Below are 57,671 nucleotides of genomic sequence, written 5' to 3' on the forward strand. Positions count from 1 at the left end.
CGTCACCTCGACACCGCTTCCCTGGCTCGAGTCGCCGGTGAGGGTGAGCGGCTCGTTGGCGTCGAGAGCCGCGAAGAGCTGGTCCGCAGCCTCCTTCACCGGGTAGAGCTGCTTGTAGTCGCTGGAGTACCGGGTGGGGTACTGCACGAAGACGATGTCCTGGAAGGGCACGTTCTTGACGGCCATCGCGATCTGCACCATCAGCGTCGGGTTCGCGAGTCCCGAGCTGAGCACGAGTTCCTTTTTCTGCATCTGGCCGATGGCCGTGGTCGCGAGGGTCAACAGTCGCGCCGGGTCCGCGAGCACGGCGTCGGACTGCAGCTTGCGAACCATCGACGACATGAACTGCTGCTGATTCGAGATGCGGCCGAGGTCGGACCCGTCGCCGATGCCGTGACGGATGCGTAGGAACTGCAGCGCCTCCCAGCCCTGCAGCGTGTGCTCCCCCTCAGAGAGCGTGAGCCCGGTGTGTTCGGGGTCGCTGATGCCGCCGGCGCCGATGCAGACGTCGACGCCGCCGATGGCGTCGGACATCGCGATGACGCCCGACCAGCGGATCGCGGCGGCGAAGTCGATCTGCTGCTTCGTGATCGCCTCGACTGTCATGACCGTGCACGTCAGCCCGCCGTACGAGTACGACACGTTGAGCTTCTGCGACGACATCGCCGAGTAGTTGCCGCTGCCGTCTTCTTTCGGGCACGACGGGATGGGCTCGAGCATGTCGCGCGGGAGCGACACCACCGTCACGCGCCGCGGCTCGTCCGAGATGTGCACGAGCATCGTCACGTCGTTGCGCTCGCCGTCGGTGTCGCCCGACTGGCAGGCGGTCGACAGGGCAGCATTCTCGCCCTCGCACGAGTCGGTGCCGACCATCAGCAGGTTCACGCCGCCCTCGATCGCGTCCAGCGACGGGGGCAGCTCTTTGTCGGCGGGCAGCAGGACGGAGTTCTCGGCGACCGTCCGCGCGGCATCCCAGATGTTGTACGCCGTGATGCCGGTGGCGCTCACGCCCATCACGGCCACCACGACGCCGAGCATGGCGAGGACCGAGACGAGTGGATGCCGCGTCCGCAGCACTCCGTGGCGGGCAAGCGTGACCCGGCCCCTGTCAGGGGCCCGGCGCGCCGAGGGCATCAGCCCTTGGCCCTGACGTTGCCGGCCGAACACGTCTGCTGCGCGGCGTTCTGACCGGTGATGTTGTCGGGAAGGACGGCGGTGCCGTCGGTGGGCGTCGCGTTCGGATCGACCGTCGCGTTCGGGTCGACAGTCGCGTTGGGGTCGACCGTGGCGTTCGGATCGGTGGTCTGCGGCTCGACGATGACGCCCTGCGACTGCTGGGTGACATCGAGCTGCTCGTTCGCGGCGAGCGCGGCCCACAGCTTCGCCGCCGAGTCGAAGTCGGGCACGACGCGGTTGCTGTCGGCCGGGTCTTCGAGCACGGGGTACTGCACGAACACGATGTCTTCGAACGGCACGTTCTTGACGGCGAGCGCGATCTGCACGAGGGTCATCGGGTTCGCGAGCGACTTGCTGGGCGTGATGTTCTCGGATGCCGTCGTCGCGAGCTTGTAGAGGGTCGCGGGATTCGACAGCACCTCATCGCTCACGAGCTTGCGGGCGAGGCTCGACATGTACTGCTGCTGGTTGGAGATGCGCGAGAGGTCGCTGCCACCGGTGAGGCCGTGGCGCGTGCGCAGGAACTGCAGCGCCTCGAGGCCCGAGATGGTGCGGGGGCCCGCAGGCCAGTCGATCCCGGTGTAGACGTCCTTGATGCCGCCGTTGCCGATGCAGACGTCGACACCGCCGATCGCGCCGGTGATGTTGATGACGTTGCCGAAGCTCACCTTGGCCGCGAACGGGATGTTCTCGCCGCTGAGCTCCTTGATCGTCTTGGCGACGCACGACAGGCCGCCCATCCCCCACGCCTCGTTGATCTGGGTCTTGCCGGTGGCCTCCGACGTGGAGCCGTCCTCACGCGTGCACGAAGGGATCGACACCATCAGGTCGCGCGGGAACGAGACGACGGTGACGCGGCGCGGGTTGTCGGAGATGTGCACCAGCATGTTGACGTCGTTGAGCTGACCCTCGGCGTCGGGACCGGTGCACCGAGGACCGAAGATGTACGCGTAATCCGGCTCGCACTCGTCGGTGCCGACGAGCAGCAGGTCGACGCCGCCCTCGATCGCGCCGATGTCGGGCGGGATCGTGCCCTGGTCCTCCAGGTCCACGGCCTGGCTGGTGAAGCTCTGCACGACGTCCGTCGCGGCGTACGCGGCGACGCCGAGTCCGGAGACGAGGACGACAGCGGCGACCACGCCCACGATCTTCATCAGGAACGCGAGCGGGCTCGGAGAGCGCAGCTCACCGTGGCGCGCCACCGTGCGGCGGCCGCGACGAGCGTGCTTAGTCGCCTGTGTCACTCGGTTCCTCTCCGGGGAATGCTTGCCTCACGGTTCGCCCCCCGGCACCCATGTCTGCGGAGGGTGTGGGATTCGAACCCACGGGACATTGCTGCCCACTGGTTTTCAAGACCAGGTCCATCGGCCGCTCGGACAACCCTCCCGACGGACGCCGCCCTTGCGGGCGACATCTGTCGAACAGGCGTCGAGTCTAGCCGACTGCTCTGTCGGCCTATTCTTCCAACGCCGGCTGGCAATCCTCTGGACGCTGCGACGGTGTCGGCGACCGGGATCACAGCAGTCGCAGCACCGCCGCGACGCCGCCGGCCTGGACCGACGTGGTGGTCTCGCCCGCGGCATCCCGGACCTCCTGGGGGCCCTGCGCCATCGCGACGGCACGACCGCCGTTGTCGAGCGCCCACCGGAACATGCCGACGTCGTTACGCCCGTCGCCCATCACCAGCACGTGCTCGGGGTCTATGCCGAGCGCGGTACGCACCCGCTCGAGGCCGGTGCTCTTGTCGACGCCGAGCGGGGCGATGTCGAGCCAGGCCGTCCAGCCGACGGCGTACGAGACGTGGTTGAGGCCGATGTGCGAGACGAGCTCGACGAAGTCCTGCTCGCCCTGGTCGGGCGACACCACCACGACGCGGCACACCGGCTGCGCGGCGAGCTCTTCGAACGGCACGCGCCTGGCGTTGCTCAGGTTCCAGTCCTCGAGCGGCTCGGTGTACAGGCGCCGGCCGTCGGCGAGCTCGACCATGTAGCGGGCGTCGGGCAGATGGTCGCGCAGCTGATGCAGCACCTCGCGCGGGTCGAACGTCTCGACGTGCCAGCGCTCGTAACGCAGCTCGTCGGCCTCGACGCGCTTGAGCACCACGGCCCCGTTCGAGCACACCGCGAACTCCGGGGCGATCCCGAGGACCCGCAGGATGCCGCGGGTGCCCTCCCAACTGCGCCCGGTGGCCACCATCACCTCGTGGCCGGCGCGATGCGCGTGCTCGACGGCATCCACGACCCCCGGGCTCAACGATTCGTCTTCGAGGATGACGGTGCCGTCGATGTCGAGGGCGATGAGCAGGCGGGAGGTTTCGACGCCCGGGTCTTCGGTGTCGCGCGCGACCTGCTCGACGAGTCTGGCGGCCTTCTTCGGTTTGACGACCTTGATCGACCCTGTCGCCGGCAGGTGCGCGTCGCTCACGCGATCGGCTCCATGACCTCGAGTCCGCCGAGGAAGGGCCGCAGCACCTCCGGCACCGTGACCGAGCCGTCCTCGCGCTGATGCGTCTCGAGCATCGCGACGATCCAGCGGGTCGTCGCCAGCGTGCCGTTGAGCGTCGCGACGGGGTGCGTCTTGCCGCCGTCGGGGCGATAGCGGATGTCGAGGCGGCGCGCCTGGTACGTCGTGCAGTTCGAGGTCGAGGTCAGCTCGCGGTACGCCCCCTGGGTGGGCACCCACGCCTCGACGTCGTACTTGCGCGCGGCCGACGAGCCGAGGTCGCCGGCGGCGACGTCGATCACGCGGTACGACAGCCCGAGATCCTGCAGCATGCGCTCCTGCAGGGCTACCAGGCGCAGGTGCTCGGCCTCGGCCTCTTCGGGCGTCGTGTAGACGAACATCTCGAGCTTGTTGAACTGGTGCACCCGGATGATGCCGCGGGTGTCCTTGCCGTACGAGCCGGCCTCGCTGCGGTAGCAGGTCGACCAGCCCGCGTAGCGCTTGGCGCCGCGCGACAGGTCGAGGATCTCGCCCATGTGGTAGCCGGCGAGGGGCACCTCGCTCGTGCCGACGAGATACATGTCGTGCTCTTCGAGGTGGTACACCTCGGCCGAGTGCTTGCCGAGGAAGCCGGTGCCCTGCATGACCTCGGGGCGCACCATCGTCGGCGGGATCATCGGCGTGAAGCCCGCCTGCAGCGCGCGATCGAGCGCGAGGTTCATGAGCGCGATCTCGAGGCGCGCACCGATGCCGGTGAGGAAGTAGAAGCGGCTGCCCGACACCTTGGTGCCGCGCTCCATGTCGATGGCGCCGAGCTTCTCGCCGAGTTCGAGGTGGTCGCGCGGCTCGAAGCCGAACGCGGGGATCTCGCCGTGTGTGCGCAGGGTGATGAAGTCGTCCTCGCCACCCGCAGGAACACCGTCGACGACGATGTTCTCGATCAGGCCGAACGCCTGAGCGGATGCCTCTTCCGCGAGCCCGACAGCGTGCTGGGCCTGCTTGACCCGGTCGCTGAGATCCTTGGCCTCGGCGACGAGCGCCGCCTTCTCCTCTTTCGGAGCCTGCGCCACGCGCTTGCCGTGCGCATTCTGCGCGGCCCGGAGCTCTTCGAAGGCCGTGATGGCCGCCCGGCGGTCACGGTCGGCGGCGAGCGCCGCGTCGACGGTGTCGGGCGATTCGCCGCGCGCCTCCTGAGAGCGCTTGACCAGCTCAGGATTGTCGCGAAGCAGCACGGGATCGATCACCCTGCAAGCTTAGTCGCGGGCGAGGATGCGGCATCCTGAACACCGCTCGCCGGGCGATCAGCGGCACTAGGGTGAACCCATGACCGAAGCAGCCGCCGCCGCGAGGCGCGCCGCGCTCGTCTACAACCCCATCAAGGTCGACGCGCAGACGCTCCGCGCCACCGTCACCCGGCACTCGGCCGAGGCCGGGTGGGCAGAGCCGGCGTTCTACGAGACGACGGTCGACGACCTCGGCGACGGCGTCGCACGCGAGGCTCTCGCCGCCGGCGCCGACGCGGTGCTGGTGGCCGGCGGCGACGGCACCGTCCGTGCGGTGTCGGAGGCGATGGCGGACTCCGGTGTGCCGCTCGCGATCGTGCCCAGCGGCACCGGCAACCTGCTGGCCCGCAACCTGCGGCTGCCGCTGACCGACCCCGCCGCGATGGTGCGGGCGGTGTTCGAGGGCGACACCCTCGCGATGGACATCGGCTGGTGCCGCATCACCCGCCCCGACGGCGACACCGCCGAGCACGCGTTCGTGGTGATGGGCGGCATCGGGCTCGATGCCGCGATGATCGCCAACACCCGCCCGCAGCTGAAGAAGGCCGTCGGCTGGGTGGCCTATGTGGACGGCGCCGCGCGCTCGCTGCCCGGCGCGAAGCCGTTCCGCGTCATGTACCAGCTCGCCGGGCGCCGCCTGCATTCGACGAGGGTGCAGAGCGTGCTGTTCGCCAACTGCGGGTCGCTGCCGGCCGGACTGGAGCTGATCCCCGAGGCCTCCGTCGCCGACGGCGACCTGGACGTCGTCATCTTCCAGCCCAAGGGTCTGTTCGGCTGGCTGTTCGTGTGGCGCCGCGTCGCCTGGGACAACAGCGTGCTGCGCCGCTTCCGCGCCGGCCGCGAGGTGCTGTCGCTGCGCACGAGAGACAACTCTGTCGTCTATTCACGCGGCCCCGGCATCGAGCTGGCCGCGCAGAAGTCCCGCCCGGTGCAGCTCGACGGCGACGAGTTCGGCGTCGCGACCGCCGTGCGCGTGCACGCGGCCGCGGGCGCCCTGCTGGTCGCGCTGCCCGCCGGCCACGACACCACCGGCCTGTGATTCAGGGATGCCGGGCGCCCCGGCATCCACGGGCCCAGTGACGGTCGCTGAGCCCGTCGACGTCGTCAGCCCTTCACCGCTCCGCCGAGACCGGCCGAGCGCAGGAACACCGACTGGAACACCAGGAACATCGCGATCGGGATGAGCGTGGCGATCGCCAGCGCCGCGAGGAACACGTCCAGCTCGGTCTGGCTCGCCACGGCCGGCAGCCGCACCGACAGCGGCTGCACGCGCGGGTCGGGCAGCACCAGCATCGGCCAGAGGTAGTCCTTCCAGGCGGCGATGATCGCGAACACCGAGACCACGCCGAGGATCGGCTTCGACATCGGCAGCACGATCGACCAGAACAGGCGGAACGGTCCCGCGCCGTCGGTCTTGGCGGCCTCGAACACCTCGCGCGGCAGGTTGTCGAAGAACCGCTTGACGAGCAGGATGTTGAACGCATTGGCGGCCATCGGCAGCCACACCGCGAGGTAGCTGTTGAGCATGCTCGCGTCGCGGCCGAGGAGCGGTGGCGACACGATGGTCAGGTACAGCGGCACCAGCAGCACGATGCCGGGGATGAACAGGGTCGCCAGCACCAGGGCGTTCAGCACGGGCGCGTACTTCGGACGCAGCACCGACAGCGCATACCCGCCGGTGGTCGCGACGAACAGTTGTACGAACCAGGCGCCGGCGGCGATCACGATCGTGTTGAAGAAGTACTGGTCGATGTGGATGTCGTTCCACGCCGTCGACAGGTTCGCCCAGTCGACGCCGTTGGGCCACAGGGCGAACGGCTGCTGGATGGTGTCCTGCGAGGGCGTCACCGCCGACTTCGCGAGCCACAGGATCGGGCCGAGACCGGCGATCACGAGCGTGACGAAGAGGAACACGTGGGTCACCGACATGCCGAACCGCGTGCCCGGGCGACGCCGCTCGGACGCCGAGACGATGGTGCGCTCGGCCAGGTCGTCGATGGAATCGCGCTTGCGGGCGCTACCCAGACCCCGCCGCGACAGGAAGCCGCGCATGCCCTCGCGGCGCTGGGCGTTCGTGATCGTCGTGGTCATGAGGTGCTCCAGCGGTTCGTGAGCTTGAAGTACAGCCAGGACAGGATCGCGAGCACGATCGCGAGCAGCACCGACACCGCGGTGGCCTCGCCGTAGTCGCCGCCCAGACTGTTGCGGAACGCCTTGTCGTAGATGTACAGCAGGATCGTCTTGGTCGCCCCGGCCGGCCCGCCGCCGGTGAACAGGAACGGCTCGAGGAACACCTGCGCGGTGGCGATCACCTGCAGGATCAGCATCACGAAGAGGATGCCGCGCAGCTGCGGCAGCGTCACGTGCCAGATCTTGCGCCAGATGCTCGCGCCGTCGACCTCGGCGGCGTCGTACAGCTCCGGCGGCACCGACAGCAGCGCCGCGAGGTAGATGATGATGGACCCGCCCGCGGCCGCCCACGTCGCCTCGAGCACGAGGGAGGGCATCGCCTGCACAGGCGACGAGATCCACAGCTGCGGCGGGATCCCGAACCAGCCGAGCACGGTGTTGAAGACGCCGTTGGGCGAGGAGTCGTAGAAGAACTTCCACAGCAGCACCGCCACGACGGGCGGGATGACCACCGGCAGGTAGGCCAGCGCCGAGTACAGGCCCTTGCCGCGGCGCACCTCGCTCATCAGCACCGCCATGAACAGCGGCAGCGGAAAGCCGAACAGCAGCGCCAGCACCGCGAAGTAGAGCGTGTTGATGACCGCGCGGCCGAGCTGCGGATCGCTCAGCACCGCGAGGTAGTTGTCGAAGCCGACCCACTCCGAGACGAGCAGGTTCGTCTTCTGCAGGCTCATGATCACCGACTGGACGATCGGCGACCACGAGAAGAAGAAGAACACGAACACCATCGGCAGCACGAACAGCAGGTTCGCGAGGCCTCCCCCGCGGTACCAGGTGAGCGGGGTGCGGCGGTGCGTGCGTCTCGCCGGCGGTGCGGGCGGCGGAGCGGCTGCCGCGGCGGCAGGTCGCTCCGGAAGGGTCGCGGTCATCGTTGGCCTTGCTGTGTCGGGTGCTGCGCGTGGGGGATCAGGACGAGGGTGGATGCCGCACCCCGGGGCTTCGAGAAGCGCCGGGGTGCGGCATCCGTCCGCCTTACTCGTCGAGCAGAGCCTGGGCGTCGGTCTGGGCCTGGGCGAGCAGCGCGTCGATGTCGGCGTTCTGGTCGGTCAGGACCGACTGGACGACGGTGTCGAGCAGAGCGTAGACCTCCTGCGTCGACTTCTTCGGCTCGCCCACCGGCGTCTGGTCCCAGATGTTCTCGGTGAACGGCGTCATCTGGTCGCGCGGCACGTTGATGTAGGGCTCGATCCAGGTGAGGGACTCCTCGTACAGCTCACGGCTGAGCACCGGCAGCACCGGCGTGCCGACGGCCTGGTCGGAGTCGGCGAGCGCCTTCGCGTCCTGCACGGCGGCGTCCTCGTCCATCAGCTTCTGCATGTAGTACCAGTCGATCCACTCGACGGCGGCCTCCTTGGTGGCGTCGTCGACGGTCGGGCTGATGACGGCGATGTCGCCGCCGCCGAGCGTGCCCGGGTCGTCGCCCTCGATCGGCACGACGCCGAGGCCGTACACGTCGGGGTTCAGGCCGAAGTCGCGCACCAGGGCGGTGTAGACGTCGGAGCCCGACGTGTACATGCCGATGTTCCCGGCAGCGAACTCCTGGTTGATCGTGCCCCAGTCCAGGTCGACCTTCGAGCCGAACGAGTCGTCCTCCCACTTCAGGTCGTGCAGGAACTGCAGCGTCGCCTTGGTGGCGTCGTTGTCGATCGTCGAGGTGGCGGTGCCGTCCTCGTTGTCGGTCTGCGTGCGGCCGCCGCGCGCGACGGTCTGCGCGGTCAGCTGCCAGCCGCCGGTGTTGTTGATCGCCATCTGCGCGTAGCCGGCCTTGCCGGTCGCGTCGTGGATCTTCTTGGCGTAATCACGCACCTCGTCCCACGTCGTCGGCGGCTGGTCGGGGTCCAGGCCCGCCTGCTCGAACAGGTCGCGGTTGTAGTGCAGGCCCATCGCGTAGGCCTGGCGCGGGAAGCCGTAGATCTTGCCGTCGTCGCCGGTGACGCCGTCGAGGATGATCGGGTTGAAGCTGTCCTCGTAGCCGAGGTCCTTCATCTCGGCGGTGACGTCCATGAGCTGGCCGTTCTCGAGCAGCGTCTTGGAGTCCGTGAACGGCACAGTGAACACATCGGGCAGGCTGCCGCCGGCCAGCTGCACGGCGAACGTCGGGCCCTCCCACTCGTACTCGACACCGATGATGTCGATGTTCGGGTGCTCCTTCTCGAACTGCTTCTCCTGGGTCGCGAACGCCTCGTAGGCGGCCGCGTCGGCACCGGGCGGGAACGTCGCGACGCGCAGCTCGACCTTTCCGCTGCTGTCGGAGTCGCCGCCGGCCGCCGAGCAGCCGACGAGCGCGCCGACGGTCGCCACGGTGGCGACACCGGCGAGCAGGACCCTTGCTGGTGACTTCATCGTCTTTCCTTTCTGTGAGGGCGTCCGCGTCAGCCTCTCGGCGCGGACATCCCCGGGGTGGTGTGGGTGGTGCGGGTGTGGGACTCGGGTCGCAGGCGCAGCCAGACGGCCGCGTCGCCGGGCAGGGCGCCCGCCTCGAGCGGCGAGCTCGAGAGGAGGACGGTCACGCCGGGGGGCAGCGTGACCGGGTCTTCGCCGGCGTTGACGATGCACGCGAAGTCGTCGCCGCGCCGGAAGGCGAGGATGTCGGCGCCGTGGCCGGGGCCGGTGCGCGCGGCGAGCCCGGGCGCGTCGTCCCACCACGTGAGCGGGCCGTCACCGAGCTCAGGCAGCTCCCGTCGCAGCCGCAGGGCGGCGCGGTAGAGGCTGAGCGTCGAGGCCGGATCAGCCTCCTGCGCGGCGACGGTGAGCGCGCTCCACCCTTCGGGCTGCGGCAGCCACGGCTCGGCGCCGTCGGCGCTGAACCCGAACGGGGCGCGGTCGCCGGCCCACGGCAGCGGCACGCGGCATCCATCCCTCCCAGGGTCCGTCCCGCCGGAGCGGAAGTGCATCGGGTCCTCGATGAGGTGCAGCGGCAGGTCCTCGACCTCGGGCAGGCCGAGCTCGTCGCCCTGGTAGATGTAGAGGCTGCCCGGCAGCGCCGCGACCAGCAGTGCGGCCGCCCGGGCGCGGTGCAGCCCGAGCTCGGGGTCGGTCGGCACGCCGAACCGCTTCTTGAGGAACGCGAACGCCGTGTCCTCCCGGCCGTAGCGGGTGACCGGCCGGGTGACGTCGTGGTTGCTGAGCACCCAGGTGCTCGGCGCGCCGACCGGCGCATGGGCCTGGAGCGTCGCCGAGATGGACTCCCGGAAGGATGCCGCACCCCAGGGCCGCGCCAGGAAGTCGAAGTTGAAGGCGGTGTGCATCTCGTCGGGGCGCAGGTAGTTCGTGAACCGCACGATGTCGGGCACCCAGATCTCGCCCACGAGCACCCGCGTGCCGGGGTACGAGTCGGCGATCGCGCGCCACGAGCGGTAGACGTCGTGCAGCTCGTCGCGGTCCTCGGTGGGGTGCTGGCCGGCACCCTGCTTCTCGCCCACCTCGGGCAGGTCGGCGTCCTTGATGAGGAGCGCGGCGGAGTCGATGCGCACGCCCGCGACGCCGCGGTCGAACCAGAACCTCAGGATGTCCTCGTGCTCACGGCGCACGTCGGGGTGGTTCCAGTTGAGGTCAGGCTGCTCGGGCGTGAACATGTGCAGGTACCACTCCCCCGGCGTGCCGTCGGGGTTCGTCGTGCGCGTCCACGTCTCGCCCTGGAAGCTCGACACCCAGTGCGTCGGGATCTCGGATCCGTCCTCGCCCTTGCCGGGGTGGAACCAGAAGCGCTCGCGCTCGGGGCTGCCGGGACCGGCTGCCAGGGCGGCCTGGAACCACGGGTGCTGCTCCGAGATGTGGTTCGGGACGACGTCGATGATGGTGCGGATGCCGAGGGCCAGCGCCTCCTGGATCAGCAGCTCGGCCTCTGCCAGCGTGCCGAACCGCGGGTCGATGTCGCGGTAATCCTGCACGTCGTAGCCGCCGTCGGCCAGCGGGCTCGGGTACCAGGGGTTGAACCAGATCGCGTCGACGCCGAGGTCCTTGAGGTACCCGAGGTGCTGCCGGACCCCGGCGAGATCGCCGGTGCCGTCGCCGTTCCCGTCCGCGAAGCTGCGCACGTAGACCTGGTAGATGACGGCCGACCGCCACCACAGCGGATCGTCGCCGGCGGGCACGACACGTGCGCCGTGCGTCAGGACCTCGGTGTCCACAGAACTCCTCGTCGTCGATGGAAAGTCTCGATGGAGTGAATGTACGGCGCGGGATCGGTTAACGCAACTCTTTGACATATCCATGCAAGATCACGATTGTGCAACGTGCGTCCCCTCCCGGATCCACGCCGGCGGCACGACAACCCCGGAGATCTCGCCCCGCTCGGATGCCGGGGCGCGAAACGTCCGAGCTCCGCGAGTTCTCCGAGCCGGGCGCGGGCGCGCGCAGGACGCGCGCAGCGCACGCAGCGCGGGGCGGGGGCGGGGCGGGATCAGCGGGCGGCGGGGCCCGTCGAGGCGCGCAGCACGAGCTCGGGCTCGAAGAGCAGCTCGTCGCCGGCCTCGGTGGTGCCGGCGATCTGCGACAGCAGCAGGTCGATCACGGTGCGCCCCATCGACTCGATCGGCTGGCGCACCGTCGTCAGCGGCGGCTCGGTGCAGCTCATCAGGAACGAGTCGTCGTACCCGACCACGCTGACGTCGTCGGGCACGCTCAGGCCCGCCCGGCGGGCGGCGCGCACGGCGCCGAGGGCGAGTGGGTCGCTCGCGCACACGACGGCTGTCGCGCCCGCGGCGAAGAGACGGGATGCCCCGGCCTGGCCCGATTCCAGCGAGTACAGGCCGCGCACCACGAGTCCTTCGTCCAGCGGCGAGCCCAGTCGCTCCAGCAGGCGGCGGGCCGCCGCGAGCTTGCGCTGCGAGGGGATGTGGTCCAGCGGCCCCAGCAGCATGCCGATGCGGCGGTGGCCCAGCTGGTGCAGGTGCTGGATGGCCTGCTCGGCAGCCGCGGCGTCGTCGGTCGACACCGTCGCGAAGTCGAGCGCGCTGATGCGGGCGTTCACGAGCACGGTCGGCAGGTTCACCTGGCGGATGCGCTCGTAGTGCTCGTGCGCGGCGTCGGCCTGGCTGTAGTTGCCGCCGAGGAAGATCACGCCCGACACCTGCTGCTGCAGCAGGAGGTCGACGTAGTCGGATTCGGTGATGCCGCCGGCGTTCTGCGTGCACAGCAGCGGCGTGTAGCCGTTCTGGGTGAGCCCGCCGCCGATGATCTCGGCGAGCGCGGGGAAGATCGGGTTCTGCAGTTCGGGCAGCACGAGTCCGACCAGCCGCGCGCGTTCGCCGCGCAGCTTGGTGGGCCGCTCGTAGCCGAGCACGTCGAGCGCGGTGAGCACGGCCTGGCGCGTGGCGTCCGAGACGCCGGGCTTGTCGTTGAGCACGCGGCTGACGGTGGCCTCGCTGACACCCACCTTGCGCGCCACTTCGGCGAGACGCTTCGACATGCGCTCAGTGTACGCAAGAAATTGCAGGATCGCGCAAGTGGCTGCAAGCGGCGTCGGCGAGCTCGCCGGCTGCCACGCAAGCCCCGCCCGGCACGCGGACGGCAGGATGGGGTCATGGTCCGACCGTCGATCGTGTGGTTCCGCGATGATCTGCGTCTCGCCGACAACCCCGCACTGCGCGCGGCGATCGATCGCGGCGAGCCGATCGTCGCGCTCTACGTCCTCGATGAGGAGTCGCCGGGAGTCCGCGCGCTCGGCGGCGCTGCGCGGTGGTGGCTGCACCATTCCCTCGCCTCGCTCGGCGATCGGCTGCGCGAGCGCGGGGCGACTCTCGTCCTGCGGCGTGGACCCGCCGAGCGGATCGTCCGGGAGCTGGCGGTGGATGCCTCCGCCGGCGCCGTCTTCTGGAACCGGCGCTACGGCGGCCCCGAGCGCGAGATCGACACCGCACTGAAGACGGGTCTGCGTGAGGAGGGCGTGGACGTCGCCTCGTTCACCGGCTCCCTGCTGTTCGAGCCGTGGACGGTGAAGACCGGCGCCGGAACCCACTTCTCGGTGTTCACGCCGTTCTGGCGCGCGTGCCTCGCCCTGCCTTCGCCGCGCGCACCTCTGCCGGAGCCGCGAAAGGTCGACGGGCTGCGCGGTGGTGTGGCATCCGCTTCCCTCGAGGACTGGGAGCTGCTCCCTCGGCACCCGGACTGGGCGGGCGGGCTGCGCGACACGTGGGAGCCCGGCGAGCCCGCCGCACGGCGGCGGCTGCGCGAATTCCTCGAGGACGACCTCGCCGCGTACGACCGGGCGCGCGACGAGCCTGCCGCGGGCGCGACGTCGCTGCTGTCACCCCGCCTGCGGTGGGGTGAGGTGAGCCCGTTCACCGTGTGGCACGAGACCGTCGAGGCCGGTCACGGCGGGCGCTTCCTGTCGGAGCTCGGATGGCGCGAATTCGCGTGGCACACGCTGTTCCACTTTCCGGAGCTCGCGACGAAGAACCTGCGGTCCGAGTTCGACACGTTCCCGTGGCCGCGGCTGAAGCGCGCGCACCTCGAGGCCTGGCAGCAAGGGCGCACCGGCGTCCCGCTCGTCGACGCCGGCATGAACGAGCTCTGGGCCACCGGCTACATGCACAACCGGGTGCGGATGGTGGCGGCATCCTTCCTCGTCAAGAACCTGCTGATCGACTGGCGACGCGGCGAGGAGTGGTTCTGGGACACCCTCGTCGACGCCGATGAGGCGAACAACCCGTTCAACTGGCAGTGGGTCGCAGGCTCCGGCGCGGACGCCGCACCGTACTTCCGGATCTTCAACCCGCAGCTGCAGGCGAAGAAGTTCGACGCCGACGGGCACTACGTGCGCGAGTGGGCTCCCGCGTCCCTGAGCGACGACGGGCCCGAGCCTCTCGTCGATCTCGGCGAGACCCGCGCGGCGGCGCTCGCGGCGTACGAGCACGTCAAGCGGGCCGCGCGCTCCTGAACGCGCGGCCCGCCCGGGCTTCACCAGGCGTAGGCCTCGGGAGCCTGGCCGCCGGGGCCGGGGAACAGCTCGTCGAGGGCGGTGAGGTCCTCGGCGCTCAGCCGGATGTCGAGCGCCGACACCGCCGACTCGAGCTGCGCCACGGTGCGCGGTCCGATGATCGGGCCGGTGACGCCGGGCTGGTGCAGCAGCCATGCCAGTCCCAGCGCCGACGGCGTCCATCCACGCTCCTGCGCGAACGCCTCGTACGCGGCGATCTGGTCACGGCGCTGCTCCCGCTGCGACGTGATGCGCTCGGATCCGGACCGGGCCGAGGCATCCGAGGATCCCCCGCTGAGCAGGCCGCCCGCCAGCGGCGACCACGGCAGGATCCCGAGACCGTAGTTCTGCGCCGCCGGGATCACCTCGAGCTCGATCGAGCGCTGCGTGAGGTTGTACAGCGACTGCTCGCTCACCAGGCCGAGGAAGTGGCGCTGCGCGGCGATCTCGTTGGCCTGCGCGATGTTCCACGCCGCGAAGTTCGAGCTGCCCGCATAGACGACCTCGCCCTTCGTGACGAGCACCTCCATCGACTGCCACAGCTCCTGCCACGAGATGTGCCGGTCGATGTGGTGGAACTGGTACAGGTCTATGCGGTCGGTCTGCAGGCGCCGCAGCGACCCGATCGCCTCACGGCGCACCTGCCAGGCCGAGGCGCCCCGGGCGTTGACGACATCGCCGTCGGGCGTCGGATCGACCATCGGCGAGTGGACCTTGGTGGCCAGCACGACGTCGTCGCGCACGCCCGGCCGGGCGGCGAACCAGCGGCCGATGATCTCTTCGGTGGCGCCGCGGCCGCCCGCGCCGCCGTAGCCGTTGGCGGTGTCGATGAAGTTGACGCCGAGCTCCAGCGCGCGGTCGAGGATGGCGAACGAGTCCTCCTCCGAGGTGCGGTCGCCGAAGTTCATCGTCCCGAGCACGATCCGCGAGACGGAGGTGCCGGTTCGTCCGAGGTGGGTGTAGTCCATGCGGACATCGTCACACGGGGTCGCACGGTGGCGGGCCGAATCGCGAAAACGTTTCCCGCCTGTCCTTCCGTCGCGGTGTCGGAATGGGATGCCGCGCCCCGTGGTTGCGCCACGTCATGACGACAATCGGAATCATCGGTGCAGGACACATCGGCAGCGCGCTCGCCCGCGCCTTCTCGGAACTCGGCTACGACGTGGTAATCGCGAACTCCCGCGGCCCCGAGACGCTGACGGACGTGGTCGCCGGGCTCGGCCCGAAGGTCACCGCGGCCTCCGCCGCCGATGCCGCCGCGGCCGCCGACATCGCGGTCGTGACGGTTCCGCTGAAGGCGCTGAAGGACGTTCCGGTCGAGCCGCTCGCGGGCAAGTTCGTGATCGACACCAACAACTACTACTTCGAGCGCGACGGCCACATCGAGGCGCTCGACCGCGGCGAGACCACGACGTCGCAGCTTGTGCAGGATCACCTGCCGACCTCGAAGGTCGTGAAGGGGTTCAACCAGATCCTCGCGTCCGACATCAACACGACCGGGCTCCCGGCGGGCACCGCCGACCGGCGCGCGCTCGGCACCGCGAGCGACCACGACGACGCGGTCGAGCTGATCACCGGCATCTACGACGCTCTCGGTTACGACACCGTCAGCGCCGGGCCGCTCAGCGAGTCGTGGCGCCTGGAGCGCGACCGCCCCGCCTACGTCACCCGTCAGAACGCGGACGAGCTGCGCGCCAACCTCGCGAGGGCGAACCGCCTGCTCTGACTCGGCGCCGGCGGCCGCCGTGCGCGCGGCCGCAGACGGATTCCGGCACGATCCGGAATGCGGATGCCGGGGCGGGAGGTTGCAGATGACGATGAGCACTGCAGCCCCCTCCCCGGCCACCCCCTCGACTCTCGCACTGTCGGTTCTCGACCTGGTTCCGGTTCGCACCGGGCAGACCAGCGCGCAGGCGGTCGCGGCATCCCTCTCGCTCGCCGACGCGGCGGATCGGCTGGGCTACCGCAGGTACTGGTTCGCCGAGCATCACAACATGCCCGCCGTGGCCTCGACCACGCCTCCCGTGCTGGCGGCGGCCGCCGCGGCCAGGACGTCGCGCATCCGGCTCGGGTCGGGCGGCGTGATGCTGCCGAACCACTCGCCGCTGGTCGTCGCCGAGCAGTTCGCGGCGCTGGAGGCGCTCGCCCCCGGACGCATCGACCTGGGCCTCGGCCGCGCTCCCGGATCGGACCCCGTCATCACCCAGCTCCTCCGCCAGAGCGGCACCACGAGCGACGTCGAGCGGTTCCCCGACCACGTGCGCGACATCATCTCGCTCGTCGCGCCCGACGGGGCGTCCCTGCGCTTCACCTCGGGCGGCACCTACGACGTGCACGCGACGCCCGCGGCGACGACGACACCCGAGGTCTGGCTGCTCGGTTCGAGTGACTACTCGGCGCAGCTGGCAGCCTCTCTGGGCCTTCCGTACGTCTTCGCCAACCACTTCTCAGGCGAGGGCCTGGAGCGCGCGCTCGACCTGTACCGGTCGTCGTTCGTGCCGTCCGAGACGCTCTCTGCGCCGCGCACCTTCCTCACCGCGAACGTGCTGGTCGCGCCCACACCTGAAGAGGCCGAGGCGCGCGCCCTCCCGAACCTGCGCATGACCGCTCGCCTGCGCACGAACAAGCCGCTGGTCGCGCTCGAGACGGTCGAGCACTCGCTCGCGAATGCGGCCGAGTTCGCCGGACTCGGCGACACGTTCATGGCGTCGGCGCGATCGAAGTGGTTCGTCGGGACGGCCGAGGCCGTGGCATCCGAGCTGCGCTCCTTCGCCGCGCAGCACGGCGTGGACGAGGTGATGATCTCGCCGATCGCCGGATCGTACGAGAACGAGCCGATGGATGCCGCTCCCGGTCGCCTGCAGACCCTCGAGCTGCTGGCGGAGGAGCTCATCGGCTGAGGGGTCGGCGCCGGGGTCAGTGCCCGGGCGCCATCCGCAACTGGAGCATCGCGGCGAATCGCGCCTCGGGATCGTCGAGATCCAGGCCCGAGACCGCCACGGCGCGGCGGAGCCGGTAGCGGAACGTGTTCGGATGCACGAACATCGCGGCGGCGGCGTTCGAGACGTCGCCGAAGCCGTCGAGCCACGCCGCGAGCGTTGGCAGCAGACTGGTCCCGTGCTCGGCGTCGTAGTGGCGCAGGCGCGCGACGGGACCGACGGGCTGCTCGCCGCGCGCGCTCACGATGTCGCGCAGCTCGATGAGGAGCGACTCCGTCTGCACGTCCGCCAGACGCGCGACGCGCCCGCCCGCATGCCCTTCGCGCAGCACCCGCAGCACCCGGTCGACGATCGCGCGTGACATCGCGACGCCGGTGAGCTCGCGCGCGGGCGAGCCGACGGCGACGAGCGCCGGCATCCGCGCCCCGACACGATCGAGGAAGTCCCGGGCGACACGGGCCGCGCGCTCCTCGGCGCCCGCCTCGTCGTCCGTCGCGGGAAGGATGCCGTAGACGACGTCGCCGACCAGCGCGGCGGCCGAGCCTGCCCGCACGGCCGACAGGTGCACGGCGAACGCGTCGGCGAGCCGCTGCCGCTCGCCGACCATGAGCTGATCGGACCGTGGTGGGCGCTCGCCGCCGGGCGGGATCAGCGCCACGCCGAGCACGACCACCTGCTGTCCGGCGAGGCCGAGCCGGCGCAGGGCGCCCCGCGCCCCCGCACCGCCTTCGAGCGCCGTCGCGACGAGCTCGGTCGACAGGCGCCGCTGCACGTCCGCGCCGGCGCGCACACGCAGCAGGTGCAGCGCCACCAGCTTCGCCGAGTCGCGCAGCGCTGCGGTGCGCTCCGGGGTGAGGGGACCGTCCATCGCCGCCCACACGGATCCGAGCACCTCGTCGCCCGCCCGCACGCCGATCGCGACCCGCTGCGTCGTGAGCCCCTCCTCGCCGATCGCGAACGGATCCACGACGACCGGACGGTCGTAGCGGTACAGATCGCGGAAGACCCCCCGCTCGGTGAGCACACGGGCGAACCGGTCGGGCACCCGGCGGCCGATGATCGTCTCGGCCCGCGAGGCATCCGCCTCCTCCTGCCGGCCCGAGAACGCCAGCACGACCGACGAGCGATCCTCGATCGTGACCGGCGCGTCGAGGAGTGCGGCGATCGCGTTGGCCACGGCGAACAGGTCGCCCGAGGGCAGGCCGCCCAGCGACTCGTGCTCGGCCTGCCCGACGTCCCCCTCGGCGAGCAGCGAACGCAGCAGCGCGGCCAGCTGGCTCCAGGTGGCACCGCGCGCCAGCCCGAGGAGCATGACGCCGGACGCATCGGCCGCGGCGAGCGCGGCGTCGGTGAGCTCGATGCCCGAGCGCACCACGAGTGCGGCCGCATCGCGCGCCCCGACCTCCGTCACGACCTGCTCGACGTCGGCGGCCGAGACCAGGCCGATCCCCAGCACCAGCGCCCGCTCGGGGTAGACGGGTTCGTCGATCGGATCGTGGATCACGACCCCGCCGACATCGACGGAGGCGTCGACGTCCCCGTGCAGCGGCTCGAGGAGCGTCACGCCCAGGTCGTCGAGGATGCGACCGAGATTCGATCGTGGCCTCGGGCTCATGGTCGGGAGCATAACCCGCTACAGGGCCACCCACTCGATCGAGGTGGTGAGCTCGTCCAGCACCTCGGGGATGGGCTCGAGGCCCAGGCCCGGTCCCTGCGGCACGTCGAGGTGGCCGTCGCGCATCACGAACGGTGCCGTGATGTCGGTCGCGTAGAACCGGTCGCTCGCCGACACGTCGCCGGGCAGCGTGAACCCCGGCAGCGAGGCGAGCGCGACGTTCGCCGCCCGCCCGATGCCGGACTCGACCATTCCACCGCACCACACCGGGATGCCGTGGGCGACCGCGAGGTCGTGGATGCGCCTCGCCTCGAGGTACCCGCCGACACGGCCGGGCTTGATGTTGATGACCGAGGTCGCGCCGAGCCGGATCGCCGCGGCGGCGGTCTGGGCCGAGGTGATCGACTCGTCGAGGCAGATCGGGGTCTGCACGATCTTCGCGAGGTCGGCGTGGCCGAGCACATCCTCCTCTTCGAGCGGCTGCTCGATCAGCAGCAAGTCGAAGGCGTCGAGCTTGGCGAGGTGGCGGGCATCCCGGAGCGTGTAGGCGGTGTTGGCGTCGACCTGCAGCTGCACGTCGCCGCCGAAGCGCTCGCGCACCTGTCGTACGGGCTCGATGTCCCAGCCGGGCTCGATCTTCAGCTTGATGCGCACGTACCCCGCGTCGAGATAGCCGCCGACCGCGTCGAGCAGCTGCGGGATCGACTCCATGATGCCCACCGACACTCCGCAGGGCACACGGTCGCGCACCGATCCCAGCTCACGCGCGAACGAGCGGCCCTCGGTGCGCAGTTCGGCATCGAGCACCGCCATCTCGAGCGCGGCCTTGGCCATCCGGTGACCCTTGAACTTCTTGAGCGCTTCGCCGACGGCGTTCGCATCGCGCACTTCCGCCGAGGCGAGCGCCGGGATGAGCCAGCGCTTCATCGCGTCGACGGCCCCCTCGGTGTACTCCGGGGAGTACACCGGATCGAGCAGCGTCACGCATTCGCCCCAGCCGGTCGCGGCATCCGTCACGACCTTCACCAGCAGGATGTCGCGCGCCGTCTGCGTTCCGAACGACGTGCGGAACGGCGAGACCAGCGGCATGGCGACGCGCCTGAGCTCGAACCCCTCGATGTTCATCGGGCGTTTCCCTGTCCCCTTCTCACGATGTACCCCTCTGCACGGTCGAAGCCGACGATGCGTCCGCCGCCGTCCAGCAGCCGGGCGAGCCGGTCACGCACATCCCGACGCCACTCCCCCGCCCGCGCGGGATCGGTGCGGCGCAGCCTCTCGATGTCGGCCGGCACCGCCACGGTGACGATGTCGGGCACCGTGGCGTCGACGCCGAGCGGATGAGCGGATGCCGCGGCCTCGACGTCCGCGTCGAGCAGGTCCCAGCGCACCAGCAGCCGATCGGTGTCGTCGCCGCCGTTGATCGCGTCCGTCATCGGGCCGTAGAAGTTGGCGAGGTACTCGGTCGGACGAGCACGTAGCTTCGCGATGTTGAAGTACGCGTTGCGCGCAACGAGGGGATCGAACGTCCACTCCACCGCCTCGATGCCCCGCGCGAGCGCCCAGCCGCGCTGGTGCAGCTTGATCGCGAAGCCGACGGCGCGCCCGACGTGCGACGCGGCGACGCCCGCGATGTGGCTGTGCAGCGAATGACGGTCGGGAGTGGAGTGGAACGCGACGGCCGCCCCCACCAGCTCGCTGCCGTCGAAGGCTCCCGAGATGTAGTTGCCCGACTTCGCGAACGCCCGCAGCAGCTCCGGCGGGACCGGCGGGTTGTCGGCGCTGCGGCCCCAGATGCGCGACAGCAGCTCGATCACCGCCGCCTCCTCCTCGAGGCCGGCGACCTCGCGGACCTCCACGCCGGCGCGAGCGGCGACCTCCTCGGCTGCCGACACCGCCGTCGCCGCGGCATCGCGTGCGAACACGACCTCGGTCATGCGTCCCCCTCCCCCGACCCCGACGCGTTCGCGACGAGATCCGCGACGAGCGCGGCGACCAGCCGCGTGCGCGGCTCGAGCTCGTCGATCAGCACGTGCTCATGCTCGGCATGCGCTCCGCCGCCGACTGCGCCGAGACCGTCCAGCGTCGGCACCCCGATGCCCGCGGTGTAGTTGCCGTCGCTCGCCCCGCCCACCGACACCCCGCTCAGCGGCTCGAGGCCGAGTGCGGCGGCGAGCACCTGCGCGCGGGCGAACAGCTCCGCGGATGCCGCGGCCTCCAGCGGCGGCCGGTTGACGCCGCCTCGCACCCGCACCCGGGCGCCTGGGGTGACGGGGGCGAGGGCGCGCAGCGCCGCATCGACCCGTTCCTGCTCGGCCGCGGTGCGTGCCCGGACGTCGACCGCGACGGAGCCGCGCGCCGGGACGGTGTTCGTGGTGGAACCGGACCCCGCGACGGTCGGGGTCACCGACGTGCCGATCGCGGGGTCCGCGAGCGCGGCCACCGCCAGCACCTCGTGGGCAAGCTCCACGGTGGCGTTCACGCCCTTCTCAGGCTCCAGTCCCGCATGCGCGGCGAGCCCGTCCACCACCACCTCGTAGAGCGAGACGCCCTTGCGCTCGAGCTTGAGGGCCCCGCCGTCGGCGGAGGCCTCGAGCACGAGCGCGGCGCGCGCTCCTCGGGCGGTGTCTTCGATGAGGGCGCGGGAGCTCGGCGAGCCGACCTCCTCGTCGCCCGTGACCAGCAGGGTCACACCGTCGCGATCGGTCAGCGACGCGATCGCGTGCACGGCCATCGCGAGCCCGGCCTTCATGTCGAAGCATCCGGGCCCCCGCAGCATCCCGTCCGAGACGACGAACGGCAGCCGTTCGATCGTGCCCAGCGGCCACACGGTGTCGTGGTGGGCCAGCACGACGACCCGCGTCGCCGCACCGAACCGCCAACGCAGATGGGTCACCCCGTCGAGCACGATGCGCTCGGGTGCGACCCCCAGTGCCCGCTCGCCCAGCGCAGCGACGACGTCTGCGGAGCGGGCCACGGCGGCGAGGTCGGACGACGGCGACTCGCACTCGACGAGCGCGCGGATGGAGTCGACGATGGTGTCGACTCCGACGGACACGGTCGTCATGCCGGCACTGCGACCTTCTCTTCGTCCTCGATCGGCGACGTGCTGACGGCATCCGATACCTTCGGGGTCGCGCGCGCGCCGAAATGCACGTACTCCTCGCCGGTCGGGAGCGCGTAGAACGTCACCGTGATCCAGGTCTGGGTGCCGGGCGCCCGCACCGCGAACAGCCTGTCGCCGAGCGCGACCATCGGCAGCTCCTCGGTCGGGTTCGGCTCGAGCTCGGCGAGGGGTCCGAGCACCGTCGAGCGCAGGATCGGTCCGTCGTCGCCGTTCAGGACCTCCATGCGGACGGACGCGCGCTCGTACGTGCCGACGAACGGGGCGATGTCGACCTCGACCGGCTCATCGGGCACGGCCACCGGAGCCTTCATGTCGATGCCCGCGAGCTCGGCGAAGATCTCGCGGTACAGGGACTCGTACAGGTCCCGCGTGTTGCCTCCGTTGGTCAGGAGCGTCACCGCCAGGCCCGACGGACCATGGATGCGCAGGAACGCGGCCTGCCCGATCGTGTTGCCGTCGTGTCCGTACAGGCGCTCGCCGTTCCAGTCGAAGCGGATCCAGCCCAGGCCCCACGAGTCGCCGAGCACGTGCTTGTCGGGCACCTCGGCCTGGAACGCCTGCATCTGCCCGACAGCGTCCTCCGACAGCAGCCGGGTGCCGTCGGCGGTGACGCCGCCCGCCATGTGCAGCCGCGCGAACGCGAGCACGTCCTCGGCGCGCGCGGTGATGAGCCCGGCCGGGCCGACTGAGCGCATCAGCCCCCATGCCGGCGTGACCACCTGCTCGCCGGCGACGTCGACGTGCCCGACGGCGGCGGCGTACCGGATGGCGTCGTCGGGCAGTGTGACCGTGTGCGTGAGCCCGAGCGGCTGGAAGAGCAGCTCCGCCATGGCGGCATCCCACGTCTTGCCGGTGATCTTCTCGATCACCCGGCCCAGCAGCGAGAAGCCGGAGTTGCAGTACGACCACGTCGCGCCGAGCGGGTGGTTCTGCCCCGCGGTCCTCAGCTCGGCCGTGTACTTCTCCAGCGCGTCGTCGCCCCTGCCCGTGTCGGTGAACACGTCGCCGTCGATGCCGCTCGTGTGGGTGAGCAGGTGCCAGATCGTGACGCCGTCGGTCAGCTCGTCGTCGATCAGCTCGAGCTCGGGCACGACGTCCTTCACCTTCGTGTCGAGCGACAGCTCGCCGTGCTCGATGAGGCGCATGACGACGGTCGCCGTCCACACCTTCGAGATGGAGCCGATCTGAAAGATCGAGTCCTTCGTCACCGGCGCACCCGTCGAGATGTTGCGGTTGAGGGTTCCGTGCGAGGCGGTCACGATCTCGTCGTCGCGCCGGTCGCCCACCCGCAGGATGCCGAGCTGGGCACCGGGCACCTTGTGCACCTTCGCGAGCGCACCGAGCCGGCGCTGCCAGTGCGCGACGTCGATCGCGGCCGGGCGGGCGCCGGCGGCATCCCCCGCGTACTGCTCGACCCAGTCGACGATGCGGCGGTTGTAGTCCAGGCGGTGACTGGGCGTACCGAGGATCGGGAAGATGTGGCTGCCGCCCGGGTAGATGACCAGGCGCGTGGGAACGCCGCTCTCGCGCAGCGCATAGTGCCACTGCTCGGCCTGGCCGATCGGGCACCGCACGTCGTCGCCGCCGTGCAGCACGAGTGTCGGCGTGCTCACCCGCTCGACCTGCGCGTACGGCGACATCGCCGCGAGGCGCTCACGGTCGGCCGCTCGCCAGGGCATGGCGCCGACCTCGAACACGTTGAGCAGGTGTGCTTCGTCACTCGTCCCGCCCATGCTCGTGAGGTCGCTGACCACGCCGCCGGTGACCGCGGCCGCGAAGCGGTCGTCGCGGCTCGTGAGGTAGCAGGTCATGAACCCGCCGTAGCTGTAGCCGGCGATCGCCAGACGCCGCGGGTCGGCGATCCCGTCCGCGACGAGCCGGTCGATCGGCTCGAGGAAGTCGTTCGCATCGGCCTCGCCCCAGCCGCCGTCGACCGCGGTGAAGAACTCCTCGCCGTAGCCGTCGCTTCCGCGCGGATTGATCATGAGCACGCTCCAACCGCGCGCGACGAGCTCCTGGTGGTACAGGTGCATGTCGTCGACCGCGCCGTTCCACGCATTGTGCGGTCCGCCGTGCACGTCGACCAGCAGCGGAGTCGGACCGGATGCCTCGGGGTCGCGCAGCAGCCAGCCCTGCACGGTGGTGCCGTCGCCGATGAGGAACTCACGCGACTCACGGACGAACAGCTCGCCGCCGTCGGGCGCGGCGCCCTGCTCCGCCACGACGATCTCGTCGCCCGACGCCAGGTCGACACGCACGATCTGGCCGAACGAGGTCGGCGTCCCGAGCCCGACCGCTGCGACGCCGCCCTGCACCGACAGCCCCGAGACGACCCGTCCCTCGCCGCCGAGCACCAGCCGCGGCACACCGCCGTCCAGCGGCACCGCATAGAGGTGGGAGCAGCCGCGGTCGCGCACCGCGAAGACGACCTCTCCCGCCGCCGAGACCTGCGGCAGCCCACCCGGGTATGCCGGGGCCCCCGGCATGACGTTGCGGTCGAGCGCGCCGGCGAGCTCGGTCGCCGCGCCGGTGGCGAGCGACACCGAGTAGAGCCGTGCGATGCCGGACGGATCCCCCGCCCAGCCGACCACGACGAGCCGTTCGCCGTCGGGTGCGTAGGCGACCGTCGCGGCGGCGCCGTCGGCGAAGGCGACGACCCGGGCCGCCGCCGCAGGGTCGCCGGGATCGATCACGTGCACCGCCGAGCGGTAGGTCAGGTCGTCGACACCCGCCGGCTTCGCCGCGAAGGCGATGCGCGTGCCGTCCGGAGACCACGAGGGACTGGTGGCATGCGCGTCGGCCGAGGTGAGCTGCCGGGTCTCGCCGCTGGCGACGTCGAGCACGTGCACCTGCATGCGCGCACCGCGCAGGTACCCGGTGCCGTCGGCCTGGTACCCGATGCCGTCGGCGACGATCGGCGCGCCCGCGCGCTTCGAGCGGTCATCGGCGGACTCGCCGTCGCTCGCCTCGAGGTCGACGGGCGCCGAGAACGCGATCTTCGCGCCGTCCGGGCTCCACACCGCTGCACCCGCCCCGAGCGCGAGGCTGGTGCGCTGGTCGGCTTCGCCGCCCGCGATCGGCAGGGTCCACAGCTGGCCGTCGCGCAGGAACGCGAGCGTCTGCCCGTCGGGCGAGAACACCGGTGCGGAATCGGCCGTGCCCCGCGTGAGGCTGCGGGGGGCGGCATCCGATTCCGCGATCCACAGCGAACTCGTCGCGCGATCGGCATCGCCGTCGACGCCGCCCAGCACGTAGGCGATGCGGGAGCCGTCAGGCGACAGTGCCGGCTGGCTCGGGACGGTGATCTCGAGCAGGTCGTCGATGCGCAGTCTGCGGGTCATGGGTTGCTCCTCAGGGTGTCGGGACGGATGGGATGCGGCCGGGGATGGCGGCCAGGAGTTCACGCGTGTAGGGGTCCTGCGGGGCGGCGAGCACGTCGGCGGTCGGCCCCTCCTCGACGATGCGGCCGCCGTGCATGACGGCCACCCGCGAGGCGACGTAACGCACCACGGCGAGGTTGTGCGAGATGAAGAGCATCGACAGGCCGAGCTCGGCCTGCAGCTCCCGCACGAGGTTGAGGATCGCTCCCTGGATCGAGACGTCGAGGGCCGACGTGATCTCGTCGGCGATGAGCACATCCGGCCGGCCCGCAAGGGCTCGCGCGATCGCGACGCGCTGGCGCTGGCCGCCCGACAGCTGCGCGGGGTACGCCCCCGCCCGCCCCGGGTCGATGTGCACCAGGTCGAGCAGCCGCGCCACCTCGTCACGGCGCGCGGACCGCGCCAGACGGTGCGGCAGGATCTCGGCCACGCTCTCGCCGATCGTCATGCGCGGGTCCAGCGACGAGTAGGGGTCTTGGAAGACCATCTGAAGCGGGCGGCGGCCATGTCGCACATCGACGGCCTCGCCGTCGATGAGGATGCGCCCGTCATGCACAGGAACGAGCCCGACCGCCGCCCGGGCAATGGTGGACTTGCCGGAACCCGACTCGCCCACGAGTCCGACAACCTCGCCGTCGGGCACGGTGAGGCTCACCCCGTCCACCGCGGTCATGGCGTTGCGCCCGGACCCGAAGCGGACTGTCACATTCTCGAAGCGCAGCTCGCTCACGCGACGACCTCCTCGACGTCGCGCGCGGTGGCCAGCGCCGCGAGCGGCTCGTCGGCGTGCCAGCACGCCACGCGGTCTCCCGTGGCGGTCGTCACCAGCTCGGGGTCGACCTTCTCGCAGTGCGCGTCGGCGAGGGGGCATCGGGCCGCGAAGGCGCACCCCGTGGGCACGTCCGCCGGATCCACCGGCCGGCCGGGGACGGTCGCGAGCGGCTGGGAGATGTCGGTGTGCATGTCGGGGACTGCCGCGAGCAGCGCCCGCGTGTACGGATGCCGCGCCCGCGCCAGGTGCGATGCCGGAAGGTCCTCCACGATCCGTCCCGCGTACATCACCAGCACGCGGTCGCAGATCTCGGCGACGACGGAGACGTCGTGACTGATCAGCAGGATGGCGACGTCATCCTCGTCCCTGATCGACTTCAGCAGGTTGAGCACCTGCTGCTGCACGGTCACGTCGAGCGCCGTCGTGGGCTCGTCCGCGATGACGAGCCGCGGGTTGCCCATCAGGCCCATGCCGATCATGGCGCGCTGGCGCATGCCGCCGGAGAACTCGTGCGGGTACTGCCGCGCCCGCCGGTCGGGCTCGGCGATGCGGACGGCACCGAGCCGGTCGACGGCGCGGTCATGCGCCTGACGCCGGGTCAGCCCGTGGTGCTGGGACGAGACCTCGGCCAGCTGCGCCCCGACCCGCTTGGTCGGATTGAAGCTCGTCATCGGGTCCTGGAACACCATCGCCAGGGACGTGCCGAGCAGACGGCGGTGATCGGCGGGATCGCCTTCCAGCAGGTCGGCGCCGACGAAGCGCAGCGTCCCGGCATCCACGACCCCCGGCTCCTCCACCAGCTGCGCGATCGAGAGTGCCGTGAGCGACTTTCCCGAACCGGACTCCCCGACGATGCCGACGACCTCTCCGCGCCGGAGCGAGAACGTCACCCCGCGAACGGGCTGCACCGGCCCGTGCACCCCGGGGAACGTCACCGTGAGGTCGCGCACCGCGAGGACCTCGTCCACGGGTGCGGGACCGGATGCCCCCGCCGCCCGTCGCGGTTGCACCGACGCCAGCCGGGCCACGATGCCGGTGGCTTCGACACCGAGCGCGCGTGCCGCCGCCTCGCCGACGAGGTTGAACGCGAGGCCGGCGATCACGACCGCGATCCCGGGTGCGAGCGCCGCGAGCGGGTTGAGGTAGATGCCCGACAGGCCCTCCATCATCAGACGGCCCCAGTCGTATTCCGGCGGCTGGATGCCCAGCCCCAGGAACGACAGGCCCGCGAAGGCGAGCAGCGCGCCGCCCGCGCCGATCGTCGCGTTGACGATGAGCGGCTCGCCGATGTTCGGGAGGATGTGCCGGAAGAGCACGCGGAAGCGGCCGATGCCGCCCACCCGCGCGGCCGCCACGAAGTCCCGCGAGGCGACTCCCGCGACGAGCGTGTGGCACAGCCGGGCGAAGCTCGGGGCACCGGCGAGTCCGATCGCGAGGGTCGCCCCCAGCCACCCCGTCCCGAAGATCACGGCGAAGAACAGGGCGAGCAGCAGTGCGGGGAAGGCGACCGCGATGCCGACGAGCCAGGTGATCGGCTTGCCGGCACAGCCCAGCAGCAGTGGTGCGACGCCGAGGACAAGTCCGACCGACACCGCGACGAGGGTGGCGACGAGCGCGAGGACGACCGAGAGCCGCGTCGCCACGAGAACGCGCAGCAGCAGGTCGCGCCCCAGTCCGTCGGTGCCGATGGGATGCTCCGGCGACGGGCCCGCCAGGATGTCGTCGGTGTCGACGGCGGCGGCCTGCTCGCCCCACAGGATCGGCGCGAGGATCGCGGTCAGCAGGACGATCGCGAGCAGGATCGCGGCCGCCGCGCCGAGCGGCGTGCGGAGGGTTCGACTCACGGCGCCCACGTCAGCTGTCCGCCACGGTCGTACGAGGATCGAGGATCGCGAGGGTCGCGTCGACGATCGTGTTGATGATCAGCACGCCCGCGCCGTAGACGAGCACCGTCGCCTGAGCCATCGGGTAGTCCTTGGTCTGTATGGAGCTGACGATCGTCGAGCCGAGGCCGGGCCACGCGAACACGTTCTCGACGAGCACGGTGCCCACCACGAGCGAGCTGAGCAGGAGTCCTGCGAGGGTCAGCGTCGCGGTCACCGCGTTGGGCAGCGCATGGCTGAGGTAGACGCGCCACGCCGGCAGCCGCTTGGCGCGCGCGGTGCGCACGAAGTCCGCGCCGAGCACGGCGAGCATCTCGACCCGCACGATGCGCGCGAGAACGGCGGCCGGTCCGAGCGCGAGCGCGATCACGGGGAGGATGTACGACTCGGGGCCGCTGCGGCCGGCGATCGGCAGCCAGCCGAGCGCGACGCCGAACACCGACACGAGCGCGACGCCCAGCAGGAAGTCGGGGATCGCCGAGAGGAAGATGCTGCCCGACGCGAAGCCGAGTTCGAGCTTGCGGCCACGGCCCCGCCGGGTCGCCACGGCGATCGCGACGCCGACCGGGACCGACACGATGACGGCGAAGACGAACGCGAGCACCGCGAGGCTGAGCGTCGCCGGCAGGCGCTGGGCGATCGTCTGCGCGACCGGGAGCCCGGTCTGGATCGACGTGCCGAAGTCGCCCGTGAGCACGCCCTTGAGGTAGTCGAAGTACTGCACGATCAGCGGATCGTCCAGCCCGAGTGACGCACGCTTGGCCGCGACGAGTTCGGCCGACGCGGTCGGGCCGAGCGCGGCGCGCACGGGGTCGCCCGGGATGAGGTGGATCATCAGGAACGCCGCGGTCACCAGGACCCACAGCGACACCAGCAGCCGCCCGGTCCTGCGGGCGATGAACCGGGGCCAGCGATGGTCGCGGGCTCGGCGCTCCGTTCCCGTGGACAGGGCAGCTGCTGAAGTCATGAGTGCGTGTTCCTTCTCACGCCGGTCGCCCGGCGCTGCTCACTGGGAGGTGCGGGTCAGCCCGCGATCAGCCGGATGCTGGTCGGCACGATCTGGTCGAGCATGGTGAACTCGGCGCCCTTGGCATAGGTCTTGACGACGTTGTTGGCGAAGGGGACCACGTCGGCGGCCGTGAACAGCGCCGTCTCGGCTTCCTTCCACGTGTCGCAGCCCTCCGCCCCGACCATTCCCATCGCCGCGGCGACTCCCGCCTCGTAGTCGGCGTTGTGGATGCCTGCGAAGTTCGTGCCGTCGGGTGCCGATGCTCCCGAGACGAAGCCGACCACCTGGTCGGGGTTGCTGACGTTCAGCGGCACCCACGCGACATCCCACGCACCGCTGCCGAAGATCGTGCCGGTGAGGGTCGTCGAGTCGTTCTGGGTCGGCGTGGCCTTCACGCCGATCTCCTCCCATTGCTGGGTCGCGAGCTCCGCCGCCGAGGTACCGCCGGTGCCGAGGGTGTTCGCGTAGAGGAACGTCAGCTCGAGCTTCACGCCGTCCTTCTCCCGGATGCCGTCGGCGCCGGGAACCCAGCCCGCGTCCTCGAGCGCCGCGTTCGCGGCATCCACGTCGAACACGGGCACGTTGCCGCTGACCGCGTCGTAGTCGCACGTCGACGGCGGGAGCACCGTCAGGCGCGTCGCGGGCTCGCCGGCGTTGCTCGTGACGACCTTCTGCAGTTCCGCGAGGTCGAGTGCCTGCGTGAGCGCCATGCGGACGGCGGGGTCGCTGGTGGCGTGCCCGGCGTTCTGGTTGTACCACTGCTCGCCGACGAGGGCGGGAAGCCCTTGGGAGAACAGACCGGCGGCCTCCAGGCGCGCCGCGTCGGGACCCACGATCGAGGCGGCGTTGATCTCTCCGGACAGCACGAGATTCGCCGCTGTGGTCTCGTTGGGGATGATGCGGGCGACGATCTGTGCGGGCAGCCCCTCCTCGTCGGCGGTGACGCCGCCGGGTCCCCACGCGTAGTCCTCGTTGAGTTCGTAGGTGTAGTGGTCGTTGGGCACGGCATCGGTGAGGACGTACGGCCCGGTGCCGAGCGTGGCTGCGGTGAGCTGATCGCGGTCGTCGAGGCCAGCTGCGCAGACCATGGGGACGTTCGCGAGGCCCTCCAGGGCGAACGGCGCCGGTGCGGCGAGCTCGATCGTGATGGTGCTGCCGTCGGCCTCGGCGCTCGCGACGGGAGCGAGGAACGATCCGAGGAACGGGCTCTGGTTCTCGGGGTCGGCGATCCAGAGGATGTTCGCGACTGCGGTGTCGGCCGTGAAGTCCGAGCCGTCCGAGCAGGTGATGCCGTCGTTGAGCGTGAGCGTGATCGCCGTGCCGTCGATCGACCAGTCGCTCGCGAGCTGCGACTGCACCTTGCCGTCCTGGTCGATCGACACGAGCCGGTCATAGGCGAAGGCCGACAGCTGGAACAGCGTGCTCACCGCGGATGCCTGCGGATCGAGGGCGCCGGGGTCGGCGACCATCGAGATGGTGAACGTACCGCCGTCGACATAGCCGGATGACTCCCCGCCGTCGTCGCCTGCGCCGGAGCATCCGGCGAGTGCGGCGACGGCGACGGCGGTCACGGCGACGGCCACGGCAGACCTCGTGAAGGAGTGCATGCGATCTCATTCCTGATGCGGGGGATGGTGCGGCGGTGTGGCCGCGTGCTGTGAAGGAGTGGTTCAGTCGACGCGGCCGATGGCGCGTCCGTAGTGGATGTACTTGCTGCGGCCGGCGCCGTCGTCACCCAGGAAGGCGTAGATGACGTGCATCTCTTTCATGGTCGGCTCGACGGCGATCAGCGCGCCCTCGCTCAGCCCGACGAGCTCGACGTGCTCGGGCTTCTGCCCCATCTCGGCCATGATCCCCTTGGGGTTGCTGTCCAGCCAGATCCTGCCGTCGTCGTCGAGGCTGACGGTCATGTCGAAGGTCGAGTTCGAGTACGAGCCGACGTACGGCGTCGCGTCGACCGGCTCGGGTTCGGCCGGGGGCTTGCGGAATCCGTGCAGCTCCACACCGGCGACCTCGCTCACGATCTTCTTCACGGTGCTGTCGAACAGCGCCATCACGTCGCCGCCGTTGGTCAGCATGGCCACGGCGAGACCCGCCTCGGGGATCACCCGGAGGAACGCCGACTGGCCGATCGTGCCGCCGTCGTGGCCGATGACGGACGGCCCTCCCTCCACGAAGATCTCCCAGCCGAGGCCCCACGCGTCACCCATGCCGGTGAGCGTCGGCAGCTTCACCTGCGTGCGCTGCATGTCGGCGACGGATGCCTCCGACAGCACGCGCGTGCCGTCTGCGGCGACTCCGCCCGCGAGGTGCATCTGCGCGAAGGCGACCAGATCGCGCGGCGTCATGGCGAGCATGGATCCGGCGGGCTCGTTCGACTTCGCGAGCGCCCACACGGGAGCGGGCGTCTCGGTGCCGTCCTCGCCGGGACCCATGTGGCCGACTGCGGCGCGGAACAGGATCGCCTCGTATGCGCTGGGGGCGACGTGCGTGAGCCCGAGGGGAGCCACGAGGTGCTCGACGAGGACCGTCGACCACGGCTTCGCGCGCAGCACCTCGACGAGCCGCCCGAGCACGCTGAACCCGGCGTTGTTGTAGGCGAACAGCTCGCCCGGGGTGAAGACCTGCGGCAGCTCGCCGAGCGTGGCGAGGTACTTCTCGATCGCGTCATCGCCGCGTCCGGTGTCGGTGAAGACATCGCCCTCGAAACCGGCGCGGTGGCTCAGCAGCTGACGCGTCGTGATCGCGGCCGCCGCGCTCTCGTCGGCGATGCGGAACTCCGGGAGGTAACTGCGGATCGGGGCGTCGAGGTCGAGCAGCCCGTCGTCGACGAGCTGCATGACCAGCGTGGTCGTCCACACCTTTGTGATCGAGCCGATCTGGAACACGGAGTCCACGGTGGCCTCGACACCGGTCGCGGTGCTCAGCACCCCGGCGGCGGCCTCGACCACCTCGCCGTCCATGAGGACGGCGATCGAGGCGCCGGGGACGCCGTGATCGCTCACCAGTCGGGCGAACTCGGTGGCGAGGAAGGCGGAGACGTCAGCGCGGGTGTCCATGCGGACACGATAAGGAGCGCTCGGCGGCGACCTTTCGTCTGATCCGACAAATCGAGTGCGCCCCGCTCATCGGATCGGACAACCGACGGGTGGGATCGACGTGAGCCGCGCGAACGCCTCGTTCGTCGGACCGGAGACGGACCGCGCGACGTCAGTCGGTCGCGGGCTCGCCCGAGAGGAGGCCGCGCAGCCAGTCGCGCGCCTCGACGAACACGTCGTCGGCGTAGCGCTCGGGGTAGTGCACCACGGCGCGATCGGCGCGCGGGTACGAGCCCAGGAACGTGACGCGCGGGCTGAACCGGCGCAGTCCCATGAGGGCGTCGGCCATGCGCTCGTCCTGCAGGTGCCCGTCGGCGTCGACGACGAACCGGTACCGGCCGAGCTCGTCGCCGATCGGCCGCGAGGCCAGCAGCGACAGGTTGATGCCGCGCGTCGCGAACTGCTCGAGCATCTCGAGCAGGGCACCGGGGTGGTCGTCGGGCAGCTCGACGATGAGCGAGGTCTTGTCGGCGCCGGTGGGCTCGGGCGGCACGACGGTCCGCGCGACGAGCACGAAGCGGGTCACCGCGTTCGGGTTGTCGCCGATGTTCGAGGCGAGCAGCTCGAGCTCGTGGTGCTCGAGGATGCCCGGAGGGGCGATCGCGGCATCCGCGTCGCTGGATCCGTCGAGCAGGCCCATGGCGCTGGCGACGTTGCTCGCGGCGGGCACGTGAGCATGCGCCGGCAGCGCTTGCGAGAGCCACTGCAGGCACTGCGCATAGGCCACGGGGTGCGCGGCGATCAGGGTGACGTCTTCGAGGCGCGCGCCGGGCCGGCCGACGAGCACGAACTCGACGGGCACGAGGTACTCCCCCACGATCCGCAGGCCCGGGATCGTCGCCAGCGCGTCCTGCGCCGTGGACACGCCACCGTCGACCGAGTTCTCGATCGCGATCATGGCGGCGTCCGAGCGGCCCTCGACCACGTCGGCGAGCGCTTCGCCGACGTTGCGCACCGGGCGCCATTCGTGGCCGCGAGCCTCGGGGACCTGGGCCAGCGCCGCCTCGGTGAAAGTCCCGGCGGGTCCCAGATAGCTGTACGTGCGACGCACAGGGGCGGGGTCCTGGGTACCGTCGAGCTCGGAAGTCACGCGTGCCAGCCTATTCCGGTCCGCCCGCGACACGAACCGTGCGCGCGGGCCGCGAGCCAGGCAGACTAGGCGCATGAGTCGCGCAGGACAGCCCGCCGAACCCTCCGACCTCATCGACATCGATGAGCTGATCGCCGCCTACTACGACATCTCGCCAGACCCCGCGGTCGCCGAGCAGCGCGTGGTCTTCGGCACGAGCGGCCATCGCGGCTCCTCGCTGTCGGGCAGCTTCAACGAGGCCCACATCCTCGCCACGACGCAGGCGATCGTCGACTACCGCCGCACGCAGGGCATCGAAGGGCCGCTGTTCCTCGGCCGCGACACGCACGGCCTGTCGCTGCCCGCCGAGCGCAGCGCGATCGAGGTGCTCGTCGCCAACGGCGTCGACGTGCGCGTCGATTCGCGTGACGCGTGGGTGCCGACCCCCGCTCTCAGCCACGCGATCCTCGCGTACAACCGCGGGAGGGATGCCGCCGACCCCGGCCGCGCGGACGGCATCGTCGTCACTCCCAGCCACAACCCGCCGCGCGACGGCGGCTTCAAGTACAACCCGCCGAACGGCGGCCCCGCCGACACCGACGCCACCGGCTGGATCGCCGACCGCGCGAACGAGCTGATCGCCGCGGGCCTGCAGGGCGTCGAACGCACGCCGTTCAAAGACATCGACGGCGACAAGCTCGGCGACTACGACTTCCGCGACGCGTACGTGCGCGACCTCGCGAACATCATCGACGTCGAGGCCATCCGCCGCGCCGGCGTGCGTATCGGCGCCGACCCACTGGGCGGCGCGTCGGTGGAGTACTGGGCGCTCATCGCCGAGGTGCACGGCCTCGACCTCACGGTCGTGAACCCCGACGTCGACCCGACCTGGCGGTTCATGACCCTCGACTGGGACGAGAAGATCCGCATGGACCCGTCGTCGCCGTCCGCGATGGCGGGGCTCATCGGCCGCCGTCACGAGTACGACGTGCTCACCGGCAACGACGCGGACGCCGACCGCCACGGCATCGTGACGCCCGACGCCGGCCTCATGAACCCGAATCACTACCTGGCCGTCGCGATCGACTACCTGTACGCGCACCGCCCGCACTGGCCGGCCGACGCCGCCGTGGGCAAGACCCTCGTCAGCTCGATGATCATCGACCGCGTGGCAGAATCGCTCGGCCGGCCGCTCTTGGAGGTGCCGGTCGGGTTCAAGTGGTTCGTGCCCGGCCTGCTCGACGGCTCGGTGGCGTTCGGCGGCGAGGAGTCGGCGGGCGCGTCGTTCCTGCGCTTCGACGGCACGGTGTGGACGACCGACAAGGACGGCATCCTGCTGTGCCTGCTCGCCTCCGAGATCATCGCGGTCACCGGCAAGACGCCCTCGCAGCGCTACGCCGAGCTCGAGGCCGAGTTCGGGGCGTCGGCCTACCAGCGCGTGGACGCTCCGGCATCCCCCGCCCAGAAGGCGGCCCTCGGCAGGCTCGCGCCCGAGGCGGTCACCGCGACCGAGCTCGCCGGTGAGCCCATCACGGCCAAGCTGTCGCACGCCCCGGGCAACGGCGCGGCGATCGGCGGCCTCAAGGTGCAGACCGAGCACGCGTGGTTCGCCGCCCGCCCGTCGGGTACCGAAGACGTCTACAAGCTGTACGCCGAGTCGCTGCGCGGCCCCGAGCACCTCGCGCAGGTGCAGGCGGAGGCCCGTGAGGTGGTGTCGCAGGCGCTCGCGGGCGCCTGAGCCCCGGTCGCTCAGAGGGCGATCGGGATCTGCGTCGTGAGCAGACCGGCGTCGGCGAGATAGCGCTCCAGCGCGGTCGTCGCCACGCCGGTCGCCACCGAGTTGCCGCCGACGGTCGACACCTCCAGCAGGAGGTCGCGCGCCGACCATCCCGGCGACTGCTCCCGCAGGTGCGTGCGCGTGGCCGGGAGCAACTTGTCGCCGAGCGCCCACGTCGTCCAGCCGGTGAGCGTGACGACCTCGGGATTGACGACGGCGACGAGGTCGGCCAGCGCCGAGCCCAGGTAGTACGCCGTCCGCGCGATCGTCTCGGTCACCGCAGGATCGGGCTCGGGATCGTCGGCCGCCCGAGCAAGCGCGGCGATGAAGTCGCTCTCGCCGAGGCCGACCAGCGCGTGCACGGGGTCGATCTCGCGGAGCGTCTGCTGGATGCCGGGGACGCCGAGGTACGCCTCGACACAGCCATGGCGCCCGCAGCGGCAGCGCCGGCCGTCGAGCACGAGCAGCGAGTGCCCCCACTCGCCCGCCGAGTTGGTCGCGCCGCGGAGGATGCGCCGCTCCAGCACGATGCCCGCGCCCACGCCGGTGCCGAGGTTGATGGTCGCCAGGCTGGAGAAGTACCGGCCGCGGCCGAGCCACAGCTCGGCGGTGGCCATCGCCTTCAGCGGGTTGTCGATCACCAGCGGCATTCCCACGCGTTCGCGCAGCCTGTCGAGCTCGAGCTCGTGCCATGTCCAGTTCGGCACGACGACCGACACCGAGTTCGGGCCCTGCACGAGTCCCGGCAGCGACACCCCCACCCCGAGCACCTCGTCGCGGCGGACGCCGCCCTCGGCCAGCACGAGGTCGACGGCACGGCCGATCCCCTCGACCACCGAGTCGGGGTCGAGCACGTGCTCGTCGCGCGCCACCTGGGCGTGCGCGAGCTGGGTGAGCGCGGCGTCGAACACCACGGCGCGCACGTACGTCTCGGCGACGTCGACGCCCACCACGCGACCACGGGCGGCGTTCATCGCGAGCGTCGCCGTCGGGCGGCCGATGCGACCCGCTGTCACCTTCGTCTCGACGACGATGCCCTCGCCGATGAGGTCGCCGACGACGGTCGCCACTGTCGCGGGGCTCAGGCCCGTCGTCTGCGTCAGCTCGTTCCGGGTCGTCTCACCCGCCGACAGCACCGCGTGAAGCACGTCCAGCCGCGAATCGCTCCGGATGTCGCGCGACGTCCGTCGAAGCACCCCCATGCTCACTCCTGCACCGTCGAGTCTCGCCAGTATGTCACGCGCCGAGCACCACCAGCCCGGCGGTGAGCCCCTCGCCGCGCAGGCGCACCGAGGTCGCGCCCGCAGAGCGGACGAACACGATCAGCCGGCCGTCGAGCGTGCGTCGTGCGGCGGAGGCGTACGGGGTGTTGTCGGCGAGATCGCCGTTCTCGATGCCGAGCAGCACTCCGCCCTCGACCTCCACCTCGACCATCCGGTCGTCGCGCGCGACCCCGCCGGCGGCGTCGCGCAGCGTGCACTCGATCTGCACAACGTCGCCCTGCGGAATGCCGGCCGTCGTGCACGCGGCGACGGCCTCGGCCTCGGGCATCCACACCTCCGCCTCGAGGCGGACCGCCTCGCCGCGCGCCGGCAGTTCGTCCCGCGCCACGATCTCGCCGCCGCGGCGCGACTCGAGCACGAGCGGGGCCGGGCGCGCGGCGGTGACGGCGCTCCACCAGCCGTGGTCGTAGTCGCGCACGAGCGGGAGCTCTTCGCCGTCGCACGACAGCGAGAGCTCATCGCCGTTCGCGAACACCAGCACCTCGACCGGACCGGCGGCGCTTGCATCCCACTCGCGTCCGACCGGGTGCCGCCAGAAGTCTGCGCCCGCACCACCGGCGAGCGGACGCGTCACCAGGTGTGCGACAGGCTCGTGCGACCACCAGCTGCGACGCAGGTGCCACGCGTGCTTCTCGAAGCCGGCGAGGGTCATCAGGCCCGCGCCCGACCCGTGGACAGGCCAGCCGTGCGCCTCGCCGAGGTAGTCCACGCCCGTCCACAGGAACTGGCCGGCGACGAAGTCGTGGTCGACGACCGCGCGCCACTGAGCGTAGCCGTGCCCGTTCTCGCTGCCGAGGAAGGGCACGGCGGGGAAGCGCTCGTGGTCGTCCTCGTACAGGTGCTCCTTGTAGTTGTAGCCAACGACGTCCAGCGGCTCGAAGAGCCCCGTGCGACTCGACAGCTCGGGGAACGCCGCGGCCAGCGTGACAGGACGCGTCGGGTCGGCCCGGCGCACGATGCCCGCCAGCCGCCGCGCGATCGTGGTGAGCCGGCGCACGTCGGGCCGGCTCGGGTCGTACACGCGCTCGGCCGCCGGCTTGTTCGCGTCGTTGTTGCCGGTCATTTCGGCGAACAGCGGGCTCGCGTACGGATCGTTCGGGTAGTCGACCTCGTTGCCGATGCTCCACGCGATGATCGAGGGGTGATGGCGGTGTGCGTCGACCGTCGCGACGAGGTCGCGCTCGTGCCAGTGCGGGAAGTCCTTGGCATACCCCTCATGCCGCGGCGGGTACACGTTGTGCCCCTGCCACCACTTGTTCTTCGGGTTCTCCCACTCGTCGAACACCTCGTCGATGACGAACAGGCCGAGCGCGTCGCACAGCGCGTACAGCTCGGGGGCGTGCGGGTTGTGCGCCATCCGCACCGCGTTCGCGCCCATCCGCCGCAGCGACAGCAGCCGCCGCAGCCACACCGCGGCCGGCACGGCGACCCCGAGCGCGCCCGCGTCCTCGTGCAGGCACACGCCCTTGAGCACGCGGGGCTCGCCGTTGATCGAGAAGCCGCGATCCGCGTCGAAGGCGAAGGTGCGGATGCCGGTCACCAGCTCGTACGTCGACCGGCGCTCCTCACCGCCGGCCGGGAAGACGAGGGTCGTGGTGAGCCGGTACAGCGCGGGGTCGGCGTCGGACCACGGCTCGGGTTCGGGCACGACCGCCTCGAGCGCGAGCTCGATCTCGCCGGCCGCTGGGACGACGGCATCGGCGGCGAACTCGTGCACGCGGCCGGAGGCCAGCGAGCGGAGCTCGTGGCGCACTCGCACCGCCACCGGCACGTCGGCGTCGGACACCAGCCCGTGGGTGATCCGGAGCGTCGCGGCTGCGGCATCCAGCGAAGTCGTCGTCACCGTCGTGCCGTGCTCACGCAGCCGCACCGCCTCGTCGACGTGCAGTTCGACGCCGCGCGTGATGCCCGAGCCGTTGTACCAGCGGGAGTCCGAGATGTCGGTGTGCTCGACCCGCACGGCGATGACGAGATCGTCGTCGGGGGCGTACGAGAGCAGCTCGGTGATGTCGAACGAGAAGGGCACCCACCCCGACGGACGGCCGCCGAGGTGGTACCCGTTGACCCAGACGTCGGCGTTCTTGTACACGCCGCCGAACGCGAGCCGGACGTGCTGGTCGGGGAGCGCCGCGAGCTCGCGGAGCGACACGTGGGCGCGGTACCAGCCGACGCCGCCCGGCAGGTAGCCGGTGCCGCTCGACGCGTCACGGTCGAAGCCGAGCTCGACGCTCCAGTCATGGGGCAGGGCGACCTCGCGCCACGACGTGTCGTCGTGACGCTTGACCCTGGCGTCGCGGTCGTCGGCGAGCGCGAAGGCCCACCGCTCTACGGCGAAGATGCGCATACGGGGATCAGTCCTCTTCTTCGAGGGCGGACGGGGCTTTCGGGCTCGGCGCGTACCGCTCGAACACGCGCGCGAAGAGCAGGGCGCCGAGATACGCGATCGCGGCGAAGCCGATGAGCAGCCACAGCATGCCGTAGCCGGTGGCCTGCGGCGAGAAGATCGTGACGATGACGGCGAGCGCCGACAGCAGGATGACGGTGAGCGGAGCGAGGGGATGCCGGAACGACATCAGCCGCGCGTTGCGCAGCACCTCGCGGGTGCCGCCCTCGAATTTGGCGAGGTACGGGAACACGTAGAGGGCCCACATCGCCGCGACGAAGACCAGGACGAACCAGACCGCCAGCAGCACGAACCGCAGCACGCCGGTCGGCACGAGCTCGGTCACCACGACGTACCACGCCACCAGCGCGGCACCGGCGACCGCGAGCAGCAGTCCGATGAGCGTGGCCTGGCGGAAGTTCCGCCGGAACGAGCGGAAGTAGTCGCCGGTGATCGTGCGGTCGGTGTCGGTCGCGACGCGCAGCGCCACGAAGTCGAGCGCCGTGAGCGCGGCCGGCAGCGTCACGATCGGCAGCGCCGTGACGATGAACAGGATGTTCAGAAGCATCAGGTCGGCGATGCGCGTGAGGAACCGCATCAGCGCGGAGTCCGGCGCGAAGATGCTCGCCATGCGGGGCTGCCTTTCGTGAAGGGGTGCGGAGGGTGGGGCGGGCGGGCCCGCGGCGCGCGGACCCGCCCGTCAGCGGACCGTCAGTCGACCTTGTGGTCTTCGGCCCAGGCGTCCAGGTCGGACTGGATCGAGGCGCGGGCGTCCTCGAAGCCGACGTCCTTCAGCTTCTGGCGCATCTCGGCGACCGCCGCGGCGGGGTCGTCGAACTTGCCGTACTCCAACTGCGGGATGTACTCCGACAGCACGCCGCCGATCGCCGCGAGCGTCGGGTCGATCGCCGACTTGTCGACGATGAGCGTCGAGTACGGGTAGTCCCCGGCGACCTTGTCGAGGCTCGCGTAGATGTCGTCCTTGTTCGGCGCGTCCGTCAGCTTCGGGTACTCGAACTCGTCCATGCGGCCGGCCCAGAAATTGGAGCCGAGCGAGTCGGTCGACGAGTCGTAGCCCTCGGGGTAGGTGAGCTTGCCGTCGTCGGTGAGGATGTAGTCCGTGCCCTCGATGCCGAAGTTGAGCAGGTCGTAGTCCGCCTCGTCGTTGCGGATGAGGTCGTACACCTGCAGCGCCTTCTCGGGGTTCTTCGAGTTCGCGCTGACCGCCATCGCGCCGTGCGTCTTGATGTCCTTGAAGAGGTTGCCGTTCTCCTGGCCCCAGTAGAACATCTTCGGGTCGGAGCCGGGCTGCTTCGTGGTCATGTTGTTGACGATCTGGCCGATGAAGGTCTGCGTGTGGTGCTGGTCGGTGCCCGAGAGCGCCGCGTAGAACTCCTCACGCGTGTCGCCGTCGTAGTTCAGCGCGTCCTCGCGCCACACGCCCAGGTCGTTCCACTCCTTCGTGAGCTCGGCGGCGTCGACCAGCTCGTCGCTGTCCATGTACCACGAGGTCACCTCGTACGGGTCGGACGCCGAGATCTGGAACGGCGCGTAGTTGCCGGCGCTCACGCCCTGCAGCGTCCCGAGATCGGTGTGGCCCTGGAGGTAGCCGGTGAGGGCCGCCTCGCCGTTGGCCGCACCCGCGACATCCCACGGGTAGGCGTCGGGCTTGTTGGCCTTGATCCACTGGAAGTACTTCGTGAAGTCCTCGAACTTCGTGATCTCGCCGTCCGCGAAGCCCGCCTCGGTGGCCCAGTCGCCGCGGTAGAAGAACCCGTGGTTGGTGTACTGGGTGTAGTTGTCCTCGGGGATGAACATGATCTGGTCGTCGAGCTTGGTGAGGTCCCAGTCGCCGTCCGCGTCGACCTGCGCCCAGGTCTTGGGCGCGTTCTCTTTGAGCATGTCCTCGGTCAGCGGCAGGAAGGCGCCCTTGTCGGCGTTCTCCCACGCGTACAGCCAGTCGGTCGCCGTCGTGATGAGGTCGACGTTGTCGTCGCCCGACAGCAGCTGCAGGTTGTACTGCGTCTGCCAGTCGGCCCACTCGACATAGAACAGGTCGAGCTTGGCGTTGGCCTGCTTCACGAGCTTCTCGTTCAGCTTGTCGAGCATGGCCTCGAGGCGGCCGTTGGTGGGCTTGTCGCCGAGCACCAGCATGGTGATCTCGGTCGGCTTGCCCGTGGAGTCGTCGCTGCTGTCGGCGGTGCAGCCCGCCAACGCCCCGGCGCTGAGGCCCAGCGCCGCCAGGGCGGCGACTCCCTTGATGATTCGGTGTGACATGTGAGGCTCCTTCGGCTCTCATCTCTTGGTGGGGACGTGCAGGGGATGCTTCGGCGTGCGGCATCCCGGATCACGGTCCGCATCAGGGCGGACCGTGTCGTCGGGGGACGTCAGCCCTTCACTGCGCCGACGGTGATGCCGCTGACGAAGTAGCGCTGGACGTACGGATAGGCGAGCAGGATCGGCCCGGTCGCGAGCACGGCGCTGGCCATCTTGAGGGTGTTGCTCGGCAGATCGGTGATGCTCACGTTCGAGCCGGCGACGGAGTTCCGCAGGGCGTTGGCCGTGTTGATGATGTTGTAGAGGTAGTACTGCAGCGGTTTGAACTCGACTGTCGAGCCGAGATACAGCGATGACAGGTACCACTCGTTCCAGTAGCCGAGGGCGAGGAAGAGCCCGACAGTGGCCAGGGCCGGCTTCATCATCGGGAGCGTCAGCTGCCAGAAGATCCGGAAGTCGCCGGCGCCGTCGACCTTGCCCGACTCGATGACCTCGTACGGGACGGTGCGCATGAAGTTCTTCATCAGGATGATGAGCCACGGCGTCATGAGCAGCGGCAGCCAGACCGCGAGGTAGCTGCCCCGCAGTCCCAGCGTTCGGCTCACCCACAGGAAGGTGGGGGCGAGACCGGCCGAGAACAGCGTCGTGAAGTAGATGAAGAACGTGATCTGGTTGCGGAAGCGGAAGTCCTGGCGGAACAGCGCGTAGCCCGTCATCGCGATGATGATGAGGCCGACCGCGGTGCCCGTGACGGTCATCGTGATCGTGACGATGTACGACCCGAGGATCTGCTGCGGCGCCGCGAAGATGTACTCGTATGCGTCGAGGGTGAAGTCTTTGGGGAACAAGCCGAACCCGCTCTCGCGGATCGCGGACTCGCTCGAGAACGACGCCGACAGGATGAGGACGAACGGCAGCAGGCAGAACAGCGAGAAGAACGTGATGAACACGTACGAGATGCCGCGGAGCGCGTAGTCGCTGCGGGCGAGCTTGACCGGACGCGCGCGGTTGGACCGCGTCCACCAGCGCTGCGTGCGCCGCTTGCCGGAAACGGTGGTGAGCGTCTCGGTCGCCGACGGCAGCAGCAGATCAGAAGAGGGCATAGTCCTTGTTCATCTTTCGGACGATCCAGTTCGCCAGCAGCACGATGGCGAAGCCGAACAGCGATTGATACAGGCCGACGGCCGTCGACGTCGTGAAGTTGTTCTGCGACATGACCATCCGGTAGACGGAGGTCTCGATGATGTCGGTCGTCTGGAACAGCGCCGCGTTGTTGCCGACGAGGTTCCAGAACAGCCCGAAGTTGCCGTGCATGATGCCGCCGAGCGAGAACAGCAGCAGGATGATGAAGGTCGGCTTGAGGCTCGGCAGGATGACGTAGCGGATGCGCTGCCAGGCCGACGCGCCGTCGATGGCGGCGGCCTCGAACAAGCCCTTGTCGATGCCCATGATCGCCGCGAAGTAGACGATCGAGCCGTAGCCCGTGCTCTGCCACAGGAAGACCAGGATGATGATGATCGGCCAGATGCCGGCCATGCTGTAGATCTTGATCGGGTCGCCGCCGGTCTCTTTGATCAGCGTGTTGAGCGCGCCGGTGTCGTAGTTCAGCATGTTGAACGCGATGACGCCGATGAGCACGACCGAGATGAAGTAGGGCAGGAACATCACGCCCTGCGTGACCTTCTTGAAGTACCTCAGGCGCACCTCGTTGAACATGATGGCGATCGCGATCTGGAAGATGTTCCCCAGCACGATGAACGCCACGTTGTAGAGGATCGTGTTGCGCGTGAGCACCCACAGCTGCCCCGACTTGATCAGGAACTCGAAGTTCTTGAGGCCCACGAAGGGGCTCCCGAAGATGCCGTCGGTGTAGTTGAAGTTGGTGAACGCGATCCAGATGCCGGGCAGCGGCCCGTAGTTGAACGCGATGAAGTACAGGATCGCCGGCACGCACATCAGCAGCAGCATGCGGCTGTCTTTCACGTGCTGCCAGAACGACTTCCGCCGACGCGGCGGGGTCGCCTCGGGCAGCGCCCGTGGGGGTGGCGCCGTCTGCTGGGGCGCTTCTTTCAGAGCCATCCTCCGCCTCTCTGCGGTGACAACCGGCGTCGACCTCGACACCAAGAACAGGGATAAAAATAACCCTCGATGAAACTACCGGCCACTGTAACGGCACGATTCTCGCGATGACAAGAACTTTTTTGGGAATGCGTTTTCCGCCCCGCTCGGCGACAATGGACGCATGACCGATCTCTCGCTCCGCCTCGACGACACCGACGCCGTCGTCACCGTGTCCGGCGTCGACATCGCCCGGTATGCGTTCGACGGCGGCGGCCCGGTCGCAGAGGGTCCCAAGCCGTTCCTGCATCCCCTCCGCACGCTCGACGGCGCTCCCCTGACGGCCTACCGGCCGTGGGACCACCGTTGGCACAAGGGCCTGCAGCTGACGTGGACGCACGTGTCGGGCGAGAACTTCTGGGGCGGACCGACGTATCGCCGCGACAGCGGGTACGTGCAGCTCGACAACGTCGGCCGCATGCGTCACGACGCCTTCACGGACGTGGTGGATGCCGGTCCCGCGGTGTCGTTCGCCGAGCAGCTGACCTGGATCACCCAGGCCGGGCAGGAATGGGTCGACGAGACCCGCACGCACCGCTTCCACGGCGTGGACCCGGAGCGCGGCCTCTGGATCCTCGACTTCGCGACGACGCTCCGCAACATCGCCGGGCACGGCCTCGAGCTCGGCAGCCCTACGACGCAGGGCCGCCCGAACGCGGGCTACACCGGCTATGTCATCCGCATGCCGCGGGCGTGGACCGGCGGCCGCGTGCTCGCGGGCGGCTTCGCCGACGACACCGGCGCCGACGCGGTGATGGGCGCCGAGGCGCCGTGGGTCGCGTTCTCCGGGCGGCACGACGAGGTCGACGGCGGCGGCACGGTGCTCGCGTACGCCGGCACGTCGACCGGCGCTCCGGCGATCCGCTGGTTCGTGCGCAGCGAGCCGACGCCGATCCTCGCACCCTCGCCCTCGTTCGCCGAGCACATCGTGCTCGCGCCCGGCGAGGAGCTCTCACTCACCCACCGGCACGTGTTCGGCGACCGCATCTGGACCCCGGAGGAGACGCGGATGCTGGCGGCCGAGCTGGCGCCGTAGGCCCGCGGTCGTTGAGCGGCCGAACCCTTCCGGTCGTTGAGCGCTCAACGAGCGGAAGCGGTGACCTCCAGCACGCCCGAGACCGGCAGCTCCCACGCCGAAGGCCCCGCGGCCAGCGTGTAGGCGCCGGGCTGCACACGGAGCGCACCCTGGTGGACCCAGTCGTCGACCGCGCCGGGCAGCCGCACCGCGTCGTCCCACACCGAGAGGCGGTCGACGCCGAAGGCGAGCTCGACGTCGCGGGTCTCGCCCGGAGCGAGCAGCACGCGGGCGTAGGCGACCAGCAGCCGGCGAGGCGCCGGCAGCGTCAACTCGCGCGGCGGCAGGGCGTAGAGCTGCACGAGCTCCTGGGCGTCGCGCTCCCCCGTATTGGCGACGCGCACGGTGACCCGCACCGCGTCGTCGCCCTCGCGCGGCGCGAAGCCGGCATGCCGGTGCGTCGGCGCGGGCGCCGGGGCGACGGCATCCTGGACCGTCACCGACTCGTACGACACCGAGGTGTAGGTGAGTCCGTGGCCGAAGGCGAAGGCGGGCGCCTCGGGCTGGTGCCGGTAGGTGGCGCCCTGGCGCAGAGTGTCGTAGTCGAACAGGTCGCCCGGCTGCTGCTCGGTGGCGGGCCAGCTCTGCGACAGGCGGCCAGCGGGCTCGCGGTCGCCCGAGAGCACGTCGATGACGCCGTGGCCGAGCTCCTGCCCGCCGTGGCTCGACCATACGACTGTCTCGGCGGCGGCCGCGCCGTCGAGCACGTACGGATAGCTCGACACGATCGTGAGCACCGTGCGCGGGTTGGCCTCGCGGGCCACCCGCCACGTCTCGGCCCACGCCTCGGGGAGCCGCAGGTGGGGGCGGTCCTCGGTCTCGCGGCCGTTCAGGTGCGGATCGTTGCCGACCGCCACGATCACCGCGTCCGCGCGCGCGGCGGCCTCGGCGACGGCCTCGGCGCCCGAGCGCACGACGCGCACGCCGAAGCGCTCCGCCTTGTCGAGCGTGACGGCCTCGGCGGCGAGCAGGCCCGAGTCGCGGAACGTGCGCACCCACCGGCCCGAGCCGAGGTGCAGCAGCGACACCGTGCCGTCGGCGTGGTGGTGCGCGCGGAAGCTCTCCTGCACGATCCACTCGCCGACCCGCTTCGCGTCGGCCCGCATCGGCCAGCGTGCGCCGGTCAGCAGCAGGCCGCTGGCGTGCGAGCGGAGGGTGAGGATGCCGTCGCCCCAGTCGGTCACGTCGAACAGCGCCTCCTCGCCGACGGCCTCGGCCGAGGCCTCGACGCTCGAGCCGTCCGCCGCCGCGGTGACGTAGCGCCCGGACGAGACCGCGCGCAGCGCGACGGTGTCGTCCCCGGTGACGACCTCGGCCTCGTCGAACCGCTCGGCGGCCGCGGCGCCGATGCCGACCGCGTACGGCGGCGTGCCGGCGTACCAGTCCGTGAGCACGGCGTCGGCGAGGGGGCCGACGACGGCGACGCGCGAGGTCGCGGTCAACGGCAGCACCCCGGCGTCGTTCCGCAGCACGACGACCGAGCGCACCACCGCCTCACGTGCGAGCTCGCGCGCCGCCGGCGCGTCGATGGCGTCGGCACCGATGCCCGCGTACGGGTCGGCGTCGCCATCGAACTCGCCTGTCCGGATCCGCAGCTCCAGCAGGCGCAGCACCGCCTGGTCGACGTCGTCGGCGGTCATGAGTCCCGCGGCGAGCGCCTCGGTCACGTACCCGATCGTGGGCGCGGAGTTCGCGTCGTTGTCGGTGAACGAGTCGAGGCCCGAGCGCACCAGCGCGGCCGCGGCGTGGACGTGGTCGGGCTGTGCGCGCTGTGTCGTCACGAGGAACGTCGGAGCGCCGGCATCCGACACCACCGCGATCGACTCGTCGGACCAGGTCCGTGCCTCGGCGACGAGCTCGGGCTGCGTGTGGGCGGGCACGCCGTTAACGCGGTTGTAGGCGAGCATCATGCCGCCGGCGACGCCCGCCTCGATCGCGCCGCGGAACGCCGGCAGCTCTTCTTCGTGCAGCGTGCGCAGCGACATCTCCGACGACGTCACCGACCGGTCGGTCTCGTTGTCGTAACCGAGGAAGTGCTTGAGCGCCGGCACCGTGCGCCACACGCGCTCGTGGTCGCCGCGCAATCCCCTCGAGTACGCGGTGCCGAACACGGCGGTCACGTGCGGGTCCTCGGAGTAGCCCTCCTCGTTGCGCCCCCAGCCGGGGTGGCGCAGCGTGTTGACGACGGGCGCCCACACGTTGAGGCTCACGAGCGGGTTCTCGGCGTGCTTGGCGCGCACCTCGACCGCCGCGACCTCGCCGACACGGCGCACGAGCTCCTCGTCCCACGTCGCGGCCAGCCCGACGGGCTGCGGGAAGACCGTGGCGCGGCCGAGCCACGCGGCGCCGTGCAGCGCCTCGCACCCGGTGTGCCATTCGGCCAGGCCCAGCCGCCCGATCGCCGGGGCGACCTGGTGCAGCATCGCGATGCGCTCCTCGGGCGTCAGCCGGCCGAGCAGGTCGCGCGCGCGTTCGGCGAGGGGCCGGTCGATCTGCCGGAACACGGGGACGTCGGTGGTGGCGCCGGTCATCGTCCTGCCTCCTCGAGCTCGATCGTGAGGGACGTGGATGCCTCTCCCCTGACCACCTCGTCGCCCACCTGCAGCGCCCACGGGGCGCGGGCGTCGTCGGAGGTCGCGGTGATCGTGGCGCCCTCGCGACGCACCCGGAACGATGTGGTGGCCGTGCCGTCGTGACCGGGCACGGTCGTGACCGCGTCGTAGCCGTCGGGCAGTGCGAAGCAGCGCAGGGTCACGCCGTCGGCCCAGTCGTAGTCCGGGCGGCTGTCGACGGCGCCGAACGGGAGCACGGTGCCGGGCCGCACGCGCAGCGGCACCGAGTCGTAGCCGTGGGTCTCGGTGATCCAGCGCTGGCCGGCCGCGACCGAACCGTCGATCAGCGAGGTCCACTCCCCCTCGGGGACGTAGTACTCGACGGTGCCCTCAGCGGTGAACACCGGCGCCACCAGCAGTGCGTCGCCGAGCATGTACTGCGTGTCGGCGTCGAACCCCGACCGGTCGCCCGGGAACTCCAGCACCATCGGCCGCATCATCGGCGTGCCGTCGGTGTGGGCCTGCTCGGCCGCGCCGGCGAGATACGGCATGAGCCGCATCTTGAGCTTGGTGAACTCTCGTGCCACGTCGACAGCCTCGTCGTCGAAGGCCCACGGCACGCGCACCGTCGACGAGCCATGCAGGCGCGAGTGCGATGACAGCAGTCCGAACGCCAGCCAGCGCTTGAACAGGCCGGGGTCGGGGGTGCCCTCGAAGCCGCCGATGTCGTGGCTCCAGTACCCGAAGCCCGACATCGCCAGCGACAGTCCGCCGCGCAGCGACTCGGCCATCGACAGGAATGTCGAGTCGCTGTCGCCGCCCCAGTGCACCGGGAACTGCTGCGAGCCCGCGGTCGCCGAGCGCGCGAACACCACGGCGTTGCCCACGCCCTTGTGCCGCTCCAGCGCCCCGAACACCACCTCGTTGTACAGCTTGGCGTAGTAGTTGTGCATGCGCTGCGGGTCCGATCCGTCGTGCCACACCACGCCGTCCACCGGGATCCGCTCGCCGAAGTCGGTCTTGAACGTGTCGACGCCCTGGTCGAGCAGGCCCTGCAGCTTGCCGACGTACCAGGCGGCGGCATCCGGATTCGTGAAGTCGACCAGTCCCATGCCGGCCTGCCACAGGTCCCACTGCCACACGCTGCCGTCGGTGCGCTTGAGCAGGTAGCCGGCGTCGGCGGCCTCGCGGAACAGTGCCGATCGCTGCGCGATGTACGGATTGATCCACACCGACACATGCACGTCACGTTCGTGCATGCGCGAGATCTGCCCCACCGGGTCGTGGAAGGCGCGCGAGTCCCATTCGAAGTCGGTCCACTGGTATTCGCGCATCCAGAAGCAGTCGTAGTGGAACACCGACAGCGGGATGTCGCGCTCGGCCATGCCGTCGACGAAGGCGCTCACGGTGTCTTCGTCGTAGCTGGCGGTGAACGACGTGGTCAGCCACAGGCCGAACGACCAGGCCGGCACGCGCGCCGGGCGGCCGGTCAGCTCGGTGTAGCGGCGCAGCACGTCCTTGGGCTCGGGGCCGTCGATGACGTAGTAGTCGAGCGACTCGCCGTCGACCGAGAACTGCACGCGCGAGTTGACCTCGCTGCCGAGCTCGAACGACACGTTGCCGGGGTTGTCGACGAAGACGCCGTAGCCGCGGCTCGTGACGTAGAACGGCACGTTCTTGTACGACTGCTCGCTCGAGGTGCCGCCGTCGGCGTTCCAGGTGTCGACGGTCTGGCCGTTCTTGACGAACGCGCCGAAGCGCTCGCCCAGGCCGTACACGCGCTCGCCCGGCTCGATCGTCAGCTGCTGGTGCACCCAGGTCGGGTCGACGGGCGTGCGCAGCTGCCCGGTTCCGGTCATGTGCCCGACCGAACGCGGCAGCGAGGTGGTGAGCACGCGGCCGTCGCTCACGAACTCGACGCGCCACGGCCCCGAGCGTGCGACACGCACGCTGAGCGATCCCGCCTCCAGCACGCCCCACTCGTCGTCGAGCCGCAGCGTGGGGCGGAACCCCTCGGCGGCACGGATCTCGAAGTCCGGCCCGCGATGCACGGCACCCGCGTGGCGCTCGACGTGCACCTTGACGACGCCCGGCGCCGGGGCCGAGAAGACGACGGTCAGCATCGGGCGGTTGAGCGTGTCGCCGCGATCGCGGATCACCGCGGTCGGGGCGTACACGCTCATCGTGCCGGCGGCCTCATCGAGACGGATGTCGTCGACCTCGACGGCGTAGAGCGGGGTGAGCGAGGGCCTGGTGAGCCAGTAGCCATCGGTGAACTTCACTGTGCGTGCCTTTCGATGAGCACCATGGCGGCGCCGGGTGCCAGGGTGACCTGACCGTCGACGTCCGCGTCGGACAAGAGATCCCGCCGGGCTCCGGGCACTGTCACGAGCCCGGTCGTCCGACCGTGGTTGAGCAGGAACAGGGCGTCGCCGCGCCGCACGGCCTCCACGCCGTCGGGCAGCACGCGATCGGGGGTGACGCCCGAGACGCCGGCCGCATCGAGGGCGTCGTCGAGGACGGCCCCGAGCGCGTCGTCCGACACGACCGCGCCCAGGTACCAGGCCGTGCCCGCGCCGGCGCGGTGCCGCGTGATCGCGGGGGCGCCGTCGAGGTGTCCGCCGTCGAACCGGGCCAGCACGTCGGCGCCGTCGGCGCGCAGCCGTTCGCCCAGCACGCCGGCCTCCAGCGCGACCGCCGGCACCGTCGTCCATGCCGCTTCCGCGGTCACGGACGTCGGCTCGTCGGGCAGGCCGACCCACTCCTCGCCGCTCACCCCCAGGAGGTCGCGAAGCAGCACCGGCGAGCGGCCCTGCAGGATCGCGGCGTTGCTGTCGGCGACCCCCGAGAACGGGCCGACGACCAGGCTCGCGCCGGCCTCGACGGCCGCGCGGAGGGCGGCGGCGGCATCCACCTCGACGATGTACGAGTGCGGCACCAGCACCGCGCGATAGGCCGACAGATCGGCGCCCGGCCGGACCAGGTCGACCGCGATGCCGCGGCGCCACAGCGCGCGGTGCCACCGGCGCACCTGCTCGAGCGTGTCGAGCCGGCTGGTCGGGCGGCCGGGCTCTTCGCCCGCCCACCACGACTCCCAGTCGAACAGGACGGCGACCGATGCTGCCACCCGCGCGCCCGTGACGGGCCGCAGTCGCCGCAGATCGGCGCCGAGCCCGACAGCCGCACGGAACACCTCGGTGTCGGCGCCGGCGTGCGGGAGCAGCGCGGAGTGGAAGCGCTCGGCGCCCGAGCGCGCCTGCCGCCACTGGAAGTAGCAGACCGCGTCGGCGCCGCGGGCCACCGCCTGCAGCGAGTCGAGCCGGGAGCGGTCGGCGGATTTGGGCAGATTGTGCGGGCGCCACGACGTGGCGCTCGGGGCCTGCTCCATCAGCACCCACGGGCGTCCGCCGCCCAGCGAGCGCATCAGGTCCTGGATGAGCGCGACGTCGCTCGCGGCGGTGGGCGACGCGTGGTCGGGGTACTGGTCATCCGCGACGACGTCGACCTCGTCGGCCCACGACCACAGGTCGGTGAGCGGTTCGAACCCCATGAAGTTCGTGGTGACCGGCTGGGTCGCACCGGCGGCGCGGATCGCGTCGCGCTGCTCGGCGAACACCCGCTGCAGCGCGAACGACGTGTACCGGCGGAAGTCCAGCGACTGCGCCGGGTTCACGAGGTAGGGCATGCGCCGCGGCGGCACGATCTCGTCGAAGTCGCGATAACGCTGGGCCCACACCAGCGTCCCCCACGCCTCGTTGAGAGCCTCGATCGTGCCGTACCGCTCGCGCAGCCACAGCCGGAACTCGCGCGCGGCCTCGGGGCCGAAGTCGATCTGCCCGAACTCGTTGCCCACGTGCCACATGCGCACCGCCGGGTGGTCGCGGTAGCGCTCGGCGAGATCGGTCGCGATCGCGATCGCGTAGTCGCGGTAGACCCGGGATGCCGGCGTGAACTGATTGCGGGAGCCGGCGACGAGCGCCACCCCGTCGGGGTTCACGGGGAGCGTCTCGGGGTGCACGATCCCCATCCACGGCGGCGGCGAGGCCGTCGGCGTCGCGAGATCGACGGCGATGCCGTGCGCGTGCAGCAGATCGAGAACCTCGTCGAGCCAGGCGAAGTCGCGCTCGCCCGGGTTCGGCTCCAGGCGCGCCCAGCTGAAGACGCCGACCGTCACGAGGTTGACGCCGGCTCGGACCATGAGCTCCGCGTCCTCGCGCCAGACCTCGGGAGACCACTGCTCGGGGTTGTAGTCGCCGCCGAAGCAGACGCCGAGGTCGGCGGTGAGCGGCGCGAGCGCGTCGGAGCGACGCGGGATCGGGGTGCTGACCATGGAACGGGGAACCTCTTCGCTGAGTTTCGGTCGAGGACGGGTCTTCTGAAGGCGGATCCCAAAGCTTCTGAGAACTTTCGAAGCGCTTCAACACCGAGACGATATACTAAGGGTGTGACGATGTCCACGCGCCGCGAAGATGCGGTCCCGCCGGCCCCCTCCGAGGCGCTCCACGAGCTTCGCGCGTCCTCACCGGCGGCCCAGTGGCTCGACGCCTACCCCGTCGGCAACGGGCGCCGCGGCGCCATGTGCGCGGGCCTGTCGGGCGGCGAGCGCCTGTGGCTCAACGACATCGAGGCCTGGTCGGGGCGCGCCGCGGCCGACCCGCTCGAGGATGTCGCCGTGCGCGGATCGGGCGCTCTCGACGCCGCACGCGAAGCACTCGACGCAGGCGACCTCGACGCCGCGGAAGCGCTTCTGCAGCGCATGCAGGCACCCTGGGTGCAGGCGTATCTCCCGCTCGGGTGGGTGGATGTGGACGTGGAGCTCCCGGTCGTTGAGCGAGCGGAGCGAGACGAAACGTCGTCGCAAGCCGCCCACCGGAGCCGGCCGTCCGGCGACTCCCGCGTGGCGGAGTTCTCTCCATCGGCTCACCGCGTTTCGTCTTCGCTCGTTCCCCGCTCCGCGGGGCGGCCGGGGGGTGGCCGGCCGCACTCGCGGCGCCTGGACCTGCGCACCGGGGTCGCCACGCACGAGTACGCGCTCGACGGCATCGCGGTGCGGCACCGCACGTGGGCGGACCTCGTGACGGGCGCGATCCTGCACGAGATCACCGCCGACGCCCCGGTGCGGGTGCGGGTGCACGTCGCATCGCTGCTGCGCGCCAAGAGCGCGGCGCACGCCCGCGACGGCGCTCTCGCCAACGACTGGTGGTTCCCGGTCGACGTGGCGCCGGGCCACGAGCACCCCGACGAGCCGGTCCGCTACGACGAGGCCTCCGCACGCCACGGGGCCGTCGTCGTGCGCCACTTCGGCGCATCCGAGATCGACGGCGACACGCTGGTCACGGACCCGGCGACCGCGCATCTGTTCGCGGTCGGCACGGCCGCCGCCCCGTCGCTGCCCGGCGAACCCGACCCCGGCACCGGTGCGATCGAGCGCGCCGCGGCGCTGGTGGGCGGCATCCCCTCCACCGATCCGGACGAGCTGCGCGCCGCGCACGAGGCCGCGCACCGCACACAGTACGAGCGGTGCGCGCTGGAGCTGCCCGGGTTCGACAGCGGACTCGACACGGCAGAGCGCGTGCAGCGCGCGCAGGAGGACGACGACCCGGCGCTCGCCGCGCTGGTGTTCCACTACGGGCGGTACCTGCTGCTCGCCTCGTCGCAGCCCGGCGGACTGCCGGCCACGCTGCAGGGCCTGTGGAACGCGGAGCTGCCGGGCCCCTGGTCGAGCGCGTACACGACGAACATCAACCTCCAGATGGCGTACTGGCCGGCCGAGACCACCGGGCTCGCCGAGTGCCACGAGCCGCTGCTGCGGTTCACCCGGCGACTGTCCGAGACGACCGGGCCGGTCGTGGCCCGCGAACTGTACGGCGCCGACGGCTGGGTGGCGCATCACAACTCCGACGCGTGGGCTTTCGCCGCCCCGGTCGGCGCGGGGCACGGCGACCCGGCATGGGCGAACTGGGCGCTCGGCGGCGTGTGGCTCGCCCTGCACCTGTGGGACCGCTTCGCGTACGGCCGCGACGGCGACTACCTGCGCGACGAGGCGTGGCCCGTACTCGCGTCCGCGGCGGCGTTCGCGCTGTCGTGGATCCAGGGCGACGACGAGCGCGCCTGGACGAGCCCGTCGACCTCGCCCGAGAACCACTACCTCGACGCCGACGGCCACGAGCGCGGCGTCGGCGTGACCGCGACCATGGACGTCGCGCTGCTGCGCGAGCTCGCCGACGTGTGCGGTCGCGCCGCCGTGGTGCTGGGTGTCGACGAGCCGTGGGTCGCGGACCTCGCCGCGCGCACCGCGGCGCTCCCCGGCCCCCGCGTGTCGGCCCGCGGCGACCTGCTCGAGTGGGACCGCGAGCGTCCCGAGGCCGAGCCGCTGCACCGGCACCTGTCGCACCTGGTCGGGCTGTTCCCGTACGCGCAGATCACCCCCGAGGCGACGCCCGGGCTCGCCCGTGCGGCCGCGGAGTCGATCCGCCTGCGCGGCCCCGAATCGACAGGCTGGGCCCTCGCGTGGCGCGCGGCGATGCAGGCGAGACTCGGCGACGGCGCCGCCGTGCACGAGCACGTGCGCATGGCGCTCCGGCCGGCCGAGGCGGCCGGCGGCGGGCACCGCGGCGGCCTCTACCCCAACCTCTTCAGCGCGCATCCCCCGTTCCAGATCGACGGCAACCTGGGCCTGACCGCGGCGATCGCCGAGGCGCTCGTGCAGTCCTTCGACGACGGCCCGGATGCCGGTGGCGCCGGGTCGGTGCGGGTGCGGCTGCTGCCCGCGCTCCCCCCGCAGTGGCCGGACGGAGCGGTGCGCGGCATCCGGGTGCGCGGCGACGTGTCGGTCGACCTGGAATGGGCCGGCGGACGACTCGTGAGCGCCTGTCTCCGCGCGGGCGCACGAGCGGCGACAATGAATGTGTACGGGCCGGACGGTCCGATGGGCACCAGCGACCTCGCCCCCGGCGAGACGCGGGTGCTCGACCTAGCAGGACGGGGAACCTCATGGTGACGATCGCGGACGTCGCACAGGCGGCAGGCGTATCGATCTCGACCGTGTCGTACGTCATGAGCGGCAAGCGCGCCATCTCGCAGGAGACGCGCGACCGGGTCGAGAAGGCGATCGACAACCTGGGCTTCAGCCCCCACGCGGGCGCCCGGTCGCTGGCCTCGCGGTCCACCAACGTCATCGGCCTGCAGGCACCGCTGCGCACCGGCGTCGACGTCCACGTCGTGATGCAGATCGTCACCGGCGTCGTCACGCAGGCACGCAAGCACGGCTACGACATCCTGCTGCTGGCCAGCGACGACTCCAAGGCGCTGCAGCGCGCCGCGAAGGGCTCGATGGTGGATGCGCTGCTGGTCATGGACGTCGAGTCCGACGACCCCCGCATCGACACCCTGTCAGGGCTCGACCATCCGAGCGTGCTGATCGGCCTGCCGCAGGGGCGTCGCGCGATCCCGTGCGTCGACTTCGATTTCGAGGCGGCCGGCTGGCTCGCCGTCGATCGGCTCGTCGCGCTCGGACACCGCCGCCTGGCGCTGATCGGCTCGCCGCTGGAGGTCATGGCGCGACACACCTCGTACGCCGACCGGCTCGCCCGCGGATTCCTCGCGGCGTGCGAGGCGAACGGCGTCGTGGGCACCGTCCACGCCTGCCCGAGCACGGCCGAAGCGGTCACGACGGTGGCCGATGTGATGACCGACGACCCCGGGATCACCGGCTTCTTCGTCCACAACGAGGGTGCGCTCCCGCATGTGGCCACGACCATCGCGCAGCGGGGGCGGCAACGCGGCGACGAGCTCGCCGTCGTCGCCCTGTGCCCCGACGACGTCGCGCGCTCGGTCCCCGGCCTCGCCGACAGCATCGCCGTGCCCGCCGAGGCCATCGGAGCGGCGGCGACCGACATGATCTGCGAGATCCTCGCGAACGGCACGAAGCCCGCCGTCCGGCTGCTGCCGCCCGCCCTCACCGGGGACGCCACCACCTCCTGACCCGCGACGGGAACCCGCCATGCGCATCGACCCCGAAAGCCGCGCGCTGAGCGGCCTCACGACGTTCCTGACGTTCGTCGCGCTCAACCTGCTGTACCTGCTGCTGTGCATCCCGATCGTGACGATCGGGGCCGCCACGAGTGCGCTGTACGAGGTGACGATCCGCTACTCCGACGACGAGAGCGGGCACCCGCTGAAGGACTTCCTGCCCGCGTTCCGCGCGAACTTCTGGCGCGCGACGCTGGTGATGCTGTGCCTGCTCGCGCCGGCCGTGCTGCTCGGTTACAGCAGCGTGTTCTGGTTCTCGATGCCCACGATCCTCGGCGGCGTCGCCGGCATCATGGCCGTGATCGGCGCGGCGTACCTGCTGGCCGCCTTCCTGTACGGCATGGCCCAGGTCGCGTACTTCCGGAGCACCGTGCGGCAGACGGTCAAGAACGCCCTGCTGCTCCCCGCGGCCGAACCGGTCCGCACCCTCGGTGTGCTCCTCATCCCGGTGACGCTCGTCGCCCTCACGATCCTGTTCCCGCCGTTCGGGTTCATCGTGCTGACCGTCGGCTTCTCGGTCGGGGCCTACGCCACCGCGTTCCTCTTCCGGAGCGTCTTCGGCCGCCACGAGGCCTGATCCCCGCGGCGTCGGCCCGGGATGCCGCAGCCCCCGGTCGGCCCACGGTCGCGGCATCCTCCCCTGCCCCAGGACGTGCGTGCACGAACGAAGGGCTCGGGATGCCTCATCCCGAGCCCTTCGTGTCATGCCTGTGTCAGTCGAACGCCTTCGTCACGGCGACGCGGGCGTCGTTCTGCGACTTCGCGTTGTCCATGTCGAACTCCACCACCTTGTCGTAGCCGAGACCGTCGGCCGTCGAGATGAGCTCGTCGCGGAGCGAGTCGAACTGCGACTCGTTCTCGGCGAACACCATCTGCCACGAGTACTGCTTGATGATCTCCTTGACCTGGTTGCGCAGCGCCTCGATGTCGGACGGGTCGGCCGGGGCCGCGTAGCTCGCACCCGGAGCGACGAGCAGCTCGTCATTCGTGGTGAGGTAGTCCATCGTCGAGGTCGCGTCGCCCATCTTCGACGACCAGTCCTCGGTCAGCGAGTTGGCGATCTTGGCCTGGTAGGTCGGCCAGAAGGTGTAGCTGAACGGATAGCCCGTCTCGGTGTCGACCTCCTTGGGGAGCACCGCGCTCAGGTTCAGCGCCGAGACGCCGTCCTCGTACTTGCCGCCGCCCCACTCCTCGGGCACCGTCGCGCCGCCGCCCAGGAACTGCTGGTAGCCGAAGTCGGTGAGCTCGGGCTCGCCGGCGTCGTTCACGTCCCACGTGAGACCCTTCGGGCCCGCCGTGCCGCCGGTCTGCGCGCTGCTGGCGTACGCACCCTCGGACGAGTACAGCCAGTCGACGAACGCCGCGATGCGCTCGGGGTCCTCGGCCTTCGAGCCGATCGCGAAGACCTGCTTGCCGCCGTACGCCTCGGCGCCGTACGAGAAGATGTCCTGGTCCTTCAGCGGCACCATCTCGAAGCCCTTGCCGGCCTGCATGTTGGCGTCGGTGTTGAAGGCCGACTGGCCGAGCCACGGCCACCACGAGAACAGCACCTGGCCGTTCTGCATCTTCGAGAACAGCGTGTCGTAGTTCTGCGTCGTCGACTCGGGGTCGACCAGGCCCAGCTGGTTGGCGTCGAAGTACAGCTTGAGGTTGCGCATGTACTCGCCCTTGGGGTCGAGGATGCTCTGGTAGTCCGAGCCGTCGGCCTTGGCGAGCACGAAGCCGAGCTCGTCATAGCCGTAGTAGGTCGCCGGCTGCTTCGCCGTGACCATCATGTTGCCGTCCCAGTCCTTGAACAGCGAGAAGCCGTAGGTGGGCTGCCCGTTGTCGGCGGTCGGGTGGGCGGTCTGCATCTGCTTCAGGATCGGCAGGATGTCTTCGAGCGTGCCGACCTCGGGATAGCCGAGCTCCTTGTAGTAGTCCCAGCGCATGTACGCGCCGAACGTGGGCTCCAGCCCCTCCGACGGGTCGGTCGGCTTGAGGGTCGACAGCGCCGACGGGAACCCGTAGACGCCGTCCTTGCCGTCGTTGAGGTGCTGCACGGCGGTGTCGTAGGTCGCGAGGTTCTTCATCGCCGGGTAGTAGTCCGACGCGTCGGAGACGAGGCCGCCCTCGATGAGCTCGTCGAGCTTCTGGCCCTTGTCGGTGATGATGAGGTCACCGAGGTCGCCGGCCGCGACACGCGTGTTGTAGAGGGTGTCACCGCCGCCCGCGACGTTCGGGGCGATGATGTTCAGCTTCATGTTGAACTTGTCTTTGACGATCTTGGCGAACCAGCCCTGCTGGATGCCCATGTAGTTCGCCAGGCCGTCGAACACGTCGATCGTGATCTCTTTGTCCCACTTGTCGGGGAACTCCGAGATCGCACCCTTGGACTGGTTGCCGCCGCCGGCACTGCACGAGGCGAGCGACCCCGCGGCGAGGAGCGCCACGAGCGCCAGGGACACCTTCTTTCGCAGCTTCATTGCTTTCCTTTCTTGGTGGTGCGTGACCGCCGTCAACCCTTGACGGCGCCCAGCATGATGCCCTTCACGAAGAAGCGCTGGAACAGGGGATAGATGAAGATGATGGGCAGCACCACGAGCACCGAGACGGTCATGCGTATCGACGTGGGCGTCTGCGTCGTGGCGACGTTCGCGATCTGACCGAGGTTGCCGCCGGCGTTCTGCGCGGCCTGGGCGAGGCTGGATGCCTGGTTGATGAACATGTAGAGCAGGTACTGCAGCGTGTACAGGCTCTGGTCGGTGATGTAGATCAGCGTGTCCTGGAAGCTGTTCCACTGCGTCACGGCGCTGAAGATCGCGATGGTCGCGAGGATCGGCGTCATGTTGGGCAGGTACACCTTGAAGAAGACCTGCAGGATGTTGGCGCCGTCCATCTCGGCGGCCTCCTGCAGCTCCTTCGGCATCGACTCGACGTACGTCTTGGCGAGGATGACGTTGAACGGCTGCACCACGAACGGCAGCACGTAGACCCAGAAGTTGTTCGTGAGCCCCAGCGTCTTCATGATGATGAACACCGGGATCAGGCCCGCGCTGAAGTACATCGTGATGATGAGGAAGCGGTACCAGAACTTGCGGCCCCACATCCGGGTCTGGGTGAACATGAACCCGAGGAAGCCGGATGCGAGCACCGTCAGGGTCGTGCCGAGCACGGTGCGGCCGACGCTGACGACGGTCGCCAGCGGCAGGCCCGGGAGCGAGAACACCTGCGTGTAGTTCGACAGGTGGAACCCGATCGGCCACAGCCGCACGTCGCCGAGCGCCGAGATGTCGT

The 57,671-nt window shown here is 70.6% G+C and carries 41 protein-coding genes and 1 tRNA gene (2 of these 42 cut by a window edge); 9 read left to right on the forward strand and 33 right to left on the reverse strand.

Annotation, left to right across the window (positions count from 1 at the left end; all coding sequences use genetic code 11):
• The 5 genes from ABEA46_RS14740 to serS form a co-directional block, all read right to left on the reverse strand.
• On the reverse strand, nucleotides 1-1,038 hold the 5' portion of the coding sequence (locus tag ABEA46_RS14740) for an LCP family protein (RefSeq protein ID WP_345545356.1). It extends 147 nt beyond the left edge of the window; the window shows 1,038 of its 1,185 coding nt (coding positions 1-1,038); its start codon is at nucleotides 1,036-1,038; the stop codon falls past the left edge of the window.
• Between the two features lie 95 nt (nucleotides 1,039-1,133).
• Nucleotides 1,134-2,420: an LCP family protein gene (locus ABEA46_RS14745; RefSeq protein ID WP_345545358.1), complete on the reverse strand. Its 1,287-nt coding sequence runs from the start codon at nucleotides 2,418-2,420 to the stop codon at nucleotides 1,134-1,136.
• Nucleotides 2,421-2,477: 57 nt separating this feature from the next.
• A tRNA-Ser gene (locus tag ABEA46_RS14750) sits at nucleotides 2,478-2,562 on the reverse strand.
• A gap of 129 nt (nucleotides 2,563-2,691) precedes the next feature.
• Nucleotides 2,692-3,600: an HAD family hydrolase gene (locus ABEA46_RS14755; RefSeq protein WP_345545360.1), complete on the reverse strand. Its 909-nt coding sequence runs from the start codon at nucleotides 3,598-3,600 to the stop codon at nucleotides 2,692-2,694.
• Nucleotides 3,597-4,862, reverse strand: coding sequence for a serine--tRNA ligase (gene serS, locus ABEA46_RS14760; protein WP_345545362.1), 1,266 nt, complete (start codon nucleotides 4,860-4,862; stop codon nucleotides 3,597-3,599). The genes ABEA46_RS14755 and serS overlap by 4 nt, the downstream gene beginning before the upstream one ends.
• A 79-nt stretch (nucleotides 4,863-4,941) precedes the next feature.
• Between serS and ABEA46_RS14765 the strand changes: the two genes are divergently transcribed.
• Nucleotides 4,942-5,940 (forward strand): diacylglycerol/lipid kinase family protein, encoded by a 999-nt coding sequence (locus ABEA46_RS14765; protein ID WP_345545364.1) that lies wholly within the window; start codon nucleotides 4,942-4,944, stop codon nucleotides 5,938-5,940.
• Between the two features lie 65 nt (nucleotides 5,941-6,005).
• Here ABEA46_RS14765 and ABEA46_RS14770 read toward each other — a convergent pair whose 3' ends face one another.
• The 5 genes from ABEA46_RS14770 to ABEA46_RS14790 all read right to left on the reverse strand — a co-directional run bounded on the left by ABEA46_RS14770 (nucleotide 6,006) and on the right by ABEA46_RS14790 (nucleotide 12,501).
• Nucleotides 6,006-6,992 (reverse strand): carbohydrate ABC transporter permease, encoded by a 987-nt coding sequence (locus tag ABEA46_RS14770; RefSeq protein WP_345545366.1) that lies wholly within the window; start codon nucleotides 6,990-6,992, stop codon nucleotides 6,006-6,008.
• Complete coding sequence (locus ABEA46_RS14775; protein ID WP_345545368.1) at nucleotides 6,989-7,960, reverse strand: carbohydrate ABC transporter permease; 972 nt, start codon at nucleotides 7,958-7,960, stop codon at nucleotides 6,989-6,991. The genes ABEA46_RS14770 and ABEA46_RS14775 overlap by 4 nt, the downstream gene beginning before the upstream one ends.
• A 103-nt stretch (nucleotides 7,961-8,063) precedes the next feature.
• The gene (locus ABEA46_RS14780; RefSeq protein WP_345545371.1) at nucleotides 8,064-9,434 is read right to left on the reverse strand and encodes an ABC transporter substrate-binding protein; all 1,371 of its coding nucleotides are present in this window, start codon (nucleotides 9,432-9,434) and stop codon (nucleotides 8,064-8,066) included.
• 29 nt (nucleotides 9,435-9,463) lie between these two features.
• Entirely contained in the window at nucleotides 9,464-11,221 is a 1,758-nt protein-coding gene (locus tag ABEA46_RS14785; RefSeq protein ID WP_345545373.1) for a glycoside hydrolase family 13 protein, read from the reverse strand.
• Between the two features lie 272 nt (nucleotides 11,222-11,493).
• A complete protein-coding gene (locus tag ABEA46_RS14790; protein WP_191170139.1) occupies nucleotides 11,494-12,501 on the reverse strand; it encodes a LacI family DNA-binding transcriptional regulator in 1,008 nt (335 codons plus the stop codon).
• A gap of 114 nt (nucleotides 12,502-12,615) precedes the next feature.
• Between ABEA46_RS14790 and ABEA46_RS14795 the strand changes: the two genes are divergently transcribed.
• Entirely contained in the window at nucleotides 12,616-13,971 is a 1,356-nt protein-coding gene (locus tag ABEA46_RS14795; protein ID WP_345545377.1) for a cryptochrome/photolyase family protein, read from the forward strand.
• 20 nt (nucleotides 13,972-13,991) lie between these two features.
• On the opposite strand, the gene ABEA46_RS14800 is transcribed toward ABEA46_RS14795, so the two are convergent.
• Nucleotides 13,992-14,978 carry an aldo/keto reductase gene (locus tag ABEA46_RS14800; protein ID WP_345545379.1) on the reverse strand — a complete coding sequence of 329 codons (987 nt, stop codon included), beginning with the start codon at nucleotides 14,976-14,978 and terminating at the stop codon, nucleotides 13,992-13,994.
• A gap of 116 nt (nucleotides 14,979-15,094) precedes the next feature.
• Here ABEA46_RS14800 and ABEA46_RS14805 point away from each other — a divergent pair, with 116 nt between their 5' ends.
• Both ABEA46_RS14805 and ABEA46_RS14810 read left to right on the forward strand, forming a co-directional pair.
• On the forward strand, nucleotides 15,095-15,736 hold the full coding sequence (locus ABEA46_RS14805) for an NADPH-dependent F420 reductase (protein WP_345545381.1): 642 nt from the start codon (nucleotides 15,095-15,097) through the stop codon (nucleotides 15,734-15,736).
• 85 nt (nucleotides 15,737-15,821) lie between these two features.
• Entirely contained in the window at nucleotides 15,822-16,910 is a 1,089-nt protein-coding gene (locus ABEA46_RS14810) for an LLM class flavin-dependent oxidoreductase (RefSeq protein WP_425563191.1), read from the forward strand.
• 16 nt (nucleotides 16,911-16,926) lie between these two features.
• Here ABEA46_RS14810 and ABEA46_RS14815 read toward each other — a convergent pair whose 3' ends face one another.
• From ABEA46_RS14815 to pheA, 11 genes are all read right to left on the reverse strand, one after another.
• Nucleotides 16,927-18,564 carry a PucR family transcriptional regulator gene (locus tag ABEA46_RS14815; protein WP_224751289.1) on the reverse strand — a complete coding sequence of 546 codons (1,638 nt, stop codon included), beginning with the start codon at nucleotides 18,562-18,564 and terminating at the stop codon, nucleotides 16,927-16,929.
• 18 nt (nucleotides 18,565-18,582) lie between these two features.
• Nucleotides 18,583-19,689 carry an o-succinylbenzoate synthase gene (gene menC, locus ABEA46_RS14820; RefSeq protein ID WP_345545387.1) on the reverse strand — a complete coding sequence of 369 codons (1,107 nt, stop codon included), beginning with the start codon at nucleotides 19,687-19,689 and terminating at the stop codon, nucleotides 18,583-18,585.
• The gene (locus tag ABEA46_RS14825) at nucleotides 19,686-20,498 is read right to left on the reverse strand and encodes a GNAT family N-acetyltransferase (RefSeq protein WP_345545389.1); all 813 of its coding nucleotides are present in this window, start codon (nucleotides 20,496-20,498) and stop codon (nucleotides 19,686-19,688) included. The genes menC and ABEA46_RS14825 overlap by 4 nt, the downstream gene beginning before the upstream one ends.
• Complete coding sequence (locus ABEA46_RS14830; protein WP_345545391.1) at nucleotides 20,495-21,628, reverse strand: M20 family metallopeptidase; 1,134 nt, start codon at nucleotides 21,626-21,628, stop codon at nucleotides 20,495-20,497. Before ABEA46_RS14830 ends, ABEA46_RS14825 begins: the two co-directional genes overlap by 4 nt.
• Nucleotides 21,625-25,029: a serine hydrolase gene (locus ABEA46_RS14835; protein WP_345545392.1), complete on the reverse strand. Its 3,405-nt coding sequence runs from the start codon at nucleotides 25,027-25,029 to the stop codon at nucleotides 21,625-21,627. The genes ABEA46_RS14830 and ABEA46_RS14835 overlap by 4 nt, the downstream gene beginning before the upstream one ends.
• 10 nt (nucleotides 25,030-25,039) lie before the next feature.
• Nucleotides 25,040-25,798, reverse strand: coding sequence for an ABC transporter ATP-binding protein (locus ABEA46_RS14840; protein ID WP_345545393.1), 759 nt, complete (start codon nucleotides 25,796-25,798; stop codon nucleotides 25,040-25,042).
• A complete protein-coding gene (locus tag ABEA46_RS14845; RefSeq protein ID WP_345545394.1) occupies nucleotides 25,795-27,684 on the reverse strand; it encodes a dipeptide/oligopeptide/nickel ABC transporter permease/ATP-binding protein in 1,890 nt (629 codons plus the stop codon). Before ABEA46_RS14845 ends, ABEA46_RS14840 begins: the two co-directional genes overlap by 4 nt.
• Before the next feature lie 10 nt (nucleotides 27,685-27,694).
• The gene (locus ABEA46_RS14850) at nucleotides 27,695-28,690 is read right to left on the reverse strand and encodes an ABC transporter permease (RefSeq protein WP_191170151.1); all 996 of its coding nucleotides are present in this window, start codon (nucleotides 28,688-28,690) and stop codon (nucleotides 27,695-27,697) included.
• Nucleotides 28,691-28,746: 56 nt separating this feature from the next.
• Nucleotides 28,747-30,339, reverse strand: a complete 1,593-nt coding sequence (locus ABEA46_RS14855; RefSeq protein WP_345545396.1) for an ABC transporter substrate-binding protein — start codon at nucleotides 30,337-30,339, stop codon at nucleotides 28,747-28,749.
• 63 nt (nucleotides 30,340-30,402) lie between these two features.
• Nucleotides 30,403-31,791: a serine hydrolase domain-containing protein gene (locus ABEA46_RS14860; protein WP_345545398.1), complete on the reverse strand. Its 1,389-nt coding sequence runs from the start codon at nucleotides 31,789-31,791 to the stop codon at nucleotides 30,403-30,405.
• A gap of 151 nt (nucleotides 31,792-31,942) precedes the next feature.
• Nucleotides 31,943-32,920, reverse strand: a complete 978-nt coding sequence (pheA, locus tag ABEA46_RS14865) for a prephenate dehydratase (RefSeq protein ID WP_345545400.1) — start codon at nucleotides 32,918-32,920, stop codon at nucleotides 31,943-31,945.
• A gap of 73 nt (nucleotides 32,921-32,993) precedes the next feature.
• Between pheA and pgm the strand changes: the two genes are divergently transcribed.
• Entirely contained in the window at nucleotides 32,994-34,637 is a 1,644-nt protein-coding gene (pgm, locus tag ABEA46_RS14870) for a phosphoglucomutase (alpha-D-glucose-1,6-bisphosphate-dependent) (protein WP_345545402.1), read from the forward strand.
• Nucleotides 34,638-34,648: 11 nt separating this feature from the next.
• On the opposite strand, the gene ABEA46_RS14875 is transcribed toward pgm, so the two are convergent.
• The 6 genes from ABEA46_RS14875 to ABEA46_RS14900 form a co-directional block, all read right to left on the reverse strand.
• Nucleotides 34,649-35,878 (reverse strand): ROK family transcriptional regulator, encoded by a 1,230-nt coding sequence (locus ABEA46_RS14875; RefSeq protein WP_345545404.1) that lies wholly within the window; start codon nucleotides 35,876-35,878, stop codon nucleotides 34,649-34,651.
• Nucleotides 35,879-35,912: 34 nt separating this feature from the next.
• Nucleotides 35,913-38,303, reverse strand: coding sequence for a glycoside hydrolase family 2 TIM barrel-domain containing protein (locus tag ABEA46_RS14880; protein ID WP_345545406.1), 2,391 nt, complete (start codon nucleotides 38,301-38,303; stop codon nucleotides 35,913-35,915).
• Nucleotides 38,304-38,310: 7 nt separating this feature from the next.
• Nucleotides 38,311-38,973: a YesL family protein gene (locus ABEA46_RS14885; RefSeq protein ID WP_345545408.1), complete on the reverse strand. Its 663-nt coding sequence runs from the start codon at nucleotides 38,971-38,973 to the stop codon at nucleotides 38,311-38,313.
• 80 nt (nucleotides 38,974-39,053) lie between these two features.
• On the reverse strand, nucleotides 39,054-40,619 hold the full coding sequence (locus tag ABEA46_RS14890) for a DUF3502 domain-containing protein (RefSeq protein ID WP_345545409.1): 1,566 nt from the start codon (nucleotides 40,617-40,619) through the stop codon (nucleotides 39,054-39,056).
• Nucleotides 40,620-40,729: 110 nt separating this feature from the next.
• On the reverse strand, nucleotides 40,730-41,722 hold the full coding sequence (locus tag ABEA46_RS14895; protein ID WP_345545411.1) for a carbohydrate ABC transporter permease: 993 nt from the start codon (nucleotides 41,720-41,722) through the stop codon (nucleotides 40,730-40,732).
• On the reverse strand, nucleotides 41,709-42,698 hold the full coding sequence (locus ABEA46_RS14900; RefSeq protein WP_345545413.1) for an ABC transporter permease: 990 nt from the start codon (nucleotides 42,696-42,698) through the stop codon (nucleotides 41,709-41,711). The genes ABEA46_RS14895 and ABEA46_RS14900 overlap by 14 nt, the downstream gene beginning before the upstream one ends.
• Nucleotides 42,699-42,861: 163 nt before the next feature.
• On the opposite strand from ABEA46_RS14900, the gene ABEA46_RS14905 reads away from it, so the two are divergent.
• Complete coding sequence (locus ABEA46_RS14905; RefSeq protein ID WP_345545414.1) at nucleotides 42,862-43,773, forward strand: DUF6807 domain-containing protein; 912 nt, start codon at nucleotides 42,862-42,864, stop codon at nucleotides 43,771-43,773.
• Nucleotides 43,774-43,817: 44 nt separating this feature from the next.
• Here the strand turns inward: ABEA46_RS14905 and ABEA46_RS14910 are convergent, their stop codons facing one another.
• From ABEA46_RS14910 to ABEA46_RS14920, 3 genes are read right to left on the reverse strand one after another with little or no spacing between them, the layout of a single operon-like run.
• Nucleotides 43,818-46,343: a glycoside hydrolase family 3 C-terminal domain-containing protein gene (locus tag ABEA46_RS14910; RefSeq protein ID WP_345545416.1), complete on the reverse strand. Its 2,526-nt coding sequence runs from the start codon at nucleotides 46,341-46,343 to the stop codon at nucleotides 43,818-43,820.
• On the reverse strand, nucleotides 46,340-48,646 hold the full coding sequence (gene yicI, locus ABEA46_RS14915) for an alpha-xylosidase (protein WP_345545418.1): 2,307 nt from the start codon (nucleotides 48,644-48,646) through the stop codon (nucleotides 46,340-46,342). The genes ABEA46_RS14910 and yicI overlap by 4 nt, the downstream gene beginning before the upstream one ends.
• Nucleotides 48,643-50,694: a beta-galactosidase gene (locus ABEA46_RS14920; protein WP_345545420.1), complete on the reverse strand. Its 2,052-nt coding sequence runs from the start codon at nucleotides 50,692-50,694 to the stop codon at nucleotides 48,643-48,645. The genes yicI and ABEA46_RS14920 overlap by 4 nt, the downstream gene beginning before the upstream one ends.
• Nucleotides 50,695-50,814: 120 nt before the next feature.
• Here ABEA46_RS14920 and ABEA46_RS14925 point away from each other — a divergent pair, with 120 nt between their 5' ends.
• The 3 genes from ABEA46_RS14925 to ABEA46_RS14935 are packed head-to-tail and all read left to right on the forward strand — an operon-like array spanning nucleotide 50,815 to nucleotide 54,972.
• The gene (locus ABEA46_RS14925; protein WP_345545752.1) at nucleotides 50,815-53,364 is read left to right on the forward strand and encodes a glycosyl hydrolase family 95 catalytic domain-containing protein; all 2,550 of its coding nucleotides are present in this window, start codon (nucleotides 50,815-50,817) and stop codon (nucleotides 53,362-53,364) included.
• A complete protein-coding gene (locus tag ABEA46_RS14930) occupies nucleotides 53,358-54,347 on the forward strand; it encodes a LacI family DNA-binding transcriptional regulator (protein WP_345545422.1) in 990 nt (329 codons plus the stop codon). The genes ABEA46_RS14925 and ABEA46_RS14930 overlap by 7 nt, the downstream gene beginning before the upstream one ends.
• A 19-nt stretch (nucleotides 54,348-54,366) precedes the next feature.
• Nucleotides 54,367-54,972 (forward strand): YesL family protein, encoded by a 606-nt coding sequence (locus ABEA46_RS14935; RefSeq protein WP_345545423.1) that lies wholly within the window; start codon nucleotides 54,367-54,369, stop codon nucleotides 54,970-54,972.
• A 136-nt stretch (nucleotides 54,973-55,108) separates the two neighbouring features.
• On the opposite strand, the gene ABEA46_RS14940 is transcribed toward ABEA46_RS14935, so the two are convergent.
• Nucleotides 55,109-56,860, reverse strand: coding sequence for a type 2 periplasmic-binding domain-containing protein (locus tag ABEA46_RS14940; protein WP_345545425.1), 1,752 nt, complete (start codon nucleotides 56,858-56,860; stop codon nucleotides 55,109-55,111).
• 32 nt (nucleotides 56,861-56,892) lie between these two features.
• Nucleotides 56,893-57,671: the 3' portion of a carbohydrate ABC transporter permease gene (locus ABEA46_RS14945; protein ID WP_345545427.1), read on the reverse strand. It continues 172 nt past the right edge of the window; only the last 779 of its 951 coding nucleotides appear in the window; its start codon lies off the right edge, out of view; its stop codon occupies nucleotides 56,893-56,895.

Source organism: Microbacterium jejuense, from assembly GCF_039544225.1.
In the GTDB taxonomy this organism is placed as follows: Bacteria; Actinomycetota; Actinomycetes; order Actinomycetales; family Microbacteriaceae; genus Microbacterium; species Microbacterium jejuense.

Excerpts from the sequence above, each read along its gene's own strand:
- ABEA46_RS14765 (WP_345545364.1), top strand. The coding sequence starts at position 4,942 with ATGACCGAAGCAGCCGCCGCCGCGAGGCGCGCCGCGCTCGTCTACAAC.
- ABEA46_RS14770 (WP_345545366.1), bottom strand. The coding sequence starts at position 6,992 with ATGACCACGACGATCACGAACGCCCAGCGCCGCGAGGGCATGCGCGGC.
- ABEA46_RS14775 (WP_345545368.1), bottom strand. The coding sequence starts at position 7,960 with ATGACCGCGACCCTTCCGGAGCGACCTGCCGCCGCGGCAGCCGCTCCG.
- ABEA46_RS14780 (WP_345545371.1), bottom strand. The coding sequence starts at position 9,434 with ATGAAGTCACCAGCAAGGGTCCTGCTCGCCGGTGTCGCCACCGTGGCG.
- ABEA46_RS14790 (WP_191170139.1), bottom strand. The coding sequence starts at position 12,501 with ATGTCGAAGCGTCTCGCCGAAGTGGCGCGCAAGGTGGGTGTCAGCGAG.
- ABEA46_RS14795 (WP_345545377.1), top strand. The coding sequence starts at position 12,616 with ATGGTCCGACCGTCGATCGTGTGGTTCCGCGATGATCTGCGTCTCGCC.
- ABEA46_RS14800 (WP_345545379.1), bottom strand. The coding sequence starts at position 14,978 with ATGGACTACACCCACCTCGGACGAACCGGCACCTCCGTCTCGCGGATC.
- ABEA46_RS14805 (WP_345545381.1), top strand. The coding sequence starts at position 15,095 with ATGACGACAATCGGAATCATCGGTGCAGGACACATCGGCAGCGCGCTC.
- ABEA46_RS14810 (WP_425563191.1), top strand. The coding sequence starts at position 15,822 with ATGACGATGAGCACTGCAGCCCCCTCCCCGGCCACCCCCTCGACTCTC.
- ABEA46_RS14815 (WP_224751289.1), bottom strand. The coding sequence starts at position 18,564 with ATGAGCCCGAGGCCACGATCGAATCTCGGTCGCATCCTCGACGACCTG.
- menC (WP_345545387.1), bottom strand. The coding sequence starts at position 19,689 with ATGAACATCGAGGGGTTCGAGCTCAGGCGCGTCGCCATGCCGCTGGTC.
- ABEA46_RS14825 (WP_345545389.1), bottom strand. The coding sequence starts at position 20,498 with ATGACCGAGGTCGTGTTCGCACGCGATGCCGCGGCGACGGCGGTGTCG.
- ABEA46_RS14830 (WP_345545391.1), bottom strand. The coding sequence starts at position 21,628 with ATGACGACCGTGTCCGTCGGAGTCGACACCATCGTCGACTCCATCCGC.
- ABEA46_RS14835 (WP_345545392.1), bottom strand. The coding sequence starts at position 25,029 with ATGACCCGCAGACTGCGCATCGACGACCTGCTCGAGATCACCGTCCCG.
- ABEA46_RS14850 (WP_191170151.1), bottom strand. The coding sequence starts at position 28,690 with ATGACTTCAGCAGCTGCCCTGTCCACGGGAACGGAGCGCCGAGCCCGC.
- ABEA46_RS14855 (WP_345545396.1), bottom strand. The coding sequence starts at position 30,339 with ATGCACTCCTTCACGAGGTCTGCCGTGGCCGTCGCCGTGACCGCCGTC.
- ABEA46_RS14860 (WP_345545398.1), bottom strand. The coding sequence starts at position 31,791 with ATGGACACCCGCGCTGACGTCTCCGCCTTCCTCGCCACCGAGTTCGCC.
- pgm (WP_345545402.1), top strand. The coding sequence starts at position 32,994 with ATGAGTCGCGCAGGACAGCCCGCCGAACCCTCCGACCTCATCGACATC.
- ABEA46_RS14875 (WP_345545404.1), bottom strand. The coding sequence starts at position 35,878 with ATGGGGGTGCTTCGACGGACGTCGCGCGACATCCGGAGCGATTCGCGG.
- ABEA46_RS14880 (WP_345545406.1), bottom strand. The coding sequence starts at position 38,303 with ATGCGCATCTTCGCCGTAGAGCGGTGGGCCTTCGCGCTCGCCGACGAC.
- ABEA46_RS14885 (WP_345545408.1), bottom strand. The coding sequence starts at position 38,973 with ATGGCGAGCATCTTCGCGCCGGACTCCGCGCTGATGCGGTTCCTCACG.
- ABEA46_RS14890 (WP_345545409.1), bottom strand. The coding sequence starts at position 40,619 with ATGTCACACCGAATCATCAAGGGAGTCGCCGCCCTGGCGGCGCTGGGC.
- ABEA46_RS14895 (WP_345545411.1), bottom strand. The coding sequence starts at position 41,722 with ATGCCCTCTTCTGATCTGCTGCTGCCGTCGGCGACCGAGACGCTCACC.
- ABEA46_RS14900 (WP_345545413.1), bottom strand. The coding sequence starts at position 42,698 with ATGGCTCTGAAAGAAGCGCCCCAGCAGACGGCGCCACCCCCACGGGCG.
- ABEA46_RS14905 (WP_345545414.1), top strand. The coding sequence starts at position 42,862 with ATGACCGATCTCTCGCTCCGCCTCGACGACACCGACGCCGTCGTCACC.
- ABEA46_RS14910 (WP_345545416.1), bottom strand. The coding sequence starts at position 46,343 with ATGACCGGCGCCACCACCGACGTCCCCGTGTTCCGGCAGATCGACCGG.
- ABEA46_RS14920 (WP_345545420.1), bottom strand. The coding sequence starts at position 50,694 with ATGGTCAGCACCCCGATCCCGCGTCGCTCCGACGCGCTCGCGCCGCTC.
- ABEA46_RS14925 (WP_345545752.1), top strand. The coding sequence starts at position 50,815 with ATGTCCACGCGCCGCGAAGATGCGGTCCCGCCGGCCCCCTCCGAGGCG.
- ABEA46_RS14930 (WP_345545422.1), top strand. The coding sequence starts at position 53,358 with ATGGTGACGATCGCGGACGTCGCACAGGCGGCAGGCGTATCGATCTCG.
- ABEA46_RS14935 (WP_345545423.1), top strand. The coding sequence starts at position 54,367 with ATGCGCATCGACCCCGAAAGCCGCGCGCTGAGCGGCCTCACGACGTTC.
- ABEA46_RS14940 (WP_345545425.1), bottom strand. The coding sequence starts at position 56,860 with ATGAAGCTGCGAAAGAAGGTGTCCCTGGCGCTCGTGGCGCTCCTCGCC.